General features: G+C 48.3%; 55 protein-coding genes and 1 tRNA gene (1 of these 56 running past the window's edge). 22 read left to right on the forward strand and 34 right to left on the reverse strand.

Features of this window, described 5'->3' with window-relative positions:
• Nucleotides 1-56: 56 nt before the first annotated feature.
• Nucleotides 57-132, reverse strand: a tRNA-Val gene (locus K5677_RS00175).
• Nucleotides 133-582: 450 nt separating this feature from the next.
• Between K5677_RS00175 and K5677_RS00180 the strand changes: the two genes are divergently transcribed.
• The 5 genes from K5677_RS00180 (at nt 583) to K5677_RS00200 (ending at nt 4,201) form a co-directional block, all read left to right on the forward strand.
• Nucleotides 583-801, forward strand: a complete 219-nt coding sequence (locus K5677_RS00180; RefSeq protein WP_296723321.1) for a DUF4236 domain-containing protein — start codon at nt 583-585, stop codon at nt 799-801.
• A gap of 9 nt (nt 802-810) precedes the next feature.
• Nucleotides 811-1,581 (forward strand): TIGR00282 family metallophosphoesterase, encoded by a 771-nt coding sequence (locus K5677_RS00185; protein ID WP_296723324.1) that lies wholly within the window; start codon nt 811-813, stop codon nt 1,579-1,581.
• 122 nt (nt 1,582-1,703) lie between these two features.
• On the forward strand, nt 1,704-1,964 hold the full coding sequence (locus K5677_RS00190) for a stage V sporulation protein S (RefSeq protein WP_296723327.1): 261 nt from the start codon (nt 1,704-1,706) through the stop codon (nt 1,962-1,964).
• Nucleotides 1,965-2,139: 175 nt separating this feature from the next.
• The gene (locus tag K5677_RS00195) at nt 2,140-2,700 is read left to right on the forward strand and encodes an RNA polymerase sigma factor (protein ID WP_296723329.1); all 561 of its coding nucleotides are present in this window, start codon (nt 2,140-2,142) and stop codon (nt 2,698-2,700) included.
• Nucleotides 2,687-4,201 carry a hypothetical protein gene (locus tag K5677_RS00200; RefSeq protein WP_296723332.1) on the forward strand — a complete coding sequence of 505 codons (1,515 nt, stop codon included), beginning with the start codon at nt 2,687-2,689 and terminating at the stop codon, nt 4,199-4,201. Before K5677_RS00195 ends, K5677_RS00200 begins: the two co-directional genes overlap by 14 nt.
• Before the next feature lie 1,084 nt (nt 4,202-5,285).
• Here the strand turns inward: K5677_RS00200 and K5677_RS00205 are convergent.
• Nucleotides 5,286-5,501: a hypothetical protein gene (locus K5677_RS00205; RefSeq protein ID WP_296723334.1), complete on the reverse strand. Its 216-nt coding sequence runs from the start codon at nt 5,499-5,501 to the stop codon at nt 5,286-5,288.
• A gap of 152 nt (nt 5,502-5,653) precedes the next feature.
• Nucleotides 5,654-7,156: a DNA methylase gene (locus K5677_RS00210; protein ID WP_296723335.1), complete on the reverse strand. Its 1,503-nt coding sequence runs from the start codon at nt 7,154-7,156 to the stop codon at nt 5,654-5,656.
• 421 nt (nt 7,157-7,577) lie between these two features.
• Between K5677_RS00210 and K5677_RS00215 the strand changes: the two genes are divergently transcribed.
• Nucleotides 7,578-9,191 (forward strand): hypothetical protein, encoded by a 1,614-nt coding sequence (locus tag K5677_RS00215; protein WP_296723338.1) that lies wholly within the window; start codon nt 7,578-7,580, stop codon nt 9,189-9,191.
• A gap of 129 nt (nt 9,192-9,320) precedes the next feature.
• Here the strand turns inward: K5677_RS00215 and K5677_RS00220 are convergent, their stop codons facing one another.
• Genes K5677_RS00220 through rsmD form a run of 3 tightly spaced genes read right to left on the reverse strand, consistent with a single transcriptional unit; the run spans nt 9,321 to nt 10,869 of the window.
• Entirely contained in the window at nt 9,321-9,818 is a 498-nt protein-coding gene (locus K5677_RS00220; protein ID WP_296723340.1) for a vacuolar-type H+-ATPase subunit H, read from the reverse strand.
• A 5-nt stretch (nt 9,819-9,823) separates the two neighbouring features.
• The gene (gene coaD, locus K5677_RS00225; RefSeq protein ID WP_024861501.1) at nt 9,824-10,315 is read right to left on the reverse strand and encodes a pantetheine-phosphate adenylyltransferase; all 492 of its coding nucleotides are present in this window, start codon (nt 10,313-10,315) and stop codon (nt 9,824-9,826) included.
• On the reverse strand, nt 10,312-10,869 hold the full coding sequence (rsmD, locus tag K5677_RS00230) for a 16S rRNA (guanine(966)-N(2))-methyltransferase RsmD (protein WP_296723343.1): 558 nt from the start codon (nt 10,867-10,869) through the stop codon (nt 10,312-10,314). Before rsmD ends, coaD begins: the two co-directional genes overlap by 4 nt.
• A gap of 421 nt (nt 10,870-11,290) precedes the next feature.
• Between rsmD and K5677_RS00235 the strand changes: the two genes are divergently transcribed.
• From K5677_RS00235 to K5677_RS00265, 7 genes are all read left to right on the forward strand, one after another.
• A complete protein-coding gene (locus K5677_RS00235; protein WP_173459385.1) occupies nt 11,291-11,674 on the forward strand; it encodes a GntR family transcriptional regulator in 384 nt (127 codons plus the stop codon).
• Nucleotides 11,667-12,545 carry an ABC transporter ATP-binding protein gene (locus tag K5677_RS00240; RefSeq protein WP_296723348.1) on the forward strand — a complete coding sequence of 293 codons (879 nt, stop codon included), beginning with the start codon at nt 11,667-11,669 and terminating at the stop codon, nt 12,543-12,545. Before K5677_RS00235 ends, K5677_RS00240 begins: the two co-directional genes overlap by 8 nt.
• Complete coding sequence (locus tag K5677_RS00245; RefSeq protein ID WP_296723349.1) at nt 12,546-13,316, forward strand: ABC-2 transporter permease; 771 nt, start codon at nt 12,546-12,548, stop codon at nt 13,314-13,316. It begins immediately after the preceding gene.
• The gene (locus K5677_RS00250) at nt 13,316-14,050 is read left to right on the forward strand and encodes an ABC-2 transporter permease (RefSeq protein WP_296723351.1); all 735 of its coding nucleotides are present in this window, start codon (nt 13,316-13,318) and stop codon (nt 14,048-14,050) included. Before K5677_RS00245 ends, K5677_RS00250 begins: the two co-directional genes overlap by 1 nt.
• The gene (locus K5677_RS00255) at nt 14,040-14,921 is read left to right on the forward strand and encodes a type II CAAX endopeptidase family protein (RefSeq protein WP_296723352.1); all 882 of its coding nucleotides are present in this window, start codon (nt 14,040-14,042) and stop codon (nt 14,919-14,921) included. The genes K5677_RS00250 and K5677_RS00255 overlap by 11 nt, the downstream gene beginning before the upstream one ends.
• A gap of 268 nt (nt 14,922-15,189) precedes the next feature.
• A complete protein-coding gene (locus K5677_RS00260; protein WP_296723354.1) occupies nt 15,190-15,549 on the forward strand; it encodes an Asp23/Gls24 family envelope stress response protein in 360 nt (119 codons plus the stop codon).
• A 31-nt stretch (nt 15,550-15,580) separates the two neighbouring features.
• Nucleotides 15,581-17,236 (forward strand): DAK2 domain-containing protein, encoded by a 1,656-nt coding sequence (locus K5677_RS00265; protein WP_296723357.1) that lies wholly within the window; start codon nt 15,581-15,583, stop codon nt 17,234-17,236.
• Nucleotides 17,237-17,626: 390 nt separating this feature from the next.
• On the opposite strand, the gene recG is transcribed toward K5677_RS00265, so the two are convergent.
• The 22 genes from recG to K5677_RS00375 form a co-directional block, all read right to left on the reverse strand.
• Nucleotides 17,627-19,663: an ATP-dependent DNA helicase RecG gene (gene recG, locus K5677_RS00270; RefSeq protein WP_296723359.1), complete on the reverse strand. Its 2,037-nt coding sequence runs from the start codon at nt 19,661-19,663 to the stop codon at nt 17,627-17,629.
• Nucleotides 19,664-19,675: 12 nt separating this feature from the next.
• Nucleotides 19,676-20,890 carry a HAMP domain-containing sensor histidine kinase gene (locus K5677_RS00275; RefSeq protein WP_296723360.1) on the reverse strand — a complete coding sequence of 405 codons (1,215 nt, stop codon included), beginning with the start codon at nt 20,888-20,890 and terminating at the stop codon, nt 19,676-19,678.
• A complete protein-coding gene (locus K5677_RS00280; protein WP_296723362.1) occupies nt 20,866-21,474 on the reverse strand; it encodes a response regulator transcription factor in 609 nt (202 codons plus the stop codon). The genes K5677_RS00275 and K5677_RS00280 overlap by 25 nt, the downstream gene beginning before the upstream one ends.
• 228 nt (nt 21,475-21,702) lie before the next feature.
• Nucleotides 21,703-21,987, reverse strand: a complete 285-nt coding sequence (locus K5677_RS00285) for a hypothetical protein (protein ID WP_296723364.1) — start codon at nt 21,985-21,987, stop codon at nt 21,703-21,705.
• 48 nt (nt 21,988-22,035) lie between these two features.
• Complete coding sequence (locus tag K5677_RS00290; protein WP_296723365.1) at nt 22,036-23,571, reverse strand: DUF4340 domain-containing protein; 1,536 nt, start codon at nt 23,569-23,571, stop codon at nt 22,036-22,038.
• A complete protein-coding gene (locus tag K5677_RS00295; RefSeq protein WP_296723368.1) occupies nt 23,568-25,199 on the reverse strand; it encodes a Gldg family protein in 1,632 nt (543 codons plus the stop codon). The genes K5677_RS00290 and K5677_RS00295 overlap by 4 nt, the downstream gene beginning before the upstream one ends.
• Nucleotides 25,200-25,226: 27 nt before the next feature.
• The gene (locus K5677_RS00300) at nt 25,227-25,946 is read right to left on the reverse strand and encodes an ABC transporter permease subunit (protein ID WP_296723370.1); all 720 of its coding nucleotides are present in this window, start codon (nt 25,944-25,946) and stop codon (nt 25,227-25,229) included.
• Complete coding sequence (locus tag K5677_RS00305) at nt 25,946-27,076, reverse strand: ATP-binding cassette domain-containing protein (protein WP_296723372.1); 1,131 nt, start codon at nt 27,074-27,076, stop codon at nt 25,946-25,948. Before K5677_RS00305 ends, K5677_RS00300 begins: the two co-directional genes overlap by 1 nt.
• Before the next feature lie 108 nt (nt 27,077-27,184).
• On the reverse strand, nt 27,185-28,063 hold the full coding sequence (gene ribF, locus K5677_RS00310) for a riboflavin biosynthesis protein RibF (RefSeq protein WP_296723375.1): 879 nt from the start codon (nt 28,061-28,063) through the stop codon (nt 27,185-27,187).
• 4 nt (nt 28,064-28,067) lie between these two features.
• Nucleotides 28,068-28,961 carry a tRNA pseudouridine(55) synthase TruB gene (gene truB / locus K5677_RS00315; protein ID WP_296723377.1) on the reverse strand — a complete coding sequence of 298 codons (894 nt, stop codon included), beginning with the start codon at nt 28,959-28,961 and terminating at the stop codon, nt 28,068-28,070.
• The gene (locus tag K5677_RS00320; RefSeq protein WP_296723379.1) at nt 28,961-29,911 is read right to left on the reverse strand and encodes a bifunctional oligoribonuclease/PAP phosphatase NrnA; all 951 of its coding nucleotides are present in this window, start codon (nt 29,909-29,911) and stop codon (nt 28,961-28,963) included. Before K5677_RS00320 ends, truB begins: the two co-directional genes overlap by 1 nt.
• A 12-nt stretch (nt 29,912-29,923) precedes the next feature.
• A complete protein-coding gene (rbfA, locus tag K5677_RS00325; RefSeq protein WP_296723381.1) occupies nt 29,924-30,262 on the reverse strand; it encodes a 30S ribosome-binding factor RbfA in 339 nt (112 codons plus the stop codon).
• 17 nt (nt 30,263-30,279) lie between these two features.
• The gene (locus K5677_RS00330; protein ID WP_296723382.1) at nt 30,280-30,843 is read right to left on the reverse strand and encodes a hypothetical protein; all 564 of its coding nucleotides are present in this window, start codon (nt 30,841-30,843) and stop codon (nt 30,280-30,282) included.
• Nucleotides 30,844-30,882: 39 nt separating this feature from the next.
• Nucleotides 30,883-33,585 (reverse strand): translation initiation factor IF-2, encoded by a 2,703-nt coding sequence (gene infB, locus K5677_RS00335; RefSeq protein WP_296723383.1) that lies wholly within the window; start codon nt 33,583-33,585, stop codon nt 30,883-30,885.
• Nucleotides 33,586-33,672: 87 nt separating this feature from the next.
• Nucleotides 33,673-33,981, reverse strand: a complete 309-nt coding sequence (locus tag K5677_RS00340; RefSeq protein ID WP_296723385.1) for a ribosomal L7Ae/L30e/S12e/Gadd45 family protein — start codon at nt 33,979-33,981, stop codon at nt 33,673-33,675.
• Nucleotides 33,950-34,228 carry a YlxR family protein gene (locus K5677_RS00345; RefSeq protein ID WP_296723387.1) on the reverse strand — a complete coding sequence of 93 codons (279 nt, stop codon included), beginning with the start codon at nt 34,226-34,228 and terminating at the stop codon, nt 33,950-33,952. The genes K5677_RS00340 and K5677_RS00345 overlap by 32 nt, the downstream gene beginning before the upstream one ends.
• A 2-nt stretch (nt 34,229-34,230) precedes the next feature.
• Entirely contained in the window at nt 34,231-35,442 is a 1,212-nt protein-coding gene (gene nusA, locus K5677_RS00350; protein WP_296723389.1) for a transcription termination factor NusA, read from the reverse strand.
• A 57-nt stretch (nt 35,443-35,499) separates the two neighbouring features.
• On the reverse strand, nt 35,500-36,081 hold the full coding sequence (rimP, locus tag K5677_RS00355; protein ID WP_296723392.1) for a ribosome maturation factor RimP: 582 nt from the start codon (nt 36,079-36,081) through the stop codon (nt 35,500-35,502).
• Nucleotides 36,082-36,154: 73 nt separating this feature from the next.
• Entirely contained in the window at nt 36,155-36,589 is a 435-nt protein-coding gene (locus K5677_RS00360; protein ID WP_028514114.1) for an SMI1/KNR4 family protein, read from the reverse strand.
• A 187-nt stretch (nt 36,590-36,776) separates the two neighbouring features.
• Nucleotides 36,777-37,265 carry a hypothetical protein gene (locus tag K5677_RS00365; protein ID WP_296723394.1) on the reverse strand — a complete coding sequence of 163 codons (489 nt, stop codon included), beginning with the start codon at nt 37,263-37,265 and terminating at the stop codon, nt 36,777-36,779.
• A 307-nt stretch (nt 37,266-37,572) separates the two neighbouring features.
• A complete protein-coding gene (locus tag K5677_RS00370; protein WP_296723396.1) occupies nt 37,573-38,316 on the reverse strand; it encodes a hypothetical protein in 744 nt (247 codons plus the stop codon).
• Nucleotides 38,317-38,328: 12 nt separating this feature from the next.
• Nucleotides 38,329-38,775 (reverse strand): LytTR family DNA-binding domain-containing protein, encoded by a 447-nt coding sequence (locus K5677_RS00375; protein WP_296723398.1) that lies wholly within the window; start codon nt 38,773-38,775, stop codon nt 38,329-38,331.
• 372 nt (nt 38,776-39,147) lie between these two features.
• Here K5677_RS00375 and K5677_RS00380 point away from each other — a divergent pair, with 372 nt between their 5' ends.
• From K5677_RS00380 to K5677_RS00395, 4 genes are all read left to right on the forward strand, one after another.
• A complete protein-coding gene (locus K5677_RS00380; RefSeq protein ID WP_296723400.1) occupies nt 39,148-41,565 on the forward strand; it encodes a glycosyl hydrolase family 65 protein in 2,418 nt (805 codons plus the stop codon).
• A gap of 261 nt (nt 41,566-41,826) precedes the next feature.
• On the forward strand, nt 41,827-42,159 hold the full coding sequence (locus K5677_RS00385) for a DUF6442 family protein (protein WP_296723402.1): 333 nt from the start codon (nt 41,827-41,829) through the stop codon (nt 42,157-42,159).
• 12 nt (nt 42,160-42,171) lie between these two features.
• Nucleotides 42,172-42,501, forward strand: coding sequence for a DUF6442 family protein (locus tag K5677_RS00390; RefSeq protein ID WP_296723403.1), 330 nt, complete (start codon nt 42,172-42,174; stop codon nt 42,499-42,501).
• A 15-nt stretch (nt 42,502-42,516) separates the two neighbouring features.
• Nucleotides 42,517-42,726 carry a helix-turn-helix transcriptional regulator gene (locus tag K5677_RS00395; protein ID WP_026053000.1) on the forward strand — a complete coding sequence of 70 codons (210 nt, stop codon included), beginning with the start codon at nt 42,517-42,519 and terminating at the stop codon, nt 42,724-42,726.
• A gap of 44 nt (nt 42,727-42,770) precedes the next feature.
• On the opposite strand, the gene K5677_RS00400 is transcribed toward K5677_RS00395, so the two are convergent.
• The 4 genes from K5677_RS00400 to K5677_RS00415 form a co-directional block, all read right to left on the reverse strand.
• A complete protein-coding gene (locus K5677_RS00400; protein WP_296723405.1) occupies nt 42,771-43,886 on the reverse strand; it encodes a hypothetical protein in 1,116 nt (371 codons plus the stop codon).
• Between the two features lie 185 nt (nt 43,887-44,071).
• The gene (gene mfd, locus K5677_RS00405; protein ID WP_296723407.1) at nt 44,072-47,539 is read right to left on the reverse strand and encodes a transcription-repair coupling factor; all 3,468 of its coding nucleotides are present in this window, start codon (nt 47,537-47,539) and stop codon (nt 44,072-44,074) included.
• An 11-nt stretch (nt 47,540-47,550) separates the two neighbouring features.
• On the reverse strand, nt 47,551-48,177 hold the full coding sequence (pth, locus tag K5677_RS00410; RefSeq protein ID WP_296723409.1) for an aminoacyl-tRNA hydrolase: 627 nt from the start codon (nt 48,175-48,177) through the stop codon (nt 47,551-47,553).
• Nucleotides 48,178-48,347: 170 nt separating this feature from the next.
• Nucleotides 48,348-49,112 carry a histidinol-phosphatase gene (locus tag K5677_RS00415; protein ID WP_296723412.1) on the reverse strand — a complete coding sequence of 255 codons (765 nt, stop codon included), beginning with the start codon at nt 49,110-49,112 and terminating at the stop codon, nt 48,348-48,350.
• 291 nt (nt 49,113-49,403) lie between these two features.
• On the opposite strand from K5677_RS00415, the gene K5677_RS00420 reads away from it, so the two are divergent.
• Complete coding sequence (locus K5677_RS00420) at nt 49,404-50,843, forward strand: hypothetical protein (protein ID WP_296723414.1); 1,440 nt, start codon at nt 49,404-49,406, stop codon at nt 50,841-50,843.
• 20 nt (nt 50,844-50,863) lie between these two features.
• Entirely contained in the window at nt 50,864-51,553 is a 690-nt protein-coding gene (ispD, locus tag K5677_RS00425) for a 2-C-methyl-D-erythritol 4-phosphate cytidylyltransferase (protein ID WP_296723416.1), read from the forward strand.
• A 105-nt stretch (nt 51,554-51,658) separates the two neighbouring features.
• On the opposite strand, the gene metG is transcribed toward ispD, so the two are convergent.
• Nucleotides 51,659-53,686 (reverse strand): methionine--tRNA ligase, encoded by a 2,028-nt coding sequence (gene metG / locus K5677_RS00430; RefSeq protein ID WP_296723472.1) that lies wholly within the window; start codon nt 53,684-53,686, stop codon nt 51,659-51,661.
• A 176-nt stretch (nt 53,687-53,862) separates the two neighbouring features.
• Here metG and K5677_RS00435 point away from each other — a divergent pair, with 176 nt between their 5' ends.
• The 3 genes from K5677_RS00435 (at nt 53,863) to K5677_RS00445 (ending at nt 57,439) form a co-directional block, all read left to right on the forward strand.
• Nucleotides 53,863-55,005: a leucine-rich repeat protein gene (locus K5677_RS00435; RefSeq protein ID WP_296723417.1), complete on the forward strand. Its 1,143-nt coding sequence runs from the start codon at nt 53,863-53,865 to the stop codon at nt 55,003-55,005.
• 153 nt (nt 55,006-55,158) lie between these two features.
• Nucleotides 55,159-55,851, forward strand: coding sequence for a dockerin type I domain-containing protein (locus K5677_RS00440; protein ID WP_296723419.1), 693 nt, complete (start codon nt 55,159-55,161; stop codon nt 55,849-55,851).
• A 154-nt stretch (nt 55,852-56,005) separates the two neighbouring features.
• Complete coding sequence (locus tag K5677_RS00445; protein ID WP_296723423.1) at nt 56,006-57,439, forward strand: zinc-ribbon domain-containing protein; 1,434 nt, start codon at nt 56,006-56,008, stop codon at nt 57,437-57,439.
• Between the two features lie 64 nt (nt 57,440-57,503).
• Here K5677_RS00445 and K5677_RS00450 read toward each other — a convergent pair whose 3' ends face one another.
• Nucleotides 57,504-57,671: the 3' end of a GTP-binding protein gene (locus tag K5677_RS00450; protein WP_296723424.1), read on the reverse strand. Its footprint extends 801 nt past the window's final position; only the last 168 of its 969 coding nucleotides appear in the window; its start codon lies off the right edge, out of view — the gene reads right to left on this strand; it ends in the stop codon at nt 57,504-57,506.

The raw sequence follows: 57,671 nt of genomic DNA on the forward strand, positions 1-57,671 counted from the left end.
TGTCGACCTCCTGCGTGACAGGCAGGCGTTCTAACCAACTGAACTACGAGGCCATGTGGTGGGGACTACAGGGCTCGAACCTGTGACCCTCTGCTTGTAAGGCAGATGCTCTCCCAGCTGAGCTAAACCCCCACATCGCATAAGCTTTATTTTGTTCTGTCAGGCGTCTTGTCCCTGACGACGAAAATAATTATACCACGGTATTTCAGATTTGTCAAGCGTTTTTTGAAAAAAATTTCAGATTTTTTTAAATTTGTCGATTCAGGGCTATATTTCGCGAAAAATTTTTTCAAAAAATTAATATTCCGATTTATATTGATTAAAATGATTTTTTATGATATATTATATGTATAGTTTTAATGATTGACTGTCAATAAAGCCAATTTATTAAGGGAACGCCTTCACTTGCAAGGCGTTCCCTCTCAAAAAACAGTCCACTGGACTGTTTTTTGATTCACCCTTTGCGAAGCGCCTTCGTTTCTTTGGGCTCTGCCCAAACCCGCCAGAGGAACACAGTCCCTTTGGAATCCCTTTCATGGGTGAAGCGGCTTTTTGATAATTACAAAGATTCGGAGGAAAGATATGGGATTTCATTTCAGAAAAAGCTTCAAAATAGGCAAACTGTTCCGCTTCAACAAGACCAAAAAGGGCGGCAGCATCTCCGTTGAGGGACCAAAGATAGCAGGCAAAAAGGTCAGACTCACGGTAAACAACAAGAAAAAGGCTACCGTAAGCCTACAGGGCACAGGCATCTCCTATGACACAAATCTCGGCGGCAGCAAAAAGCCTGCCAAGAAGTGAGAGCTGCCCATGAAAAGACTTCTTTTTATCGGTGACGTCGTAGGCAGAGCAGGCTGTGAATTTCTCGCAGACAAGCTCAGCGGCATAAAACGTGAAAACAACATAGATATAACCATAGTGAACGGCGAAAACTCCGCGCAGGGCAACGGCATCACCCGAGGCTCGGCAGAGGCTATTATACACGCAGGAGCCGACATCATAACCACGGGTAACCACGCTTTCCGCCGCAAGGAAGCCCTCGAGCTCTTTGATGAGGACTACATCGTCCGCCCTGCAAACTATCCCGAGGGCGGCTGCGTAGGCAGCGGCGTCCGTATCCTCGATATGGGAGCATATTCCATAGCCGTCATAAATCTTATGGGCACAGTCTATATGGACCCCCTCGACAACCCCTTCACTAAGATAGACGAGCTGCTGAAAAATATCGACACTCCCAATATCTTCCTCGACTTCCACGCAGAGGCGACCTCTGAGAAAAAAGCTATGGGGCACTACCTCACAGGAAGGATAAGCGGAATGTTCGGAACTCACACTCACGTACAGACCGCCGACGAATGTATCCTCGGCGAGCATACCGCTTATATAACCGATGTAGGCATGGTCGGTCCCGAGCTCTCATGCCTCGGAGTAGACACAGAATCCGCAGTAAATCGCCTTAGATTCAGGATGCCCGTGAAATTTCAGGAGGCAGAGGGCGCTTCCTTCCTTTGTGGAACAATAGTTGATTTTAATGAAAAGAATGGCAAATCGCACAAAATAAATAGAATAATTGTAAGATAATCCACAAAGTTTATAAAAACACTTGCTTTTTTGCTATTTATAAGTTATAATATATTTGTACAATAGCCTAAAGGCATTTGACATTAAACGTACAAATATTTATATCAGGAGGGTTATTTGTAATGGAAATTCTGAAAGTATCATCACATTCATCACCGAATTCTGTAGCCGGAGCTATTGCCGGTGTGATCAGAGAACAGAGGGCTGTTGAAGTTCAGGCAGTCGGCGCCGGTGCAGCAAATCAGGCAGTTAAAGCGATCGCTATCGCAAGAGGTTATCTTGCTCCTATCGGCATAGACCTTATCTGTATCCCTGCATTTGCAAATATCCAGATCGACGGTGAAGAAAGAACTGCAATCAAGCTCATCTGTGAACAGAGATAATCGGTAATGACACAAACCATCGGGCGGACAGTTTGTCCGCCTTTTTTTATTCCGTCTGTCAGCATATAAGCTAAATAAAAAAATTTTCTCACATTTTATAAATCAACTGAGAGTTTCCGCATTCTCAAACGTCTAATAAATGAGAGCGGAAAAATCCTTCAGAAAGGAGGCGCTCATGGACAAAGACAAGGGTGAATTATATTATCGCCGCTATCTCGAGGGCGACGATACAGCCTTAGTCGATATGATCTGCGATTACAAGGACGGTCTTATCCTTTTCCTCTGCGGCATTACAGGCAGCTACAGTCTTGCCGAGGAGTATATGGAGGACACGTTTTTCAAGATCGCAGCTAAAAAGCCGAGATTCTCCGGAAAAAGCTCCTTCAAGACATGGCTTTTCACTATTGCGCGCAATGTCACTGTGGACGGTATGCGCAAGCTGTCCCGTTTCTCCGACAAGCCCGTCGAGGAATACGACAATATGACCGATGAGCGCAGCATTGAAAAGGAATATCTCAGAGAGGAACAGAAGATCTCCCTTCACAGGGCTATGGAAGCCCTTAATCCCGACTACAGGCAGGTGCTCTACCTTACCTATTTTGAGGAGCTAAGCAATACTGAGGCAGCAAGGGTAATGAAAAAAAGCTGCCGTCAGATAGAAAATCTCCTGTACAGAGCCAAACAGGCGCTGAGATCAAAGCTTGAAAAGGAGGGCTTTGAGTATGAAAGACTATAAAGACGTTGCTCGTAGTGTTTTTCGGCGCAGGGACGAATACTTAAAAGAAAAGAAGCGCAAAAGAGAAGTATTTATGAAGCGCTCAGCTGTAGCCCTCAGCTGCTGCCTTATGATGCTTGTCGGCTTCAATATCTGGCGCACAGACTCGCTCAAAACCATTGCTCCTTCTCCTGACAAATCTCAGTTCAACGTTACCGAAGCAAACACCACTTCTCCGCCGACCACGGACAAAAACGGAAACACAGGCATTCCTGTGACCACAACGGTCACAGCCACCGCTCCTGACGGCAATAACGCCGTACAACACAACACCATAACTACAGCAGTATCGGACGATACCGCTCCTGCTGTCACAACTACACGTACAAAGAGCGGCAGCAGCGCTGTTGACGTTCCGCTCCCAACGACATACTCGTTTATGGAGGTAACAGCCGTCCGCCGTACAACTGCGGTAACTACCGCTGCAGGCAGAACGACCACCACCACACAGCACAAAGGCGCGGAAAGCAGCAAAACTACCGCAAGAACTACGTCTACCGCTCCCCGTACCGCCAGAACGACCACATTGACCACAGTTCAGCCGGACATTCGGACATCACGTACTACCACCGCTGCATATACCACCACAGGCTATAACACCAGCACAACGGTGTATTATACGACCGGTGCCGTTTATTCCACTACCATTACCTATGCCACAAGCGCTGTCTATTCTACCTCCCATATCTACACTACCTCAGCAGTCTTTTCCACAACTAAAATCGCTGCCAACACTACCTCAAAAATTACCGACTATCCTTCCCCTGTTGCCACCGAAACACTCACAACAACTACCACAGCAGCAACGACCATAACCACAACGGGGCTCACAGGCTTCCACTATAGCGGCAAGTACTACAAAACCACAGGCATAAGAGTGAACAAAGACCAGCTTGGCGAATATATCGGCAGTGAATTTGACGAAAACACAGGGGACATATTCTACATCTACAAATACGGCAGTCTTGCTCCCGATTTCATGTGCGCCGCTGTCATATACGGACAGAATACAGGCTATATCGGCGTAAACGAAACATGGCAGCCCGAAACTCTCGGTGACCTGCTCGATGGCACAAATGCACATGGTACTATGCGCCCTGCTTCGTTGTATGACAGCAGCGAAAAGAGGTCCTACATTTTCTCAGACTCAAAAGCCGCTCTTGACCTTATGGAAGACTACCGTGACAAGAAATTGCAGATAGAAGGCTTGTCCACCGGAGCTCAGAATCATATAGCGGCAAAAGAAGGCACCGAACCGCCCGAGCTCGACCTCAGCAGCAAGCGCGGCACTATACAGGTGCTGACATCAGGTCTCGCCGACGACGGTCATTATCTGCATTATGGCTTTATCCACATAACACGCGACGGAAAGCTGGAATTCGACCTGTTATATCTGAAATACACCGCAGATATAGGTGCAGAAAACGCAGCCGAGCTCATGAAAAGACTCAAAACAATATAAAACCGCCCGTACTGTCATATATTTTTGGCAGTACGGGCTAATTTTATGGTAAAAAGCCTACCTCTATTGTGCAGAGTAACATTATTTCCCTCATTTTGTCCACCAAATATTTATTTTATAGGTTGTTATCAATTCACATTTTATTTATAATAAAAATATAGCAATAAGAGATTGCTATTCGGGATATTTGAATTTGGAGTGATAAAATTGAATAATGCTTATCGGGATAGACTCCGAAGCAGTTGTACGGGAATTATTGCTCCTAAGCCTGCCAAGAGAATATCCTTATCTTACCCTCTAAGCAGAAAGTGTGGGAAAGAACAGCACCTGAAGTCTGTTGCCCCTCCCAAAATAACAGCTTTCGATACACGGCGCTGTTTTTTCCGCATCTTCTCTGACGGTACGGGATATATAGCTTTAAGCGGCAGGCCACCTGCAAACGGACCGCTCAGAGGTCCGTCATGATACGCTTACCCTGATCGAAGCTTCACGCCCGCTTCTCTGCACCGAGAGCGGAAAGGCTTCACTTAAAAAACGACGAGGCACAGGTCTATGGCACAAAGGAAGAGCGGTCCCTCTCCCGCTCTCCTTTGTCCTCGCCGGATAATGAGCGGAAAAAGTTACAGACATTATAAACAGAAGCTGCTCTCACAGCTTCACATATAAAGCGGCAGAAGCTCTCTCAGGCTCTCCGCATAAATACTTCCTCTCAAGCCAACAAGCCCGCAGGCGGGGAGACTCTGCACTATACTCCCCTGTCCTGCATTCGGGTTTGCTGTTTCCGCCGATTCTGATCGGATAGCTCAGAACAGGCGGCCTTTACAGTATCACGCAGAGATCGTTAAACAAAAAGAACCTTTACAAAGACTATAGGCGGTCTTTGTGATATATTGTTGTTAATTCCTTTTTTGCTATCCTTCCATTTGTAAGAGGGCAAATCAGAACAGTCTTATCTCCATAGGCGGAGGTAGGGCTGTTGCTCTTTTTATAGGGATTTTTGCAAAACAGCGCGAACTGTGCGCCCCCAAACACACACAGCCTCCAACACGGGCGAACAATGTTCGTCCCTACAATTGCCTAACGGCTAACGGCTAATAACTGTACGCGCCCTCTGTTCCGAACTGCCGTCCCGCCCGTCCTTTTTGCCGTAACGCCATGACGCCTCGTCCAGAGCTTCCTCCAGTCCCGTAAGAGCCGCAAAGGACGCGAACTGGGCCGCACGGCTGTGTCTTGACATCTTTCCCCTTCTCTGCGAGACATGATGAGGCATATTGATAATATCGCTGTATTTATCAGACACGCTCAAGCCCTCCTCCTTTTGAACGGGATATCATTCAGCCAGTAACGGGCTGTCGAGGACGCCAGCCCCTACAAAACGTATATCACGTGAACTTCGGGCGGATAATATACGCCCCTACTTAGCTCTTAGTTCTTAGCTCTTAGTTCTGAAACCTACGCCCTGTGGCCGCCTATCTGCTGATTTCTCAGCACAGCCGTAGCTCCGTCGCAGAGATTAGCGCCGCGGAGGACTGCGTTCTTGCCGTAGCGCTCCTTCATTCTAAGCATAGCTGTCTGCAAGGCATTTTCACGCCGCAGGGCAGTTTCCTCCGCAATGCGTCTGCGTTCCGCCTCCTCAGGATCCGTAAAGAAGTCCAGCTGCCGCTGTTCATCGCAGAGCTGATCCGCAGGCACCACTCTGTTTGCGCAGATATTCAGCCTGCGAACCGTAAGCCTGCTGTCGGTGATACGGTCAAAGATCTCCACAGCCGCCTCAGTGATAAGCTTCGACGACGACACAGGCAAGTCAAGGTTTGCGGTACCGTGAGCATGAGCAGGCACAGCCCTGCCGTAGTGGTCAAGAACCACCTTTCCCTCATAGCTCCGCATAATATCGTCCCTGCGGAGATTCTCCGCATCATATCCGACCGTGATGGTTATCTGATCGGTGACGAGCCCTTTTCTCAGCAGGTCCATAGCCAGCATATCTGCCATTTCCCACGTAATCAGCCGCGCTGTTTCTGCGCTTGTAGGCTCTGTCAGCACCTGTCCCGAGCTCAGACTGCTGCTCTCGGGGCGATAAGCCTTTATATCCGCAATGGTACAGGGCTCCCAGCCCCAAGCATGGTCTATGAGAAGCTCCGCGTTGACGCCAAAAAGCTTATACAGCGCCCTTTCTCCGAACTCCGATACAGACATTCTTGCCACATCGCCCATTGTGAACATACCGTGGTGTTCGAGCCTGCTTGCATAGCCCCGTCCTATGCGCCAGAAATCCGTCAGCGGACGGTGATCCCACATAAGTCTGCGGTAGGACATTTCGTCAAGCTCAGCGATACGAACTCCGTCCTTATCGGGCGGCATACGCTTTGCCACAATATCCATAGCGATCTTGCACAGATAGAGATTCGTGCCTATCCCTGCGGTAGCGGTGATGCCCGTAGTTTTCAGCACATCCCGTATCATAGTCACAGCAAGCTCATGAGCCGTCATGCGGTAGGTACGCAGATATGGCGTAGCATCAATAAACACCTCATCGACAGAATATACGTGAATATCCTCCTGAGCCACATATTTCAGATATATCTGATATATCCTCGCGCTGTATTTTATATAGAGAGCCATTCTCGGCTCAGCCACGATATAGTCCAGCTCCAGCGCCCTGTCCGCCTCCAGCTCCTTAGAACTGCACGACTTTCCGCGGAACTGCCTGCGCGGAGCTTTGAACCGCCGTGCGGCATTAACGTCAGCCACCTGTGATACCACCTCAAAAAGCCTCGGACGTCCGCCCACTCCGCAGGCCTTCAGTGACGGAGTCACCGCAAGGCAAATAGTCTTTTCCGTGCGGCTGATGTCAGCCACCACAAGATTTGTATCAAGGGGATCAAGCCCCCGTTCAACACATTCCACGGAAGCATAGAATGATTTCAGGTCTATAGCGATATATGTCCTTTCCATTGTCTCACCTCTTATCAGAACGTCTGTTCTATAGATATTATATCACGTACATTTGTTCTTGTCAAGAGCCGAGAGAAAATATGTTCCTTTGTCCGCTGAGTAATACCCTTGTCTTCTGCCGCATAAAATTAAAACAACGGCGCTGTATCGCATAAAACACTGCTTTTCATTGTCAATAATTGACAAAAAGCCATATTTTTCCCCAAGCAATCACTTGCAGATAATTCATTGACAGTTTTGTGAATAAATGATATAATTTTAATATGGGACTATATGCGGACAAATTCGTAAAAACCCGCAAAATGACGCACGCAAGTTACATAAAAAGACATAAATAAGCGCTGTTCTCGGCGTATATCACCAAATAGATATTACAAGGTGTATAAGTCCTGTATCAAATTTCTAAGGGAGATGTGAAAACATGAATCAGGATTCTATTTCATTTGATCTTGGCTGTAACTTTGACTACAAGCTCTTCGATTTCGTAGACCAGTATGATAAGAAACACGCCATCACGAGCTTTTTCGGAAAGCTCAAGCACGACGGGCTTCCGGGCGGCCGTACTGCTTCAATTATTCCGGACTTCACTCTCGATGAGCTTGCTAAATACGTAAAGGAGTGTCAGAAGCGTGACATTACCTTCAACTACCTCATCAACCCGCTTTCAATGGATCAGAACGAGCTCGATCCTGTAATGGGCAAGAAGATCCGTGATTTTCTCCACACAATGTACGATATGGGTATCAAGGCATTTACTCTTAATTCCCCTATCCTTATCAAGTACGTAAAGAGAGAGTTCAAGGACGCATTCGTAACACTCGGTCTCTATGCTTACCCTACAACTATCCAGCACATTGAGTACTGGCGCAACTGGGGCGTTGACGAGATCACACTGGATCACGGCTTCAACAGAAGATTCGATCTTCTCAGACAGCTCCTCACACAGTACAAGGATACAGACCTTCACCTCCGTGTCATCGCTAACAATCTCTGCCTCAGAGAATGTCCTTTCCGTCTTGCACACGGCTGCTTCGTAGGTCACTCAGATCCTGAGAAGTTCTCTATGGACTACTCACTGGTAAACTGCGCATACAAGAAGGTAACACACCCTGCTGCTATCCTTACAGCTGAATTTATCCGTCCTGAGGACGTTCACTACTACAGAGAGCTTGCAGAGGAGACAGGCAACAAGCACTTCTCTATCAAGCTTATCGACAGAACAAGAACAACAGACTTCCTCCACAAGGTAGTAAAGGGCTACATGGAAGAGTCTTATGACGGAAACCTCCTCGACATCGTAAACTGGCCGCAGGCTAAGACAATCGCTACACGTCCTGATCAGGCTGGTCTCAAGGACGGCGCTCCTGCCGCTCCTGCTGCTGCACCTGCCGGTGCTCCTACAGGCGCTCCTATGGGCAGACCTGCCGGCGGTCCTCCTCCGTGGGTAATGGAAGGCAGACCTCCAAGACCGGGCGAAGCAGAGGAATGGGCAAAGGCAAACGGTATGTCCGCACCTCCTGCCGGTATGCCAATGGGCGCAGGTGCTCCTCCAATGGGTGCAGGTGCTCCTCCTATGGGTATGCCTGCCGGCGGTCCTCCTCCGTGGATAATGGAAGGCAGAGCTCCGAGACCCGGCGAGGCAGAAGAATGGGCAAAGGCAAACGGTATCACAGCACCTCCTGCCGGTATGCCTATGGGTGGTCCTCCGGTAGGCGCACCTAAGATGAGATGGATGGAATACCTCAAGCCTGAGGCTATGATGAATTACGGAAGAACAATGCACCTTCCTAAGCTATTTGTAGACAACAAGAAGCTTGACGGCTTCCTTGAGCACTTCATCAATAACAACAACTGCAGCAAATCACTCTGTGTAAACGACATTCTCGAAGAAGGTCAGACCGCTCCCAATGCTTGTGCACACTGCTCAACATGGGCTAAGAAGGTCATCTCCTACGACGAGGCTGAGGTCGCACAGTGGAAGCAGCTTTGTTCAGGTGTTCTCCAGAGCATCGAGGACGGCTCTATCTACAGATAAATTCTTTATTGTTCATACTAAAAAGCAGCACCGCATTTTGCGGTGCTGCTTTTATTTTTCGCTATTCATTCATGCGTTCAGAAATTCATCAAACTAAAAAAACGGTACTCACCGAGTACCGTTTTACTGTTACTGTATGCCGTTTTTCTTATCCGTTGGATTCATGCTGAGCCCTGCCGAAACAGTGCTGCTGAGCTTGCCCTTTACCACCTTAATGCTCTGGAGATTTCTTGAGTAATAATTCTCTGTATCGTTGAGCATTTTTGCAACAGAAGAAGCAGCGTTCTGCTGAAGGTTCTTAGCGGCTGTCTGAGCCTTTGTGAGCATATCGAGAGCCTTCTTCTTAGCCTCTGTAACGATAGCCTCTCTTGAAACTATCTGAGCTGCACGCTCCTCAGCCTTGCGGATAATGCTCTCAGCGTTGAGCTTAGCCTCGTTGAGGATACGCTGACAGTCAAATTCTATTTTCTTAGCCTCTTTAAGCTCGTGAGGCATATTCAGACGGACGTCATTTATGAGCTCTCTCATGCGCTCGCCGTCGATGACCTTTTTATGGGAAACAAAGGGAACTGAACCTGCCTTGTCAAGGAGCTCGTCCATTTCTTCTAAAATCTCATCAATGCTCATATCAATTACCTCTCCTTAATTAGTCTTTGTTTTATATCATCGAGTATTTCATTGGGGACGAAATGACTGATATCGCCTCCGAAATAAGCTATCTGCTTGACCAGACTTGAACTCAGATACATATTCTCGGTAGCAGTTGTAAGGAACACAGTCTCTGCCCCTGCATAAAGCTTTTTATTGGCAAGAGCCATCTGGAATTCGTATTCAAAGTCGCTGACAGCACGGAGTCCCTTTACTATAGCCACAGCCCCCACGTTTCTCACATAATCTGCAAGGAGCCCGTCGAGTATATCTATAACTACATTGTCAAGGTCTCTTGTGACCTGCTCTATCATCAGCATACGCTCCGTAGCCGTGAAGCTCGGCTGTGCCTTGCCTGCATTTCTGGATATAAGGACGATAACCTTATCAAAGAGCTTTGAGGCTCTTGTGATAATGTCCAGATGTCCCAAAGTAACAGGATCGAAGCTTCCTGGGCAAACGGCAACTCTTCTCATTCCTCAGCCACCTCCTCGGACGGTTTGCAGAATATCGTAACATTGATCTTGCCGTAGCGATAGGTCTTTCTCAGCACCATACCCTCGGGAGCAGACGGCTCCTCTGCCTCACACTCATACTCACAGATTATCATGCCTCCGTCGCGGAGCTTTTTAGCCGCAAATGGGAGTATATTTGCGATATGGCTGTATCTGTAGGGCGGATCGAGGATAATGATGTCAAAGGTCTGAGCGGTGAGCTTGATATAATCATAGCTGTCGCGGTTAATTACCTCTGACTGACGTTCAAAGCCTGTATTGCGCAGGTTTTCATTTACACATCTTATAGAGCGCAGCGAGTTGTCGATAAAAACAGCATGGTCTGCGCCTCTGCTGAGGGCTTCGATGCCCATCTGACCGCTTCCTGCGAAAAGGTCGAGGACTCTTGCTCCCTCAAGCTCAAACTGAACGGCTGAAAAGATGCCTTCCTTAACCTTGTCGGCGGTAGGTCTTACGTCCATACCCTCGGGTGCGACAAGCTTGCGGCCTCTTGCAATGCCTGTGATAACTCTCATGTTTTAGTGCTCCGAAGCCGCAGTGATACTGCGGTTTCCGCATTTACGGTATACGGATACCGAGATACTTACATTATATTATATAATATTTTCGTGTACTTGTCTATATCATTTTTCAAAAATAGGCGATTTTGACTAAAAAAGCCTGTTTTCATTTGTGTATCATAGACACATATTCAAAATTAACGGCTTTGCCGTTGATTTTGAATAGTTGAGAATTGAGAGTTGAAAATTATAAGAGGGGCGTCTGCGGCGATATTATTTAAATAGTGTGAGCGCAGCGAACACATAAACTCTCAACTCTTAACTCTAAACTCTAAACTTTTGAAAAAATGCTCTGCATTTTTTCAAAAACCCCTTGACAAGTGTATATACAAATGCTATAATGTGTATAACGTATATATACATTATGAGGTGGACTATGGATATTATTATCAGCAACTCATCAGGTGAGCCCATTTATTCTCAGATATCCTCTCAGATAAAGGGACTTATCCTCAATGGTACGCTGAAAGCAGGGGACGCTCTGCCTTCTATGCGTACTCTCGCACAGCAGCTCCGCATAAGCGTTATCACTACAAAACGCGCCTATGAGGACTTAGAGCGTGACGGTTTCATCGAGTCATACACAGGAAAGGGCAGCTTTGTCAAAGGGCAGAATACCGAGCTTCTCCGCGAGGAGTATCTCCGCCAGACAGAAGCCCTTCTCACACAGGTCTGCGATAAGGCAAGACAGTGCGAGCTGAGCCTAGATGAGCTGAAGGAAATGCTCGAACTTATTTACGGAGGGGCAGAAAATGAATGATTATGAAAACGCTATAGAAATAAAAGACCTTACCAAGAGATACGACGGATTTACTCTCGACAAGGTCAGCTTCAACGTGCCAAAGGGCAGTATCATGGGATTTATCGGTCAGAACGGCGCAGGCAAGACTACTACTATAAACGCCATTCTCAACATCGTCAAAAAGGACGAGGGCGAGATCAAGCTTCTCGGACTTGACCACGAAAAGGACGAATACGACGCTAAAAAGCAGATAGCCGCTGTATTCGACGAGCTCCCCTTTGACGACAGACTCAACGCTATATCTATCGACAAGGTACTCCGCGAGATATTCGAGGAGTGGAACAGCGAGACCTTCTTCAATTATCTTGACAGATTCTCACTGCCGAGAAAGAAGAAGTTCGGCAAGTTCTCAAAGGGAATGAAAATGAAGCTCCAGATAGCTTCCGCACTTTCCCACAATGCAAAGCTTCTCATCATGGACGAGGCTACAACAGGTCTTGATCCTGTCGTAAGAAACGAAATACTCGACATTTTCCTCGAATATTTGCAGAATGAGGACCACTCTATCCTTATGTCCTCACATATAACCTCTGACCTCGACAAGGTCGCAGACAGCGTTACCTTTATCGACAAGGGAAAGGTGCTCATAAGCGGCTACAAGGACGATATACTCTACAGTCACGGCATACTCAAATGCACTAAGGATGACTACAAGGACATTGCTCCCGAGGATATTGTCAGCGCCCGTCTCAATGACTTCGGCGCTGAGGTAATGGTAACTGACAAGGCTGAATGCAGCCGCAAATACTCTGGTGCGGTCATAGATCCCGCAACTCTTGAGGATATAATGCTGTTCTATGTAAACCGCAGCAAAAAGGAGTGGAGATGAATGAAAGGTCTTATCTATCGTGAATTCTATCTCAGCCGCAAAACTGTGGTGTATATGCTTCTTGCCTATATTATCTTCGTGCTGATGATAACCATGATAATAATCAGCACCTATGCAGGAAATCTCGCTAAGAACAACGATAGCGCAGATACCCGCGATTATCTGTTATCGCAGATGTATCTCTATGCAGGTCTTATTGGCATGGCAGGCTGTACATACGGTCACAATGACCTCATCGAAAAGGACTATAAATCAAGGTGGCAGCTCTATTCCTATACTCTGCCTGTACCCGAAAAGAAGATAATGCAGTCAAAGCTGATACTCCGCGCAATACTTCTGGCTTTGGGATTTGTGCTGGCAGTTATTGCCGAGGTCATATTCTCGGCAACAGGAAAAGTACCTGTAAGCACTGAGCATATCAAGAATATACTGGTAATTCTGTTTGTTTACGGTTCTATGTGTATAATAGATATCCCCTATATGATAATAATGAAAACCCAGAACAGGGGCGTTGCTTTTGCGATGATACCTCTCGTAATTCTGACCGCAGCTGTCGGCTATGGTACATATAAATTCACAAAGTTCTGCTATGCAGAAGCAGCAAGGCTCTATCCCGATATGAAAGGCGATGCAGGCATGATGAAAGTGGCTATGCCCTATCTCACAAAATGGCGTGATAATTTCCTGTGGGCAGGTCCGTTCATTCTTATCGGAATTGTAATTATCACCTATTTCTGGGGAATCAAAGAGCTCAAAAGGAGGCGTTACTGATGACGGGACTTCTTTATAAGCTTATCAGAACTAACTGGGTGAAGATACTTCTCTTTTTCCTCGGTTCTATGCTTTATCCTTTCATGTTCGCCGTATTATTCCACGATCCCGAAATGAAAGATGACCTGACAAGCGGTATCAGCATAATGCTTTGGGCTTTTATGGCATTTATGGCTTTTCTTATCGGCGGAGTTTGTGAGGATTCCATATTCAACGACGACGAGCGCAAAAAATGGGCTTACTTTGTTGCTTCTACTCCCACAGGAATAAAGGGACAGATAGGCGCAAAATACCTGTTTACAATGTGCTATTCAATGCTGACGGTAACTGCGCTGATACTCTACTGCGGCTTTGCAAGAGACGGAAGCAGCGAGCTTGCTGACGGCTCTGTTATCTTCATCGGGTTATTCTATATACAGCTTACTATGCGTGCTATAGAGTTTCCCCTTATGGCGCGTTTCGGCAGCAAGATAGGCAAGTCCATGAAGATAATCATTGTCGGTATCGCTGCCTTTATCTTCTTCGCTTATATGCTTTTCGGCGATACATCAGCTTTTGCAGATATGGATACATTCTTTGACAGACTTCTTGCTGCACTGGCTGACGAGAACAAAGTAAAGCGCATGACTCTGTGGTTCAGCATTATAACTTTAGCGGTGATACCCATATATTATCTGTCCTACAGGCTTGCTGTAAAATGGTATCTGAAGGGAGTTGAGAGCTATGCCAAATAAGAAGAAAACTCTGCTCCGTATAGTTTTATATCTTGTGCTTACATACGTTCCCGTGTATATACTGGGCTTTGCTTTTTCCGACAAGGAAGGCAGTCTCACAAGCTTACTGGCAGCAAATACACTCATGCTATACCCTGCTATTGCTGTTATAATCACAAGGATAGTGACGAGAGAGGGCTTCCATAACTCTTTCCTCGGCTTCGGCAAAAGAAACAGCGGTAAATACTACGCGCTCGCTGTGCTATATCCTATAGCCCTGCCATATGTGAGTGCGCTGATACTTCATCTTTTCGTTGTGAAAAACGGCAGTATCACCGATAGTGCTGCCGCAAGTGACGGCACTATGGCTGTTGCTATGCTGCTTTTATCGATAGTATCAGGCTTCGCAACGGCGGTCCACGGCTTCGGCGAGGAATTGGGCTGGCGCGGCTATCTTACTCCCAAGCTTGAGGAGCTCATGCCTGCGCCTGCGGCTGTTATCGTTACGGGTATAATATGGGCTCTCTGGCACGGTCCTCTCCTTGCATACGGCTACAACTTCGGCAGGGATTACGACTTTTTCCCATACGGCGGCTTTATCGCCATGATAGTTATGTGCATTTTCTGGTCGGCTTTTCTCACCTTGCTCACAAAGCGGACAGGCTCCGTCTATCCTGCGGCTCTGTGCCATATGCTCATAGATACCGTTCTGACGACAAATCTCATGCCCTTTGCTGTAAAAGCAAGCGGCGAAGAATTTGAGCTCAGAACAAATGAGTTCTGGATGCTGATAATCTCGGTATTCCCCATGATAATCGCTGTGGGTACAGTCAGCATGGTGCTTATGTGGGGAAAGAAGTCATCGGGCGAGAATAAAAAAGTCCTTTCATAAATACGCCCAAAAGCTTGTTTTTTAAATGCAAACAGGTTGAATTTCAGAAAAATAATTTTTGATTTCGTATATCTGCACAAATCGGATACTCTGTATTTGTAGAATATCCACAGTGAAGCTCCTCTATGAGGGGCTTCATTTTTTTGCACTGATACCTTACAGCTGAAAATTCATATTTTGGGTATTGTAAATCAACGCAAACTGTGATATAATTATTTAGATAGCGGTCAATTACAGCACCGCATTTTTCAAAAAGGAGTGATGACTCATGGTAGGCTTTGAAAATCATATCGGACAGATCACTATTTCGGAAAATTATCTCACCGAACTCGTTAAACACGCTGTCTCTGACTGCGTCGGCATCGCAGATGTCAGCAATGTAAGCACATTCCGTTCTGCTGTTTCTGCTCTTACCGCAGGCAGGGCTTTCAGAAAGAACAAGGGCGTTCGTATCCGTGCTGACAAGGACGGCGGCCTTATCATTGACCTGCATATCAAAGTGACCTACGGTACTAACATCACTGCTGCCGTAAACAGCATTACCCATAAGGTCAGCTTCACTGTTGAGGAAGCTGCTGGTATAAACGTACATAAGGTCAACGTTTTCGTTGATGACCTGAACGCATAATGCGTTCCATACAGAATTGGAGGACTTTACTGTGATACACGGTTCTTTACTCAGAGATGCCATTATCTCAGCTGCTGTTACTATCGCAAACCGCAAGCGTGAGGTCGATGAGCTGAACGTATACCCCGTTCCCGACGGAGATACAGGTACTAATATGTCAATGACCATAGGCAATTCCGTTGCCGAGCTCAAGCGTCTTGACAATAAGGCTCCCGTATCTGAGGTGGCTTCAACGGCAGCTTCTGCATTTCTGAGAGGCGCAAGAGGCAACTCGGGCGTAATACTTTCACTTATATTCAGAGGCTTTTCAAAGGGGCTTGCAGGCTGCACAGAGGCAAGCTGCGAGAACTTCGCCGACGCTTTGCAGTTCGGTGTAGAGGCTGCTTACAAGGCTGTTATGAAGCCTGTTGAGGGTACTATCCTCACAGTCGTAAAGGCTGCTGCTGCAAAAGCTAAGGAGATCGCTATAGAAACAAACGACGAGGTCACCTTCTGGAAGGAGGTCTGCGCAGAGTCTGAGGCTACTCTTGAAAAGACCACGGAAATGCTGCCGCAGCTCAAAAAGGCAGGCGTCGTTGATGCAGGCGGAAAAGGTCTGTGTATCATTTTCAGAGCTATGACCGAGGTTTTCGACGGCGGCAAGATCGCAGTGCCTACAGATTCTCCTGCTGTACAGGAGAGTGCATCGGATTCATTCAGAACCGCTGTCAGCGAGTATGACGACGATATAAGATTTACATACTGCACTGAGTTCATGCTGGAAAAGGAAGAAAACTGCCCCGATGTGTTCAAGCTCCGCGCTTATCTGGAAACTATCGGCGACTGCGTTGTTGTAGTTGACGACGAGAAGATAATCAAGGTACACGTTCATACTGATAACCCGGGTAAGGCTATTACAAAGGGACTGGAATTCGGCCATTTCATCAATGATCCCCGTCCGAAAATAGAGAATATGCGTATTCAGCACGAAAATAAGGTCAAGGACGCTAAGGCTGCTCAGGAGGGACTTACTCCCGCAGAGCCTGAAAAGGAATTCGGCTTTGTTGCTGTTGCAGCAGGTCACGGTCTTGAGGCTATGTTCACAGACCTCGGCGCTGACGTTGTTGTTAAGGGCGGTCAGACCATGAACCCCTCTACCGACGATATTCTCCGCGCTATTATGAAAACTCCTGCAAATACAGTTTTTGTGCTTCCCAATAATAAGAACATCATCATGGCGGCTGAACAGGCTGTGAAGCTCACCGACCGAAAGGTATGCGTACTCCAGACAAGGACTATACCTCAGGGTATTGCGGCTATGCTGGCTTTTGACGAAAGCAGCAGCCTCTCTGAGAACCGTATCGCTATGACTAAGGCTTTCGAGAAGGTTTCGACAGGTCTTGTTACCTTTGCCGCAAGGAACTCGGAATTTGAAGGACATCAGATAAAGGAGGGCGAGATACTTGCTCTCGACAACGGCAAGCTCTCTTTCACCGAGCGCGATATAAACAAGGCTACATATAAGCTTGTAAAGAAGCTGGCAAAGGGCGATGTAAGCTATGTTACCCTTATCCACGGCACAGATGTGCCCGAGGAGGACGCTGAGGAGCTCCAGAAGTTCATTCAGTCAAAGCTCAGCGACAAGATAGAGGTCATGCTTGTAAACGGCGGTCAGCCTGTGTACTACTATATCATTTCTGTTGAGTAAGTCTTGACAAGACGGATATAACGTGGTATAATGTATATAACCACAAAGGATATTGTGTGCATTGTTACACAAAAGCGAATCCCCGAGAGCTGCAACTCTCGGGGATTCTTTTTGGGCTATTTGTCGGCTTTCTTGCTGCCTAACCACTTGCTCACATAGTCACCAGCTATGCGAGCCGCAACAGCTATTACAAAGGATATTATGTATTGCATTGTATACACCTCCTTCCTGACGGAAGAAGCCGACACCTTATTATAACCATATTTTCTCAAAAGCGACAAGACGTGCTGCAAGAATAAGCTAAATGCAAAACCTGCGGACTGCCGAAGGCAGCCCATAAAAAACGGATATTTCAAAAAATTCGGGCGCACACTGTGCGCCCCTACAAATCTATCCGATTATATCCTTGCTGAACAGACGCATTACGTCCATTTTCAGCGCTTTATTCTGCGGCTTTTCAAGGAGCGGATCGTCGGCGAGGAGCTCCCTTGCACAGTTCTGGGCGCGGTTCATAAGCTCCATGTTGCAGGCGATGTCAGCTATTTTCAGCGGTGGAAGTCCGTGCTGGGCGCTACCGAAGAAATCTCCCGGACCGCGCATTTTCAGGTCCTCCTCGGATATTCTGAAGCCGTCTGTGGTGGAGGACATTATCTTCATTCGCTTTACGCAGTCCTCGGTTGTGTTGTCTGTTATGAGTATACAGCTGCTCTCAAAGCTGCCTCTGCCTACTCGTCCGCGGAGCTGATGAAGCTGGGAAAGTCCGAAGCGCTCGGCGTTCTCGATTACCATTACTGCGGCGTTGGGGACATCAACTCCTACCTCGACAACGGTGGTGCAGATAAGCACCTGTATCTCGCCGTCGCGGAATTTCTCCATGACCTTATCCTTTTCGGCGGCTCTCATCTTTCCGTGGAGCAGAGCTGTAGTATAGCCCTTCAAATCGCCCTTTGCGGCATTCTCTGCGTAGGTCTTGACCGCAAAGAGCTCACTTTCGCTCTCCTCTATCATGGGGCAGACCACATATGCCTGTCGTCCCTCGTCAAGGCGCTCCCTTACAAAGCCGAATGCACGGCTGCGGAGCTTGCCTGTTACGGCATAGGTCTTTACGGGCTTTCTGCCCTTCGGAAGCTGAGTTATCGCCGATATATCAAGGTCTCCGTAGATGATAAGGGCAAGGGTGCGCGGTATGGGAGTTGCGGACATGACAAGCTTGTGGGGAGCGTCGCCCTTTTCTGCAAGGGCTGCTCGCTGTGCTACGCCGAAGCGGTGCTGCTCGTCGGTGATTACAAGTCCGAGAGCCTTATACTCCACGTCCTTCTGGATAATGGCGTGTGTTCCCACGATGACGTCTATATTTCCTGCGGCTATGTCCTCGCGGACAGCCGCTTTTTTCTTTGCGGTCATTGAGCCTGTCAGCAGGCAGACCTTGACGCCGAAGGGCTCAAGGAAGTCGCTGAGGGTTCGGTAATGCTGTGCCGCAAGTATCTCCGTGGGAGCCATAAGTGCGGACTGTATGCCGTTCTTTGCCGTAAAATAGCAGGCTGCCGCAGCAACGGCGGTCTTGCCGCTTCCCACGTCGCCCTGCAAAAGACGGTTCATGGGGACGTCACGGCAGAGGTCGGAAACTATCTCGTCCACTGCTTTTTTCTGGTCGTCGGTAAGCTCAAAGGGCAGCCCCTCTGTGAAATCCTTAACGCTGACGGCTGAGTCCATTCTGTAGGCAGTATTATTCCGGCTTCGGGACTTCATCACTGACATACCGAGCTGGAGCTTTAACAGCTCGTCAAAGGCAAGTCTGCACCTTGCAGTCTCGGCGGCAAGCTCGCTCTCGGGGAAGTGGATATTCTCCAGCGACCACATAAGAGGAGCAAGGTCGTATTTCCGCAGTATCTCATGGGATAAGGTCTCGAAGGGCTCACTGCGCATTATTTCCAGTGCCTGCCGCATATTGGTACGCACCATTGTCACGGAAAGCCCCTGTGTAAGGTGGTATATGGGCTGTATCAGCACCTGCTCGGACGCCTTGATGTATATGGGTGAGCTTATTTCCTTGCGGAGGAAATTGCCCGACACCTTGCCGTACATATAGTAGGTCTCGCCCTCTTTCAGCGCCTGAAAATAGTAGACGTTATTGTAGACCACTATGAGTATATCATCAATGCCGTCTGAGGCGGCGGCTTTGCAGATGACAAGTCCGCCCTTTATGCGCTGGGGAGCCATTTTTCTGAATATGGTAAGCTTCAGTACATTATAGTCTCCGAGGACAGCCTGTGATACGGGGACATGGGTGCGGAAATCAAGGTAGTCCCTGGGAATATGATATATGAGCTCATAGGGCGTAGTTACGCCAAGCTTGCGGTACTTTTCGCCGCGCGCCTTTCCTACGCCCTTCAGATATTCTATTTCGCTGAAAAGTGTTGTCGGCATATTGTTCCCTCGTTACTTTATGAATACAAATTCAAATCTTGAGCCCCTGTCAGGCTCGGAATACACCAGTATATCGCCGCCGTGTGCGCGGACTATCCTCTGGGATATGGACATACCAAGTCCTGAGCTGTACATGGACGTGTCACAGGACCTTGACGAAAAACGCTCGAAAAGCCTCGGTATCTCCTCCTGCGGTATGCCTTTGCCGTTATCCGTGAGAACTATCTTTTTCATTACGGGATCGGCAATGACCTCAGCGGATATTTCAGTACAGCCTGAGTGGTCGGCTGAGTTTTTCAGTATGTTCTCAACAGCCTCGCACAGCCAGCTCTTGTCGCACTGCATGATGATATTCTCGGGAAGCGCCGTTTTTACGGTGATATTTTTCTTGCGGAGAAGGGGCGATATACGCTTTACGGCAAGCTGACATACTGCGGAGAGGTCGGTTTCCTGCATATCGTACTCGACAGCGTCGGCTTCAAGCTTTGCATACTTTATAGCCTCTATTACAAGGCGCTCCATGCCGTCAAGATTGAGCTGTATCTCGTCAGAGAGCTTTTCGCGGCGCTCCTCTGACAGGTCGCCAAGCTCCGTCAGCATATCGGTGTTAAGACGGACTACCGCAAGGGAGGTCTTTATCTGGTGAGAAAGGTCGGTGAGAAAAACGCGGAGATAGCGCTGCTCGCTGCTGAGGCTGAATTTTATGTTGTTGAGACTGTTGACCAGCGTTTCTACGGCGTCGGATATTCTGTGAACTGAGCCTAAGTCCTCACCGTAAAGATTTATGACCGCATTCTCGGAGCTGTCTGCGGCTTTTATACACTCAAGGCGTAGCGCCTCCAAATCACGGTATATAGCCATAAGCTCGTGGAGAGAAATAAAGTACCATATGGCAGATATAAGGTTGAGAAGTCCGGATATCGTGTAGAATATCAGCCTGCGGACGCGGCTGTAGCTTTTCATCATACGGGGAGTGATATTCCTGTCGATACTGTATTTTTTCAGCCGCTGCTCTCCTGCGGCTATGTGCTCGTCATCGGGAAAGTCGGTTATCTTTCCGCCGCCTGCAACCGAAAGCTCAGAGCGTATCTGCTCATTTACTATGGCGTCGGCGCACCTGCCCGATACAAAAAAGGCAATGCAGGCTGAGAGCATTATCAGAAAAAGAAATATAAGCAGCAGCTTTTTGGGAGCGCAGTTATTTATGAATCGGTCTGTTCTGTCCATTTATAGCCCATTCCTCTCTTGGTGACTATGCTGCCGCAGTTGTTCGCTTTGCTTAGCTTTTCGCGGAGTCGACTGATATTCACCGAAAGGGTATTGTCGTTTACAAATTCGCCCTTTGAGTCCCACAGATAGGCAAGTATCTGCTCACGGGTGAGGTAGCGTCCGCGATTGAGCATAAGGTAGCTCAGCAGCTTCTGCTCTAAGGCGGTGAGTTCTATTTCGGGGACCTCGGGTATGCGGCGGAGGTTTGCGCGGATACGTGAAAAGAGCTCGCGCAGGCGGAATGGCTTGGTGATGTAGTCGTCGCCGCCGCTGTCAAGTCCGCGGACGATGTCGGCTTCATCATCGCAGGAGGTCAGGAATATGACAGGAGTCTCCATAGTCCTGCGGAGCCGCCTGCAAAGGTCTACGCCGCTGCCGTCGGGCAGCATTACATCAAGTATCATCAGGTCAGCCTCGGGAGCTGCGGCTTCTGCCGCGGCGGCAGTACGTACAGCTGTGACGCTGTAGCCCTCGCTTTCAAGGGACAGCTTTATATTGGCGTTTAGTGTTTCGTCGTCCTCTACAAGAAGTATCTTATTCATAGTTTCACCCCATTGGCTGTTTATTAGTGTTGTTATAATTCTATCATATATTTTGCGAAAAATCAAGGCGGCGGAGTTATCAGTGATTAGTGCATAGTGTAGGGGCGAACAGTGTTCGCCCGAAAATAGCCGTTTATACCAACGGGCGCACAATGTGCGCCCCTACATATATATCGTTCATGGATCAATTCCAAATTAAAACAGCCGCCCGTGCGGGCGGCTGCTCTCTTAGCTTTTCAGTGCCTTTTCAAGCCATACATTTGCGAAATCAAGTGCTTCGTAAAGTCCGCACTCGCGCTCTGCATTCTTGACAAATGCCTTCAGGGGGTTGGGCTCGTTTGTGTCCATCTGAACTATCCTTACCTTTGAGGTGACCTGCTCGCCGTTTTCCTCCTTAGTTTCAAGGATCGTAATATATATAACATACGGATCCTGCATATATCCATAGTATATATCCTTGCCGTTCTTTACCAGCGGATAGCCCTTATAAGTGTTGAATCTCTCGCTCATCATAATACCTCCTTATATTCCTGTCATGCTTATGGCAAAAGCCTGAGGCTCTTACCATGTTGTGATGTAATCCTCTCCTGTGCTTATGCGCCTGATGTTCTCCTTGAGGGTGTCCACATAAGACTTTGTGCAGTAATACTTGCTCTTGCCGTCTATAACTATCAGTGAACGCATGAACGTATCCTCATAGAAGTCGTACTTCATAGTCTTGCCCAGCTGCTCGTCCTTGATAGTTATAGATACCTCCGGCTCGCCCTCGGGTACGGGAGCGTCAAGTGCAAATTCCTCGCCGTTTGCGCTTACAAGGAATGAATAGAACAGTCTGTAGCGCTCTGCGTCGAACTCCTTACCGTCCTTTGTGACCTTGAAGTCCTCAGACTTGGGGCTCTCGGGAGGATTATCCTTGTCCTTCGGCTCTATGCTGAATTCTGCACTCTCACCGCCGCCGCTTATGCTGAGGTCGGTAATGTTCCATACGTATGAAGCTATGATCATTCTTGAGCATATATCGTTGGGAGTAACTGTCAGCCACTTTGCGCTGCTCTCTTCGATGATGTATATCACCTTTCCGCCCTCAAGCATACAATATGCGCACTTTTTTGCATTCTCATCAGCGAATACCTTGCTGAGAAGAAGCACATGGCTGTTTCCGTCGTCGCAGTCCATAGTGACCTTGCAGAACGGCTTGTCAAGCCCTGCCTCGGCAATATCTGCCTCTGTACAGTGGAGAGCCTGAATATCCGAGGCGTAAAGTCCGAACATTCCCGATATGACATCGGTAGCCTTTTCCACTGTGAGATAGCTTTCTGTAGGCTCTATGAGCTTGTGGGGCGACGAAGTGCCGCCTGCGTGGGCGTCTGCCTTATCTTTGTCATACTTGATGAAAATATCATAGTCGATGTCCTCACGCTCTATCCTGAGGCTTTCTACGTTTGGCATTTCATCTTCTGAGGGCTTTGCAAGAATGGTCTTTTCTATAAAATCCTTGCTGCTGTTTTTGTAGTTTGCGACAGTTGAGGTGTTTACCGTGTAAACGTCATTGCGTCCGTCATCTACCATTAAGTAGGTGATGTCGCTTGACGGAGCTGCATCGCCTACGAGGAACTTTACCTTAGTTCCTGATTCATAGGTGAGCTCTACCTCAGCTGACGGAGAAGCAAGTCCGTACTTGGCAAGGTCTGTGCAGCCCTCAGCCACAAGTGACTGAGCCTGCATACCGTTTGCGTTGTTTGCAAGAGTACCTACCATTGCGGTATTGACATCAAGGTCTGTATAGCCGTCAAGAGTATAGGTCGCTCCTGTATTTTTTTCCTTGTCGGGACCGCTCTTCATTATCACATTGAGCTCGCCGCTGCTGTTCTTTACAGCAACGCTCTTTACTGTGGCAGACTCGTCACTATCGCTGACAAGGACCGTTCCCTGTCCCCTTGCCTCTGTGGCAAGAAGCGCAGGCGCAGATGAAGAGCTGTCGCCGCCTTTGTGACCTTCTGTTTCGCTTGGGGTAAGCTTCATATAGGCGAATCCGCCGCCCAGCATAGCTGCAAGCACAGCGCTGAGCGCGATAATGCCCTTAGCTTGTTTTTTCATTTATTTCTTCTCCTTAACAGTACCATTACACCTATTGCAGCGATAATGAAAGGTATTACCCATACTACTATTATCTGAATAACCTTTGCCTGCTTGGTGGAAGGTGATATAGCTGAATACTGAAGCGACTTTTCAAGGATAACTGCGCCGCTTTTCTTGCCTGTCAGCTGATTCAGAGCGCTGATGATAACATTTGCGTTGTTATAGGTCGTATTCTTCAGTATTACGCTGCTTTCCAGCATATATGGGCTTCCCAGAACAAGAACGCTGCTGGTGTATACATTGAAGTCCTCAGATGTCTGCTTCTGTGAGAGCATTGCTGCTGTTCTTGCGCCCTCTTCGCCGACCTCTGCATTCTTGTCTGTGATGCTTACGGTATATGCTTCGTCATAGGAGCTGATAATGCTCTTTACGATGTTTCCGTTGTTCTTGGATAACTCTGTGAGTGCTCTTGTATACGGAGATACGATAGGAAGCTTGTCATTGGGGAGCTTGCCTACTGCCTCGGTGTCGCTTACCTTGAGCAGGATATTGGATTCGATGCCAACATTGTTTTGGGCATCACCCATTATCTCATTCTCGACCTTGATGTTCCAGTCTGCGAGGAATGCCTCGATATTAGGAAGATTGGTCTTTGAAACATCGGGAACATAGATAACGTTTCTGTCGTACTTTCCGCCGTTATAGAGGAAGTCGCTGAGCTTCTTGATAACGTCCTCGGAGAAGTCTACTGACGGAGCGAAAATAACTGCCATGTCGTAGTCCTCGGGCTTCAGCTCGTCTGAGGCAATGTCGATATCTGTGCAGTCATAGCCGTTCTTTGCAAGGAGCTCGTTTTCAAAGGTCTGTGCAGCAGAACCATAGGACTGTGCGTCAAACATCGAAGCACCGTTCATTGTTGCTGCAAAGGCTGTTCTTACGGGGTGAGCATCACATACATTGTTGATAGCTGATGTGATAGTGCTCTCGCCTGAGAACTTGAACTTGTACTCGCCTGTGGTCTGAGCTAAATACTGGTCGGGAGCTATCATATTCATAACATCTGTGCTGCTGATAACTCTTACTCTTTCGCCTGTGGCAACGATAATGCTGCCGCGCTCAATATCGCCGTTGTAGTACTTCTTGTACTTATTGATGATGTCGGGATCAACGTCCATATCAACGTATTTTACGTTAATGCTGCCCTTGCCCTGCTTTGCGTATACGGAATACTTGTCAAGGAGCTCCGGAATAAGCTCAAATGGCACCTCATAGCCTGTCTGACCGCGCCAGTAGCTCGAAAGTGCATCGAAATAATCTCTCTTTGCAGTAACTGTTATATCAACGTCCTTTTCGATATTCTTAACTGCATCGACAGACTCTGCGCTGAGCTCGTATCTGTCATCGGGAGTAAGGTCTATCTTGATAGGTGAACGCTTTCCGATAACAGTCACCATGATATTCATAACTACCACGATAGCTACGACGAGGGCTATGGCAATGTAGAACATAGAGCCGTACTTCAGCTTCTTTCTGAAGCCTGAGGCAGGTTTTTCCTCCTTCTCAGTCTTCTCCTCTATGGTCACAAGCTCATCGGGAGCCTTGCTGTTTGTCAGGTCTTTATTCTTGTCTAATTCTTTTTTACTCATCTGTATCAAAACCTTCCTTTCTGATGATCAGCTCCAACGTCTCTTCTCAAGCACCTTAACGGTGAAGAAGTTGAAGAGGAAGGCTGCGCTGATGAAGAATACCACGCTGGGGAGACTGAATACTCCTCTTGTGAATTCAATATATCTCGAATAGAAGGCTATTGATGAAACTGCCTTGAATATCACTCTCTTTACGATGTTGCCGTTTTCAAAATCGGATACGAGCATCTCTGAGAGATATATCACGAATATAGCGACAAGGCTGACAACTGCCGAAGCCATCTGGTTCTCGGTAAGTGATGAGATGAAAAGTCCTACTGCGATAAAGGCTGCGCCCAGGAAGAGCATTGCAAAGTAATTTCCGAGGAGCGTCTGCCATACGATATCGCCGAGATAGTTGATGACGAATGCATAGATAAATATGATAGACTCAGCAATAACAAACAGTGTAAGTGCTGCAAAATACTTGCCGAGAACTATCTCCCACAAGCCTATAGGTGCTGTGAGAAGTCCCTGATCGGTCTTGTTCTTCTTTTCCTCGCTGAGAAGCTTCATGGTCAGCACAGGAATAAGAAACATTACGATATAAAACATTGAACTGAACATATTTGATGTATCGGCAAATCCGCTGGTGATAACTCCATTATAGAAGAATATGCCCGATACGAGCCAGAACACAGCAAGAAATACATATGCTACGCCCGACGTAAAGAATGCGCCCATTTCGCGCCTGTAGATAGCCAGCATTATTCCTCACCTCCGTTATTTTCTGTGCTGTCTGCGGCTGTATCTTCATCGCCGCTGTCAACGATAGACGATTCTTCTTCCTCATCGTCCTCCTGAACGGCTCTGAGCTTACCGCTTGAAGTAGTCTTTATCTCGATCTTTGGCTTGGACTTTGACTTGCCGCTGTCGGACTTGCCGAGCCCCTCGTCCATAGTGATCTTGAGGAAGATGTCCTCGAGTGTGAGGTCTGAGAGCTGGAGCATGAGTATATTCCAGCCGTTATCGGCACAGAGCTTGTTGATGGCACGGCGGACATCAGTCTTGCCGTCGGTCTCGATATCATAATCGTAAATGCCCTTTTCGCGCTCCATGTCTGCGCGGACGTACTTTACGCCGTCCATACTCCTTATCTTTTCTATGATAAGGCGCTTGTCATCTGCGGTATGTGTAGGACCTTCGATACGCATCACCATCTTGTGCTCATTGGTGATATTTTTTGCTATCTCGTCGGCAGTTCCGTCAGCAGCAACTGTACCCTTGTTGATGATGATTATCCTGTCGCAGACAGCCTGTATCTCGGGAAGTATATGTGATGAAAGTATGACCGTGTGCTTCTTGCCCAGCTTCTTGATAAGAGTTCTTATCTCGATTATCTGGTTCGGATCGAGACCTACGGTAGGCTCGTCGAGAATGAGCACGGGCGGATTGTTGATAAGAGCCTGTGCAAGGCCTACTCTCTGACGATAGCCCTTTGAAAGGTTCTTGATTATCCTTCCTCTTACGTCCTCTATCTTGCAGAGGCTGCAAACGTCCTTGAGGTGTGCCTTTCTCGGCAGCTTGCACTTCTTCATGTCGTATACGAAGCCGAGGTAAGCCTCGACTGTCATATCTACATAAATTGGCGGTATCTCGGGAAGATAGCCGATGTTTGCCTTTGCCTTCTTTGGATCGTCAAGGATATTGATCCCGTCGATAAGCACATCGCCCGAGGTTGACGAGATGTATCCCGTCAGCATATTCATGGTCGTTGACTTTCCTGCACCGTTTGGTCCGAGGAAGCCGAGTATCTCACCCTTTTCGACCTTGAAGCTAATATTGTTTACGGCAACCTTGTCGCCGTACATCTTGGTAAGGTTCCTGACCTCTATCATTGGGTTTTACCCTCCTTATTACATATGCAGCAATACCCTGCTGCTTATTCGCACCCTTACTATGTTAATACTTCTATGTGATAGCACAGTGAAAGCAGAGCGAATTTTTTAAAATATATTCATAGCAGAGGCTATATCAGCTTTGATCTGTGCCCGAAGCTCGTCCAGTGAGGCGAATCTCATCTCGGGACGGATAAAGCTGCAAAGCTCCACCGTAAGCGGATCTTCGTAAAGGTCTCCCGAAAATCCGTGTATATATGTCTCGGCAAGAGGTGCGCCGCCGTATTTCACGGTGGGCTTCATGCCTATATCCGTTATGGACGGATAGGTCTTTCCCTTTACATGGGCTTTTGAGGCGTACACGCCGTATCTCGGCACAAGCTGTCCCTCGCCGAAGAGCTGATTTGCTGTGGGAAATCCGATAGTGCGCCCCAGCTGAGCGCCGCGGCTGACTTCCCTGACTATGATATAGTTCCTGCCAAGCATAGCGTTGGCGCGGTCAAGTGCTCCTTCTGTGAGAAGCTGTCTCACGGCTGTGGAGGAAACTCTCTCGCCGCCGCAGAACACGTCGTCAACAGTCTGCACCGTGAAGCCGTACTTATCACCGAATATGCGCAGCTCGTCAGTACCGCAGGCAGCTCCTCTGCCGAAGCGGAAATCCCTGCCGCAGCATACAAAGTCTGCGTTCATGCTGCCAAGAAGTATCTCTCTTGCGAAGGTATCGCCGTCCATGCCGCATATATCCTCAAAGTGCGGTGAAAAAATACGCTCTGTGCCGCATTCGCTGCTCAGCAGATAATGCTTCTCGCTCTCGCTGTAGATGTAGCCTGCTGCTCCCTTATTCGCCGTACTTTCGGGCGGAAAGGTAAATGCGCAGGGTATGAGCCCCTGCTTTTTCTGCTCAGCAGCAGCTTTAAGCACAGCACGGTGACCGAGGTGTACTCCGTCAAACATTCCAAGAGCGACGGCTGTTCTTTTATTGTCCATGCCGTCACCCTAAATTCTTTCCAACGCGGAGCTCTCCGCTTTCAAAATCCGCAAAGGCAGTACCGATAAAGCCGCCGTCAAAGCCGTAGACTCCGTACTCCCTAACGCCGGTGCGTATGCCGCGAAGCCTTGATATATCGAGCTTTACGCCGTTTCTGTACATTCTTGTCTGAGCCTCGCCCAGTCTAAGCTTAGGCAGCTTTGCAAACACACGCTCTATGGGGAGTATCAGCTCTTCCAGCCTGTCATCGTCCCTTGCGCGCTGTATCTCGTCAAAGCTGTGGCAGTCATCAAGAGTAAAGCCTCCCGACGACGTTCTGACCAGTGAGGTCATTATGCCGCCGCAGCCCAGCTTTTCGCCAATATCGCTGATTATAGTTCTTATATAAGTGCCCTTTCCGCAGGCTATGGACAGTACTCCCTCACGGGATACGCTGTCGTAGCTCTCCAGCACAAGGCTGTCCACCTCTACCTCACGCGCCTGACGCTCCACCTCTATGCCCTGTCTTGCAAGGTCATAAAGGCGCTGTCCGTTTACCTGAACAGCCGAATACATAGGCGGAAGCTGCATTATCTTTCCCGTAAAATCGGGTATCACAGCTTCTATAGCCTCGCGGCTGACAGCCATATCCGAGCACTCCCGCACCTCTCCCCACACGTCCTGCGTGTCAGAGACAGCTCCCAGCCGGAATGCTGCACGGTAGCTCTTTGTATTATCGGGCATGATGTCACAGGCTTTGGTGGCATTTCCAACGAATACGGGAAGAACTCCCGTAGCCATAGGATCAAGTGTCCCGCCGTGACCGAGGCGTTTCATTTGCAGTATGCCGCGGAGCTTCGCCACCACATCGAATGATGTGAAGTCCTGCGGCTTGTTTACGCAGAGGATACCGTTCATCAGCCCAGCGCCCTTTCGACAGCCTCGATGAGCTGCTTCTTTGCCTCGTCAAGTGGTCCGTTTATGGTGCAGCCTGCTGCCTTTGCGTGACCGCCGCCGCCGATGGACTGGCATATAGTGGATACGTTGACATCGTTAGCCGAGCGGAATGAGCACTTGTATACTCCGTCCTCGCGCTCGCGCATGAGTATGCCGACCTCTGTTTCCTCCAGCTGGATAGTGAGAGGTGCAAAGCCCTCCAGCTCCTCCATAGAAACGTTCATTTCCCTCATCATATCCTGCGTTACCGCAGCGATAGCAAGCTTGCCGCCGAGACAGTACTCCATGAGCTCGTTGACCTTAGCCTCAAGCTTTAGTCTGCCCATAGACTTTACGTCGAACATATAGCGGTTTATCCTTGCGAAGTTTATATCATAGCTGCGCATCATCTCTGCGGCTATCTCATGAGCACGGGGAGTAGTGCAGCCGTACTTGAAGCAGCCCGAATCCGTGGCAATGCCAGTATAAAGGCACATTGCGCAGTGCTTTGTTATCTTGACACCCATGTACTGTGCAAGGTCATAGATTATCTCGCAGGCAGCCGTAGCATCGCCGCGGAGCAGTGTTCTCTCCGCGTAATTCTTGTTTGAGATGTGGTGGTCGATACATAGCTGTACCTTATCGCCGTATATGTCTTTATAATCGCCCATAAGGGTAGTATCGGCAATATCCACCGCTATGACGGTCTTTGGTTCAAAGTCCTCCCCTGCTCCCTCATCTGTGAGGAAACTGTAGCGTGACGGAAAAACGTCGTGGCACACGACTCTGCTGCGGATACCGAGCTGTGTCAGGATATCCTTCAAGCCGAAGCCTGCGCCTATGCAATCGCCGTCGGGATTGCGATGAGTCAATATAACTGCGTCCTCGCAGTTTCTGAGAAAGAGCTCAGCCTCACTGAAGCCTATATACATCTGATGCACTCCTTACAGTAGGTCATGGAGCTTTTTGCTTATCTCCGCACTTCTCTCTATTGAATTGTCGGCAATAAACGTAAGCTCAGGCGCTTTGCGCATTTTTAGTCTGTGAAAAAGCTCCCGCTTGATAAAGCCTGCGGCGCTTTTTAGTCCCTGAACGGACTCTTTTGCTCTTTCGATGCCCTCAAAGCTTGAAACATATATCTTACAGCTTGACATATCGCCCGAAAGGTCTGCACGGACGATAGTGAGCATCTTGTCTATTCTCGGATCCTTCAGCTCGCGGAGGATCGCCGTCATCTCACGCTTTATATCTTCAGCCATGCGGCTGTTCTTGAAATTAGGCATTTTGTTCCTTTCTATGGTCAGAGCTTGACTGTAAAGCCTTCCCCTGTTGTTTCCTCATGCTTGTCTGGATCGGCAGCCTTTGCGGTCTTTTTGGAAGCCTTTTTGGCAGGCTTCTTTGCCGCAGTTTTCTTCTCGGCTGTCTTTTTGGTGTTTGTCTTCTTTTCTGTCTTTTCCTCGGGCTTTTCGTCAGCTGTCTCAGTTTCCTGTGCAGCCTCCTCAGCCTTAGGCTCGTCTGCGCCTTCGTGCTCCGTAAAGAAGCCACCCCCGAAGATCTCCGCAGAAAAAGCCTCGTCCTCAGCTGTTAAGCTGTAATCGGGGATATCATCGTCCCCTTCCTCGCCGTAGTAGATGTCGGCATAGTTGCCGTACTCGGGTTCGAGCTCCACATCGCGGACGGGGCGCTCGATACCCATGAGATCATCTGTGACCGGCTCGGGTGCTTCGATAGCGCTGCACTGACCGAGAAGTATCTTCTTTACCGATTCAAAGAAGAATATATCGATAGGTCCGAAGTCGTCCCATGCCAGTGCTTCATTGCAGTACTGTAACATATCCGCAGTACTCATTCTGCTGTTATCCATAAGAAATTCCCCCTTATCATTATCGGAAATTTTCGTTTATCAGTCCTCGCGGTACTCCTCAACGATGTATGTCTCGAAGATATCGCCTTCCTTGACATCGCTGAACTTTTCAAGGCTGATACCGCACTCGTAGCCCTCGGCTACTTCCTTTACGTCGTCCTTGAAGCGCTTGAGTCCTGCGATCTCGTCGTCTGCGATGATGATACCGTCGCGGACAACTCTTACCTTGCTGCCTCTTGTTACCTTGCCGCTGAGTACGTAGCTTCCTGCTACCATACCGACATTGGATATCTTGTATACCTGTCTTACCTCGACGCGTCCCTGCTCAACATCGCGGAACTTAGGTGCGAGCATACCCTTCATAGCTGTGGATATTTCCTCGATAGCATCGTAGATGATACGGTAGAGTCTGATGTCAACGCCGTCACGGGCAGCATTCTCGGCTGCAACGGGATCAGGTCTTACGTTAAAGCCTACTATGATAGCGTTGGAAGCGCTTGCAAGCATAACGTCGCTCTCCTTAACGGCGCCGACTGCACCGTGGATAACTCTTACTCTTACCTCGTTGTTCGAGAGCTTTTCGAGAGACTGCTTTACAGCCTCGACAGAGCCCTGTACGTCAGCCTTAACTACGATAGGAAGCTCCTTGATCTCGCCCTCTGCGATCTGACTGAACAGGTTATCGAGAGTTACCTTGCGGTATGCGTTGAACTGTTCCTGCTTCTGCTCGTGCTTTCTCTGCTCAACAAGCTCACGGGCAAGTCTCTCGTCCTCAACTGCGTTGAATATATCACCTGCACTCGGCACTTCAGCGAGACCTGTTATCTCGACAGGTACGGAAGGACCTGCTGCCTTTACAGTTCTGCCCTTGTGGTTGGTCATTACACGTACACGTCCTACAGCGGTGCCTGCGATGATAACGTCGCCCTGTCTGAGTGTACCGTTCTGTACGAGAAGTGTTGCGATAGGTCCTCTGCCCTTGTCAAGACGTGCTTCGATAACTGTACCCTTTGCAAGTCTGTCGGGATTAGCCTTGAGCTCCTTGACCTCTGCAACGAGAAGTACATTTTCGAGAAGCTCGTCGATACCCTCGCCTGTCTTTGCTGATACGGGTACGCAGATAACGTCGCCGCCCCAGTCCTCGCATACGAGGTCGTACTTTGTCAGCTCTTCCTTTACACGGTCAGGGTTTGCGCCCTCCTTATCCATTTTGTTGATAGCAACGATAATGGATACGCCTGCTGCCTTAGCATGGTTGATAGACTCAACTGTCTGAGGCATGATACCGTCGTCTGCGGCAACAACAAGGATAGCGATATCGGTGATGTTGGCACCTCTTGCTCGCATTGATGTGAATGCCTCATGTCCCGGAGTATCAAGGAAGGTAATGTCCTGCCCGTTTACGTTTACCTGATAAGCACCGATGTGCTGTGTGATTCCGCCTGCTTCGCCTGCGGCAACGTGAGCGTTTCTGATACGGTCAAGGATAGATGTCTTACCGTGGTCAACGTGTCCCATTACTACTACAACAGGGCAGCGCGGCTGGAGGTTTGTATCGTCGTCATCTGTATCGTCGATAAGACGCTCCTCAATAGTAACGATGACCTCCTTCTCTACCTTTGCACCCATTTCGTCTGCAACGATGGCTGCGGTATCAAAGTCTATCTCCTGATTGATAGAAGCCATTACGCCCAGCTTCATGAGCTGCTTGATGACCTCTGTAGCTGTGGCTTTAAGACGTGTAGCAAGCTCGCCTACCGTGATAGAATCAGGGATAAGCACCTTGAGCTGCTGTTTTCTTGCTCTTTCAAGCTCAAGTCTCTTGAGCTTTTCAGCCTCAGACTCCTTTTTGGAGAACTGCTGACGTGTTCTCTGAGCTGACTTCTGGTTTATCTTCTGCTTCTTGGAGGAGTAATTGTCGTTCTTGTGCTTGTTGGAGGCTGCCATCTGGTCGTATCTCTCGTTGTACTTATCGAGGTCAACGTAGCTTCCTCTTGTATCGACAGTTCTTCTCTGAGTAGAGGTCTGTGCTGTCTCGGAGCTGAATGAGGCATTGAACTTTGTTCTCTCGCCTCTGTCCTGAGCCTTTGCAGGCTCGGTCTTTTTCTTGTCCTTTTTCTTGTCATTCTTCTTTTCGTGAGTCGGTGCAGGTGTCTTAGCCTCAGGCTTTACCTCGGGCTTTGGTGCTTCCTTGACGGGAGCTTCTTCCTGCTTCTTCTCGGGCACTTCTGCCTTTACGGGCTCTGTCTTTGGTGCAGGCTCAGTCTTTGGTGCAGGCTTTTCCTCAGCCTTAGGAGCCTCCTTAACCGGAGCTTCTTCCTGCTTCTTCTCGGGCACTTCTGCCTTTACAGGCTCAGCCTTCTTTGCAGGAGCCTCATGCTTTGGCTCCTCTTTTTTCTCGGGAGCTGCTGCCTTAGCAGGCTTTTCTTCCTTCTTCGGAGCAGGCTTCTCCTTTTTCTCGGCAGGAGCTGCCGGCTTCTTTGCGGCAGGCTTCTTCTCTGCCTTAGGAGCTTCTTCCTTTACAGGACGTGGATCGTTCTTTGAGTTGAAGTAATCATTCAGCGAATCCACTGAATAGCGGTTCTTCATGTAGTGCTCAAGAACAGCGTTCATCTCCTCCTCTGTGAGAGAAGAACCTGTTTTCTTTTTATTATCTCCCTTTTCAGTGAAAAAATCAATTAATTCCTGTGCAGGGACGTTGATATCCTTTGCTGCGTCGCTAAGCTTTATTTTTTTTGCCATAGGCTTTATTTACCTCCATTGTACTATGCCATGCATATCACGGCGAAATTATGATCCGTATCTATATAAACGCATTGCTGCGGTCAATCATATTATTTTTTCAAAGCCGTCTGCGAAGCCCTTGTCCGTCACGGCTATGACGGCAGTCTCTTTGCCGCAGAGCCTTCCGATATCGGACTTGCTCACATCTGCTTTAAGGTGCTTTACTGCATATTTCTCGCAGTAGAAGCTTACCTCCTTGACAGTCTTTGGAGATGCATCAGAGGCTGTGAGCAGACACTTGGCTGTGCCGTTCTTTGCAGCTTCCACCGCGCTGTCAAAGCCCTTCACGATCTTTCCTGCTCTTATACAGATACCAAGCAGATTAATTATCCTGCGGCTGCTCTCCGAGCTCATTCATCATCACCTCGTAAACGCTGTCCTCTATTTTACATGAGAAGGATTTCTCAAAGCGTCTTGCCTTTCTGGCTTTTTCGAGACACTCACGGCTGCGGCAGATATATGCTCCTCTGCCTGCTGCCTTGCCCTTGAAGTCAAGGCTTATATCGCCCTCGGGAGACTTTACCACGCGGATAAGCTCGATCTTTGGCTTCATCTCGTTACAGCCGAGACACATTCTCATGGGTATTTTCTTAGGCTTCATGATTATTCCTCGTTTGCAGGAGCTTCTTCCTCAGCAGGAGCCTCTGCTGCTGCCTCTGCGGTATCCTCTGCCTCTGCGGTCTCAGCCTCTTCCTCGGCAGGGGGAGCTGCCTCAAATACGGGAGCTACGAAGTCCGGGCTCATCTCGGGAGCTTCCTCACCTGTCAAATTGTCAAACTGCGGCTTGATGTCTATCTTGAAGCCTGTCAGCTTTGCTGCAAGCTTTGCGTTCTGTCCCTTGTTGCCGATAGCAAGTGAGAGCTGATTGTTTGGAACGATAACTGTGCAGGCCTTTTCCTCCATAGAGGTGATGACTGTCTTTAATACCTCAGCAGGAGCAAGAGCTCTTGCGATGAATTCCTCGGGAACTTCGCTCCATGGGATAATGTCTATCTTCTCGCCGCTGAGCTCGTTCACTACTGCGGTGATTCTTGAACGCTTAGGTCCGATGCAGGCGCCTACTGCGTCTACGTTCTCGTCCTTTGACCATACGGCTATCTTGGTTCTTGAGCCTGCTTCACGGGATATGGACTTTACTTCAACTGTGCCGTCGTATATCTCGGGAACTTCCTGCTCGAAGAGTCTCTTTACCAGGTCCTTGTGTGTACGTGATATCTTTACTACAGGCTTCTTGTTCTTGCCGATGATTCCTGTGATGTATACCTTTACAGACTTGCCCTCTTCAAGGTTCTCGCCCGGTATCTGCTCGTTGCGGAAGAGATAGAGCTCTGTTCCGTCATATACAACGGTAACTGTACCTCTGCCCGGCTCTACCTGTGATACTCTGGCAGTTATGCACTCATGCTCCTTCTGCTCGAACTTGCTGAGCATCTGCTCGCGGTTTATCTCTCTCAGGTCGCCCTTGATGGACTGCTTTGCGGAGAGGGCTGCCATTCTGCCCAGCTTGGAGATATCCAGCTCCTTCATGATAGTGCCGCCTACCATAGCGTTGGGATCCATAGTTCTTGCAACGTCGATGTTTACCTCGTTCTCGTCGATAGGCTCATCGTCGATGATGTCCTGTCTGATATACATCTCGAACTTCTTTGTCTTGGGATCGATCTCAACGGAAATTCTCTCCTCGCTGTGGGGGTAAGCTCTTCTTGCTGCCTTGAGCATTGCCGATTTAACCTTTTCGATGAGAAGCTCGGTCTCTACGCTGTTTTCTTCACCGAGAGCTTCAAGCGCTCTGAAAAAGTCCTTATTCATGTTCATGTCTGTTGATTCCTCCAATATATTTTATTTTGGTTTTAAGCAAATATTGTTATTTTTTCAAAAATCCAGATAAAGCTTTACAAAAGCTATATCCGCCAACGGGAATTTCTTTTCCTCTCCGTTTTCGAGTATGACGGTCACACCGTCCTTGTCTGCGCCTGCAAGCTGTGCGACTATTTCCTTTTCGCCGTCAAAGGCTCTGATAAACCGGACTCTTACGGTGTCGCCCTGACAGACCTCAAAGTGCTCCTCCTTGACAAGCTCGCGTTCCAGACCTGCTGAGCCGACTTCAAGCATATAGCTCTGAGCGATAAGATCCTTTTCGTCGAGGATATCGCTGATAGGAGCGTTGGCGCGTTCACAGTCCGCAATGGTTATGCCCTCGTCCTGATCGATGAACACGCGGAGATACCACATTGCGCCCTCCTTTTCGTAGCAGACGTCCCAGAGGTAGTAGCCCAGCTCGTCGGTAATGGGCTTGATAAGGTCGTATACCTTTTGCTCAGTACCGCCGAATTTCTTGAATTTCATAGGCATTTTTCCCGATATACCGGGATTCTCCTTTCTCTGTAATCTGAATGTGTCGATATAAATACTAAAGACCGGAAGGCTTCCGGTCTTTGGTTTTACTATCATCATCAAATATTATACCACGGTTTTTCGCAAAAATCAAGTGTTTTTCGGAATTTTTTTCAAAAAAATCCCAAGTTTTTCAGCTTTTTCTCAGCATACGTATCACAAAGCGGTCAAGAAACTCCGAAAATGAACCGTATTCGGTGATATCACCGTGATCCTCACGCAGTATCTTTCCTGTCACGGAAGAAAAGCCTATGAACTCTCCGTCGCCTATGACCTCGCCGATTATGACCATGTCCTCGGGAACTAATTCACAGCCGACCTCAAAGCCGCCCACTCCTCTTATGACAGCAAGCTCATTGCAGATATCCGAATATCCCGAAAATCTCAGCCAGTCCTTTAATGCTTCGGGTATCTTTATGTCGTTTTCGGTCTCCCACGCCAATATCTCCTCCTCGGTATTCGGAGCAGAATACTCAAAATCGCAGGAATCTTCAAGCTCGCGGCTCAGTTCGGCTATTGCGGTTATTTTCTCGGTAAGGCTGTTATTCGGTATTTCGGGTATGAACATCGTGATTCTCCTTTCACTGAATTTATATTGATTATAGCAGTAAATATTCTTTGTGTCAAATCTCAGTTCCCGAAAAAACTGCCCCCGAAGCCTGTGTACCAGACCTCAGGGGAGCGAGTTTTTATATAAATTATTAAATCCCTTGTTCTATACCTGTACATAAAATTATTCTTTGGCTTTATCAATATCAGCGGATTATGATAGGACCGCCGTGACCGCCGCCGCGTGGGAAATATGGATCGTTGCCGCACGGATAAGGATCATCTATATCCCACATTGCAGTACCTGCTAATGAAATATCTACGGAATTCGCAAGTGAATTTCCTCTGTGTTCAGCAACAACAGCAACGTATTCAGCATTACGATTGCCGCCGACTCTGACGCCTGTCACTACACGACTATAATCAGGCTTAGGACCTGGTTCGCGCTCTGGCAAACTTATCTCGTATACTCTGTACTCTTCAATATTTGCCTTAAACGCTTCAATTCTAACTTTCTTTAATTCATTTTCCAGCTTGCTCTGCTTGCTTTTTGACACCATCTCGTATTCAGTTGAAAAATCAAATTCATCGGAATCATCCGGAGCCGCACTTGCGGACATTGCACTTGTCATTGGAACTGCACACATTGCTGTTGCTGCTAAAACTGTGATCATTCTTTTAAAATTAACCTTCATAATCATTTCTCCTTAAATAAAAATTAAAAAATACTTTTTCGTAAAATAAAATTCTGCCGCTATATTTTTTGTCTGCTTTTGTTTGGATTCAGATTCGTTTCAGGTGTTGCGCAACCCTATGCTTTTATTATACTCATTTTTTTGCGTTTGTATAGATGACATTTGTCACTTTCGCAGTGACATTTGTCACTAAAAAAATGACATTTGTCACTCTGAACGCCTTAATTGGTCGGACAACCTTGTAAAAAGGTCGGGTATAAGAACAGGCGGCAAATGCCGCCTGCTGTATGTTTATTTCCTTTGTTCCTCAGTCCCAGCTGTCTACCGTAAGTCCCAGCTGCGGACAAGATATGGAGCCAGACTCATGTATCTTGAAATCAAGCCTGTAACTCTCATCGGGAGGTTCATTTATCAATTTCTCAGCATCGTCCGTGTAATACACATTATGCTCCAATGTAAATTCGCCCTTATAGCCGCCTACATCTATCGCGGTCAGAGAATCGGGGCATACATCGTTTCCCCATTTCTCACTGTAAAAGCTGTATTTAACCCCTTCACAGAATGTAACAGTTTCTTTATCGCCGACATAGTCAGAAGCGACAAGGACAGTCGGGAACATATCATAGCTGTTTTTTATGATGTATACTTCGAGCTTTACATCGCCGAACTGCTTTGATACCCTGTTATAGCCCTTTATCTCATCGCCGAATTTATACCCTGCAAACAGCGAATCTTCAAGCATCTCATCTCTGTAAAAACTCAAACTCGGATATACTGCCATGTCTTTCTTCTGACTGTTCATTCTCGCGCTGAAAACTATTATTATTATTAGCCATATCAATATCATTCCGCCCACAGCGCCCAGCAAAGTGACGATAACGAACTTAAACGGCGACATCATGGGTTTTATATCTGCTTCCCTGCCCTCTGCAAGGCGCTTGTTTATCCTGCGCTTATATATCGCTTTATAAACCACAAATGCAGCGGCTACTATAATCACAACAGCAGCTATCGGCAGAAAGAGACTTGCAATACTTATTCCTGCTGCCATATCTATCCCTCCTTAAATCCCTAAAAATTCCTTGAATATGTAGTAATACGTCCGCGTAACGTCAACTTTAGCGCCGTTTTTCATGGTCAGCAGGAACTTCTGCGACAGCGCAGGGCGTATGCTCTTTATGTGCGATACGGACACTATGACCGAATTGCTGACGCGGATAAACTCCTTTGCGTCAAGTATCTCCTCAAGACGTTTCAGCGGCTCGGACAGCTTGTACTCATCCCCTCCGCAGTAGGCAACTATATCATGGGCGAAGCTCTCTATGTGGGATATTTCCTTTGTTTCGAGCCTGTATATCTCCTCGCTGCGCCGCGCTATAAGGTGTGATACCGTGACGTTGCTCTCGGAGAGTATCAGCTCTGCGCTGTCGTCTATGTCTATGCCCTTTTTTATGAGCTCTGACGCTATTGAGTCATAGTGTTCGTCGCTTACAAGTAGTCTTATTTTCATTGTCGGCTGTTCGCCTCACTTTCCCTGTATCATTGATAAGCTTATCTGACTATATTATAAATTGAGAAGCAGAAAAAATCAATACTCTCCGCACACCTTGCACTCACGGCTTCACAGTTTGCATATGCTGTATCATAGCCGTGAACACAAAAGGAGCTTTTACAAACACATCTCCAGAATCAATAACAATAAGCAAATCTATAACAATATAATACGATTAGTAGTAAAAAGCTGATATTTTCTTGCTTTTGTTCATAATTTGTTCATCAGCACCCCCTTGTCAAAATCTGTATTACATGGTATACTTAGAATGATATTTTATTGCCTGAGGTAAGCACTGTCCGAGGGCAGAATGAGAAGGAGAAATGTTTTATGCAGTTTGGACACTTTGATCTTGAAAATAAGGAATATGTCATCACTAACCCTGCTACCCCTGCCCCCTGGGCTAATTATCTCGGCGATCCCGAATACGGCGCTATGATCTCAAATAACGCCGCAGGCTACAGCTTTGTTAAATCAGGCGCTAACGGACGTCTTTCGCGCTTCCGCTTCAACTCCGATATGGCTCTCCCGGGACGCTATATCTACATCAGAGACAATGATACAGCTGATTACTGGTCAGCTTCATGGCAGCCTGTGGGCAAGCCCCTTGACAAGTACAAGAGCGAATGCCGCCACGGTACTGCCTATACAGTTATTTCAGCAGAGTACGCTGATATAAAGTCAGAAACTACATACTACGTTCCCTACGGCAAGACCTATGAGGTCTGGAGAGCTAAGATCACAAACAATTCCTCAAAGGAGAGAAAGCTCTCTGTTTTCGGCTTCATCGAGTTCACCAACGAGCCTAACTACGAGCAGGATCAGGTAAACCTCCAGTATACACTGTTCATCACACGTACAAGCTTTGAGGGCGGCAACCGCATTATCCAGCACATGAACGAGAATACAGGCTTCGACGAGAACGGCTACAACGGTCAGGAGCGCTTCTTCGGAATGGTAGGTCAGCCCGTTACAGGCTGCTGCGGTAATTTCAGCGACTTCATCGGTCCCTACAGGACTTTCTCAAATCCTATCGCTGTTGAGAACGGCAAGTGCAGCGGCGTTATGAACTATAACTCAAACTCCTGCGGCGCTCTCCAGAGCGATATAACTCTTGCTCCCGGCGAGACTAAGGAATTCATCTTCGTACTCGGCGAGCGCAAGGACCCCGAGGCTGCTGCTATACTCGAAGAATACAAGGCAGCAGGCAAGGTCGATGCAGAAGTAAAGCAGCTCAAGGACTACTGGCACGGTCAGCTCTCTAACTTCAAGGTAGAGACACCTTCCGACGAGTTCAACAACATGATAAACGTATGGAACGCTTATCAGTGCTTCATCACATTCATCTGGTCAAGAGCGGCTTCCTTTATTTACTGCGGTCTGAGAAACGGCTACGGCTACCGCGATACAGTTCAGGATATACAGGGTATCATACATCTTGATCCCGAAATGGCAGCTGAAAAGATACGCTTCATGCTCTCCGCTCAGGTCAGCAACGGCGGCGGTCTGCCACTTGTCAAGTTCGACCACAACGCAGGTCACGAGACCTGCCCTGACGAGAACGATGAGCACAGCGTTTACGCTAAGGAAACAGGTCACCCCTCTTACCGCGCTGACGACGCACTCTGGCTTTTCCCGACTATCGTGAAGTACCTCGGCGAGAGCGGAAACAAGGGCTTCCTCGATGAGGTCATCACCTACGCAGAGGAAGGCGGCGGAAAAGCTACCGTTTACGAGCACCTCAAGAATGCTATCCGCTTCTCTATGGAGCGTCTCGGCAGCCACGATATGCCCGCAGGTCTCCACGCTGACTGGAACGACTGTCTCCGCCTCGGCGCACAGGGCGAGTCTACATTCGTTGCATTCCAGCTTTACTATGCTATGAATGCTATGCGCGACATGGCTAAGGACAAGAACGACACAGATTACATCGCATACCTCGACAGCGCTCAGAAGAAGCTGGGCAGCGCTCTTGAAAAGTGCTGGGACGAGGACAGATTTATCCGCGGTATCCGCGACAACGGCGTTATCGTTGGTGCAAAGAAGGATCCCGAGGCTAATATGTGGCTCAATCCTCAGAGCTGGAGCGTTATCTCACACTTTGCTTCCGAGGAACAGGCTGAAAAGGCTATGAACAGCGTTCACGATATACTCAATACACCTTACGGAGCTAAGCTCCTTGAGCCCCCTTACAAGTACCACCACTTCGAGGGCGCTCTCATGCAGGTGTTCAACCTTGATACAAAGGAAAACGGCGGTATCTTCTCACAGTCACAGGGCTGGCTCATACTCGCCGAGGCTCTCCTCGGTCACGGTGACCGCGCATTCGAGTACTTCCTCGAAAGCTCACCTGCCGCTATGAACGACAAGGCTGAAATTCGTGTTATGGAGCCATATGTTCACGGTCAGTTTACCGAGTCAAAGGCTTCACCTTATGAGGGACGTTCACACGTTCACTGGCTCACAGGTACAGCTTCTACAGTAATGGTAGGCTGCGTTGAGGGTATCTGCGGTATGCGTCCTGACCTTAATGGTCTTGCTATCGCTCCGTCTATCCCTGCTAATTGGGACGGCTTCAAGATAGAGAAGAACTTCCGCGGCAAGAAGCTAAATATCTCTATCGACAACTCCGCACACGTTCAGAGCGGTGTCAAGGAGCTTTACCTCAACGGCGAAAAGCTTGCAAGCAATTATGTTCCCGCGGACAAACTCAAGGACGTTAACGAGATAAAGGTAATCATGGGTTGATTAAGAACTAAGAGCTAAGAGCTTAGAACTAAGAAAGGGCGGAATTATCCGCCCTTTTTCTATGTGTAGGGGACGGCGCCCTCTACGTTATTGTGCAAGCCGTCATATTTTTTTGTCTTCAATTGTGCATTCCTACAAATCTGACAAGTTTCCTTTGCAAAATCTTGACAAGTACACTTGGCAGTGCTATAATGCAATCATACCAAGTATACTTGTCAAAAACTGCCAACAAAACTTTGCATGATATGGGAGGTAACATTTATGAATAAAGAAGAGATTCTCGCTAAAAGCAGACAGGAAAACAAAAACCGCGATATTGCCGAACTGGAAAACGGGAAAAGCGCCGCCAAATTTGCAATTATAACTTCTGCGATCTTTTCGGGAGTGCTTTTCATTCTTGAAGCGGTAATAACAGGTCATAACAATAACAGCTTATGGGCAATGCTCGCATTTATGAACTGCATGATGTGCGGTTACAAAGCATTCAGGCTGGGCAATAAAAAAATGCGTCCTGCCGCTATATTATGGGGATTTTGCACGATAATAGTTCTGATACTTGCCATTATTGACTTTACTGAAAAATCTGTTCTATAATGAGGTGATTTCATGAATAAAGAAGAAATACTCGCTAAAAGCCGTCAGGAAAACAAAAACCGCGATTACGTCGAGATAGACCGCATGAAAAAAAGCACCTTTTTCGCTCTGATGTGCAGTATAGGCTTTACCTGCCTGTGGACTCTGCTTTCGATAATCGCTACGTGGCGTGTGAATTTCGCTGTTATCGCAACGGAGTTCTTTATGATATTCTCAATGCACCTGTATAAAGCAGTTAAAGGCAAAAAAGCAGTTGACATCTTCTGCGCGGCAAGCTCGGCTTTCACATTTCTCATATTCTTTGCTATAGCCATATGTGAGCTTTTCGGCTTTAAGCCATAAGGCGGTGCATCTATGATAGACGATTCACTTGTACTCCGAAACCGCCTCAAAGAGATACGCAAGGAGCAAAGGCTCTCGCAGGACGAGCTCGCAAAAATGGTGGGTGTATCCCGTAATACTATCAGCTCCATAGAAACGGGACAGTTCAGTCCTACGGCTAAGCTGGCACTGATACTCTGCATTGCTCTTGATAAGAAGTTTGAGGATATTTTTTATTTCGACTGATATGAAAAAAAGCGCTTCCGAAATGCCCGGAAGCGCTTTGCTTTTTACTTTTTCTTTGCTTCTTCGATAGCCCTTGAAGCCTCCTCGATAGCCTCCTTTGCCTTAGCGGTGTCTTGCTTCAGCTTTTCCTCAGCCTCTTTGATCTTCGCGTCTATCTCCTTGTACTTATCGGAATTCTCAATATCGTCCTTAGCCTTTTCAAATTCAGACTTCATGTCAGAGACAGCCTTTTCATACTCGGCTTTCATCTCTTCCTTAGTCTTTTCAGCTTCGGCTTTCATTCCTTCCTTTGTCTTTTCAGCATCAGCCTTTGCTTTTTCTACTGCCTCGTCAAACTGAGCCTTTGCCTCGGAAGCCTTTTCCTTTGCCGCGTCCTCAAACTGCTCCTTTTTGGACTTCTGATCAAGAAGCGGTATTGAATTGCCGTCCTCATCATAGAACACGATATTGTCTATGTACAGGTCGGACTCGTTTGCTACGCCCCAGCGCATGATAAGGAAGTTTGCATCCTCCATATCCTCGCTCCAGCACTGTCCGCTGTCGGCAAGAAGGAACTTGAATACCGCATGGACGTTGCCCGAGGTCTCGAAATTATACTCGCCGCCGCTGAACTCCTTGAAGTCGTACCACTTATCCTGAGCAGTTACAGTTCCGCCGCCTCCGCCTATCCAGCCGGGAGCTCTTACGCCGTCAGCCTCCTCGGTCTTCAAGTGATCTGCTGTAGCCTGTGCATATACATCAAACTCAATGCTGCGAACCTTTGCAGCGCCTTCATTTCCCAGAAGCTTTGTAACACTGATACCTATTTTCTGCACCTTGCCGTCAAGCTTTACTGTGTTGTCGTCGGCAAATTTCAGCATCTTGTTGCCCATGAGCTCTACAACGGAAAGCTCACCCTTTGCGCAGTCATCGTCGTCGCTCTTTGCAAAGGCAAAGTCGAAAATACCGTCATCAAATGTAACTGCGTTGGGGTCTGATGCGTCTACAGGCTTAGGCGGCTCTGCTTCTGTAGTATCCTCCACTGTAGTCGTCTCTGTGGGAGCTGTAGTCTCTTTATTTTTGTCAGGCTTGCTGTCGGACTCCTTTTTGTCACCGCAGCCTGCTGCGCAAGCCGCCAGAGCAAAAGCCATAGCGCCTGCGATAAAGCCTTTATAGTTCATAATGTCACTCCTTTATGTATCTCACGGAGCTTGCGCTCCTTCTTTGTTTACACCAACATTGTAGCACAAATGGTCATGCAAGTAAAGTCTTTTCTGTTAATTTTTATGATTTTCACATGGTTTTCATATTAAGCAGTCATCGCAAAAGGCGAACCCAAATAAACGGATTCGCCTTTAATTACGCATTATGCATTGACTTCTCGGTTCTGATAGATTATCTCAACGGTATCGCGCATCATGTCGAAGGGTCGCACCTTTGGTGATATTTTCACCGAAACATAGGACTTCCCAGCGCCGTTGAAGGCTATCCTGCCCTTGTATGCCTGCTGGAGCCCCACTATCTGGTCGGGCACAAGATACTCGGTATAGAAGTACATAGCGCCGTTTTTCTGAGATATTTCCGTGATGCCGAGATGCGCCGCCTTGTTTCTCAGCAGCGACACGTCGATGAGTCCCACAACTGACTTAGGCGGATCGCCGTAGCGGTCTATGAGCTCGTCTATGAGATCGGACTTGTCGCTGTCCTCGTTGACAAGCATTATCTTGCGGTACATATCTATACGCTGATTAAGGCTGGGGATATACTTCTCGGGGATATGAGCGTCTATCTGTATATCCACAAGGCACTCAGGCACCTTTTCGGGCTGTATGCCCTTTTCCTCGGCGATAGCCTCCGAAAGGAGCTGTAAATACATATCGTAGCCTACAGCCTCCATGTGGCCGTGCTGTCTGCCGCCGAGTATACTTCCTGCTCCTCTTATCTCAAGGTCGCGGAGAGCTATTCGGAAGCCGCTTCCGAACTGGGTGAACTCGCGCATTGCATTGAGGCGCTTGGTAGCTATCTCCGTCAGCACCTTGTCGCGCTGATAGGTGAAATAGGCATAGCCTCTGCGGTTGGAACGTCCCACACGTCCGCGGAGCTGATAGAGCTGTGAAAGTCCGAAGCGGTCAGAGTCCTCTATAATAAGGGTATTGACGTTAGGAACGTCGACGCCCGTTTCTATGATAGTGGTGCAGACAAGGATATCTATCTCATGCTCCACAAGCTGCTCCCATATATCGGACATCTCGTCCTCGCTCATCTGTCCGTGAGCCACAGCGATACGGGCTTCGGGCAGCATTTCCTGCAAACGTGAAGCACAGCCGCGTATAGTCTCAACGCGGTTGTGGATATAGTAGACCTGTCCGCCGCGGCGAAGCTCCCTGACTATAGCCTGAGCTATGGTACCCATGTTGTACTCTATGACGTAGGTCTGGACAGGGTATCTGTCCTGAGGGGGCTCCTCTATTACGGACATATCGCGTATGCCGCTCATTGCCATATTAAGTGTACGCGGGATAGGCGTTGCGGAGAGCATGAGCACATCAACTCCCGTAAAGCTCTCCTTGAACTTTTCCTTGTGGGCAACGCCGAAGCGCTGCTCCTCGTCGATTATGGCAAGTCCCAGATCCTTAAAAACTACGGATTTCTGGATTATCTTGTGAGTGCCGATTATAAGGTCGATACGCCCCTGCTTCAGCTTTTTGATTATCTCCTCCTGCTGCTTTGGCGAGCGATAACGGCTCAGCAGCTCGATATTCACGGGGAAGTGCTCAAAACGGCGGAGCGCAGTCTGGTAATGCTGATATGCAAGTACCGTTGTAGGCGCAAGGATAGCACACTGCTTGCCGGAGAGTACGCACTTCATGGCAGCTCTCAGTGCGACTTCGGTCTTTCCGAAGCCAACATCGCCGCAGAGAAGCCGCTCCATAGGTCTTGGGCGCTCCATATCCGCCTTTATTTCGGCTATTGACTGGAGCTGGTCGTCAGTCTCCACATAGGGAAAGCGCTCCTCAAAATCGCGCTGTATCTCGTCATCGGGATAAAAGGCGAAGCCCACGCTCTTTTCACGCTTTGCATAGAGGGCTATGAGCTCGTGTGCCATGTCCTTGACAGCGCGTTTTACGTTGCTTCTGGTCTTCTGCCATTCGCCTGAGCTGAGCTTGCTGAGCTTAACTCCGCTGTCATCTCTCGGACCGATGTATTTTGACACCATATCAAGCTGAGTTACGGGGATATAGAGCTTATCCGTACCTGCATACTGTATGGTGATGTAGTCCTTGGTGACGCCGTCCATTTCAAGCTTGCGGATACCGATGAATCGTCCGATACCGTGTCCAGAATGTACTATGAGGTCGCCCTCGGAGATGTCCGCAAGTGAACGTATCTCCTCGGCTTTGTTTTTCTTTTTGCGGCGCTTTTTACGGACTGAATCCATAGAGCGCCCCTGTGTAATGAGAACGGTCTTGTTCTCGGGGTACTCAAAGCCGCCGCCGAAGCTGCCCGACATGAGGACAACTCTGCCCTCGGAAGGCTCGATGTTATGGTCGGCAAGGTCGCAGGGTATGCCCTTGTCGATGATGTCCTGCTGTATGATAGGGAGCGTCTTGTCGCTTCCTGCCGCAAGTATCATACGGTAGCCGCGGCGCTTGTACTCCTCTAAATCTTCTATGAGCTGCTTCATCTCGCCGCTCCACGGGGCTGTCTGCATTGCCTCGAAGCTGACAAGTCTGCGGAAGTCGATACGCTCGCCGCCCTGCATGAAGCTGCTCATGTAGAGGCAGACACGCTTTTCGGCGCGGTGCTGTACCTCGGGGAGCTCCAGCACATAGCCGTCCAGTCCCTTGCAGAGCTGACCGTCCTCCATGAGTATCTTTATATCCTCGTTATGGCGGGCAAGTATGCCTGAGGCGTTGTCCATAATATCGGAATAATCGCTGAAAAGCACTGCGCCGTCGATGTAATCGAATACTGTTGAGGGCTCGCCGTAGACAAGAGGGTAATACTTGACGCTGTGGGCAAGTATCTCACCTGCTCTCAGCCTGTGAACATCTGCCCCCAGATGCTCGCGGACTGCGTCCATGCGCTTGCCGCGTACCTTTTTGCAGAGCTCCTCTATCTTGTCCGCAAGCTCCTCGTTGTCGTAGAGCACCTCTCCCGATGGGTATATCTCCACATTTTCAAGGGAGTCCGTACGGCGCTGAGTGTCGGTCTCAAATTCGGATATGCTGTCTATCTCGTCGCCCCACAGCTCGATACGGACAGGCTTATCCGCCTGCACAGGGAAGATGTCAAGGATAGAGCCGCGTATTGAGAACTGTGAAGCACCCTCTACCTTTTCGCAGCGCTGATAGCCGCACTTTGCAAGAGTTACCGCAAGCTCGGTGAGGTTCACCTCCTGTCCCTGTGTAAGCTCGATACCTGCGGCAATGAGTACTCCCACAGGTATAACGGGCTGCATGACAGCCTCAATGCTTGCGCAGATAACGCTGCAACGGCTTTTAGCCGCCTTTATGAGGGCGGCTATACGCATATGCTCGTATTCGTGATTGGTACTGTCAACGGGAGTGAATACCAGCTCCTTTGACGGAAACAAAACAGCCGCCTCACAGCCTGCCATCATGTTTATGTCGTCGCTGAGCTTTTTCGCCTCTGCTTCTGTACCCGTGACCACAATATCTATCTTTCCCCTGCCGCTGAGAGCGTATATCAGCTGCGCCCTGTGTATATGGGAAAGACCTGTCACGGAGACAGGTGAGATGTTTTTGTCAACAGCCTCCCGCAGGCTCTTGAAGCCTGCAAGCTCGCTGAATATTTGTCTGAAAAGTTCCATTTGATTCTCCGTTAGGAATTGTACTTGTTCATGGCTTCGTCGGTCTTCTCCTGAACCATGAGCTTTATGCACTCGCAGGCGTTTTTCGCGGACTCAGTCATTTTCTCAGAGTCTTCCCTGCCGAACTTGCCCAGAACCCACTTTGCAAGGTCATAGTCGGGGTGGGGCTTCTTGCCGACGCCCATTTTTATGCGCGGAAAGTCGTCCCTGCCTGTGAGGTCACAGATACTGCGGAGTCCGTTGTGTCCGCCGTGACTGCCCTTGCGGCGTATGCGGAGCTTTCCGCAGTCCAGTGATATATCGTCGCATACCACGATAAGGTGGTCAGCGTCTATCTTGTAGAACTCCAGCGCCTGTACAATAGCTTCGCCGCTGTTGTTCATGTAGGTTGTGGGCTTCAGCAGCAGGCAACGCTTACCCTCGATAGTCACCTCGGCGGTCTTGCCCTTGAATTTAAGGCGGTCTATCTTCTCGCCCAGCTGCTCCGCCAGCATATCCAGCACCATGAAGCCTGCGTTGTGACGGGTGTTCTCATATTCAAGCCCCGGATTGCCAAGACCTGCTATTACATATTCTATTTTACCTCTTGCCGCATTAGAATTTGTGGAAATCCTGTCGAACACATCAAAAATACTCATTTATGTTATCTCCTGATTTATATAAATTCATTCAAAGTTGAGAATTGAGAGTTGAAAGTTATGGAGTCGCCGTTGGCGACAATATTTAAATAACGTGAGCGAAGCGAACACATTAACTCTCAACTCTCCACTCTAAACTCTTAACTGCTTAAAAATTATAACTCTAAACATTAATCCAGACCGCTCAGTGACTCCACCAGGTCAAGCCCCATAACATCTGCAAAAGCCCTGCCTAATTTCATTACAGACGAGTCCTTCAGAAACTCGGGGACGTGGGCATCACAGCCGATTATCGCCTTGTTGCCAACTTTCTGCGCAATGCGGAAAAAGCGCTCTGAGGGATAGTGCTTGTTGTTCATCATGCCAAGCATATTTATCTCAACGGGGATATCCTTATCTTTAAGGAACTGGCAAAGCCGCGTATAATGCTCCTCGTAAGCCTCGGCGCTGCCTGTGAAGTCCAGCAGGTCGGGGTGTGCAAGATAACGGTATCTTCCCGAATCCATGCCCTCTATTATACGGTCAACATACTGCTTGAGAAGTCTCTCGTCGCCTGTAGGTACGCCCATGTACTCACTGTGGTGCTCAGGGTTGTTGAAGTGCTGTCCCATTATCATATAGTCCAGCGGATAGTCCGCAAGAAGCTTATCCTGCGCCTCTATGAGCTGAGGGATAAACTCCGCCTCAAAGCCGATATATATGCGTATATCGTTGGCGTACTCCTTTTTCAGTGCGGTCAGCGAGGCAAAATAGCCGTCGACCTCCGCAGGAGTCATTCTTATATGTGAAACATATCCGTCCCCAAACACCCACGGACAGTGGTCGGCAAAGCCAAGCACCTGAAAGCCGCCCTCAATAGCGCTTTCAACAAATTCTCTGTCTGCGCCCCTTGCGTGTCCGCAGCGCTCGGTATGGGTATGATAATTAGCAAGCATAAACAGCTCTCCTTTCAAACTATGATTATACCACTTTCCGTGAAAAAATTCAAGTGTAATGCAGGACGGTTTATGTTGACATCTTTTCAGCGGTATATTATAATTGTTTTAGTTGAGAGTTTAGAGTTTAGAGTTGACAGTTGTGGTATCGCCTGCGGCGATATAATTTCAATAATGTGAGCGAAGCGAACTCATTAACTTTTAACTCTCAACTCTCAACTCTCAACTTTACAAAGCATTATGCGGACTGCCAAAGGCAGTCCCTGCAAATAAATACTCGGGAGGGATACAATGGACAAGATATTCTCCGTAAAACTGAATAAGGCTCGGTGCGCCGCAGACCTCGGCGACGGCAGTGAACGCGGCGAATACGTCCCTCAGGACTACATTCTCCGCAGACTGGGCAGACCCCACCGCGCCGTCAGCCTCATGTACTGCTATTATCCGCTGGACAAGGAGTTCCCTGCACGTATCTCGGAGGTCCCCTCCATGCGCAAGGCACGTTTCCAGTGGGATTACCCATACGACGACTATTTCCCGTACCTCGGCGGTATAGGCGGAAGCACAGACAGCGAGCCCTTTACCTCAATGCGGGATATACGCCGCCACGGTCAGGACGTTATCCTGACTCTGACCATAGACCCCTTTGTCTCTGACGAGCACCTCGCCGCTATAGGCGATGACCTGCGCCCCTTTGGCAGGCTTTTTCTGCGTATCAATCACGAGGCAACGGGGCACTGGTTCGAGTTCAACAAACGCGCCTCATATCAGCAGGTGGCGGACTTTTACTGCCGTGCTGTACACATTATAAAGGAACACGCTCCCAATGTGCTGACTATCCTGTGTATCGGCGGCATCGAGGACCTGAACGACGCGGAAATGGTCAGGGAAAAGGAATTCGCACAGGCGGTGCGTGAGACCGATATATGGTCGGTGGACAAGTATATATCCCTGCACTGGGGCTTCCCCTTTGATATTGCGGAAAGAGGCGGCAGCTCTCACAGACGTACCTCCGTAAAGGAGATATTTCAGCTTATAAAACGGAGCTATGAGCGCTTTTTGTATCTGAACGGCGGTGTTCCTAAGCCTATGCTGGTGTCGGAGATAAACTCCGACGGCGATGTGTCGGGAGCCTATGGACAGGCTGAGGACATTCGCAGATTCTACGATATGATTGAAAGTGAAAATGCGGACTGGCTCTCGGGAGTCACCTTTTATCAGTTCCGTGACCGCGGCAGGCTCGGTCTGGAAATACAGGACGTGAACCACCGCGATACAGGCGTTGAGCAGCCTGTTATGGAGATCTACAGGGAGATAATACACCGTCCCCGTTTCTCGCCTTCCATAACTAAGGGCGAGGAAATATCCCTGCCTGTGACACTGCGCTGGGGAAGCTCAGAGGACGCAGAGGGCATTGCCATACCTCTGCATTTCGACGCACAGCCGCATTTCTGCGAGCTTATCTTCGAGGACGACTCAAACCTGATGATAGAGCTCTGCGGACAGTGGTTCTACAAGTCACCGGAGGCTAAGATAATTGACCTTATGCCTGCATTTTTCGGCAAAGCCACAGGCGCTCCCACGGATACGGAGCTGAGGATATTTGCTCCCCCTGCCGGCGGTGAAAATGACCTGTCAATACCCGACGGGCTGTATAATTATTACTATACGCTGGAAAAGCTGCCGACAATACGCATAAGAACAGCTCCCACAGAACCATGTTTGGACTAATGTTAAAAGGAGATAATCACATGAATACATCAGTTGTAATAGTTTGCGCAGGAAATTCCACCAGAATGGGCGGAGTAAACAAGATACTGCTCCCTCTCGGCGACAGAAAGGTCATCGGCGTTACTATGCAGGCTTTTCAGGCTTGCGAGAGCATCAGTGAGATAATAATAGTTGCCCGTGAGGACGATATTCCTGCCATAAAGGCTGAGGCAGAAGCCGCAGGCATAACAAAGCTCAAGGAGTGTACCACAGGAGGCTCTACCCGTCAGGAGAGCGTTATCAGCGGAGTACGGAAAATCTCAAAGGATTCCGAGCTCATAGCCGTTCACGACGGAGCACGTCCCCTTGTAAAGCCCGAGCACATCGAAAAGGTCATCAGGGACGCTTCTGTTTTCGGCGGCGCTACCCTCGGTGTTCCCGTAAAGGACACTATCAAGACCGTTGAGGGCGGACTTATCACTGATACTCCGCCGAGAAAATATCTCTATATCACCCAGACGCCGCAGATATTCAAGCGAAGCCTTTATTTCGAGGGCATTGATTTCGCCTTAGAGCATGGTCTGGACTTCACCGATGACTGTCAGCTTGTAGAAGCTATCGGCGGCAAGGTAGCAATGACCGTGGGAGATTATACCAATATAAAGATAACGACTCCCGAGGATATAGCTATTGCAGAGGTACTGCTGTCTCAGTCAGGCAGAAAGCAGTAGGCTGCTGCCCATATCGGGAAACAGCTCCTGCGATATTCTTGTCACAGAATATAGTGAAATAGAAAAACTCCGCATTAACTGCGGAGTTTTTTATCATCAAAGTATTTATCTTATCTTTGAGCCGACAGGGATACTGTCATCAACAAAAATCACCTTTACGCCGTCGGGAGTATCTGCGGCACATATCATACCGTTGCTGTCTACTCCTCTCAGCTTTACGGGCTTGAGATTTGCTATGAGCTGGAGCTTTTTGCCGATGAGGTCCTCGGGAGCGTAATACTGAGCGATACCAGATACTACCTGACGTCCGCCCATGCCGTCGTCAAGCTGTAAGCACAGGAGCTTGTCGGACTTCTTTACCTTTTCACAGGCTGTTACCTTAGCAACTCTTATCTCTACCTTAGCGAAGTCATCAATAGTTATCTCAGGCTTCAGCTCGATAGGCTCAGCAGGAGCTTCGCCCTTTTCCTCAGAGGAGAGCTTTGACTGCGCCTCAGCCATATTCTTTGCAAGGATAGCATTGAGCTCCTCTATCTCCTTGTCAACGTCTATTCTCGGGAAGAGTATATCGCCCTTGTGAACTGTTACATTCTCGGGAAGTACGCCGAACTTGTCAAGCTTTTCATACTCAACATCAGCCTCGGAAGCGCCTATCTGCTCCCATACCTTTGGCATTGTGGAAGGCATGAATGGCGCAAGAAGTGCAGATGTGACACGGATAGCTTCAAGGAGATTATAGAGTACAGAAGCAAGACGTGCCTTCTTAGTATCGTCCTTGCCAAGCTTCCACGGCTCGGTCTCGTCGATGTACTTGTTAGCGCGGTCAACGACCTTGAATATCTCTTCAAGAGCCTGCTTGAGCTTTGTCTCGTCGATGTACTTGTCGACCTCTGCAAGAAGTCCTGTGACAACAGCTCTGAACTCGTCATCAAGAGAATCGCCTTCACGCTCTGATGGGATAGTGCCGCCGAAGTACTTGTCCACCATTGCAACGGTACGTGAAACAAGGTTTCCGAAGCCGTTTGCAAGGTCGGAGTTTATACGGTTTATCATTATTTCGTTGGAGAATAAGCTGTCTGCTCCCAGAGCCATCTCACGGAGGATATGATATCTTATGGAGTCCTGACCATATCTCTCACCAAGTACGAACGGGTCAACAACATTGCCCAGAGACTTGGACATTTTTTCACTCTCACCGTTTTTGCCTGCCATAGTTATCCAGCCGTGAACAGCAAGGTGCTTAGGAAGGGGCAGGTCAAGCGCCATGAGCATTGCAGGCCAGATTATAGCGTGGAAACGCATGATGTCCTTTGCTACCATGTGAACATCGGCAGGCCAGTACTTCTCATAGTCATTGTGTGCGGAGTTCTCATAGCCGAGAGCTGTGATATAGTTTGAAAGTGCGTCTATCCATACGTATACAACGTGCTTGTCATCAAATGAAACAGGTACGCCCCACTTGAAGGTAGTTCTCGATACGCAGAGGTCCTCAAGACCGGGCTTGATGAAGTTGTTTACCAGCTCAACTGCTCTTGTCTTAGGACGGAGATAATCTGTTTCGAGAAGAAGCTTCTCGATGCGCTCTGCAAAGGGAGACATCTTGAAGAAGTAAGCCTCCTCCTTAGCGTATTTGACAGGTCTGTGACATTCGGGACAGCAGCCGTTTTCGTCAAGCTGAGAATCGGTCCAGAAGCTCTCACATGGAGTACAGTACTTGCCCGAGTATTCGCCCTTGTAGATATATCCCTTGTCGTAGAGCGCCTTGAATATCTTCTGAACGGCTTCTACGTGATAATCGTCGGTGGTACGGATATATCTGTCGTATGAGATGTTCATATATTTCCACAGGTTCTTGAACCTGTCAACGATGACGTCAACGTACTCCTTTGGAGTTACGCCCTGCTCGGCAGCCTTCTGCTCTATTTTGAGGCCGTGCTCGTCAGTGCCTGTGAGGAACATTACGTCATAGCCCTGCATTCGCTTATAACGGGCAATAGAATCGCAGGCAACTGTTGTATAGCAGTGACCTATGTGGGGATTGCCCGAAGGGTAATAAATCGGCGTTGTGATGTAAAAGGGTTTCTTTGACATAAAAATCGCTCCAATCTGAGTGTAAAGATTCCGTTTCCGAATGAAAGAAATGGTCAATCTTTATTATATCACATAAGTAATAAAAATGCAAGTTCGCAAAAAACAGAGAGGCATCGTTTTTTCTTAGTGTAAACCAGACAAAAAATCGTGCGTATCGTTTGACAAATATGTTTGCAAGTGATATAATTTATAATCATACAGCAAAGGAGTTGCTTTTTATGAAGTATTCAAAAATATCTGCATTCATTACCGCAGCCTGTCTTACAATCAGCCTTGCTCCGGCAAAGCCGCTGACAACAGCAAACGCAATTAATTACGCTTGGACGGAAGCAGAGGATTCCGTGGATTACGACGATGTAAGATATGACATCTTTTCGGATCACGTTGTTGTAAATTACTGCGGCGATAAGAAGGGCAACGTGGTGATACCGTCAGAGATCAACGGTCTTCCCGTTACCAAAATATTCGACGGTGCCTTTTACTCTGATGATATAACCTCCATTACTCTCCCCGACACTATCGACGAGCTTAGTGAAAATATGTGCGACGGCTGTATCAATCTTACAAGCATAAAACTCCCTGCAAATATCAAGGCTATACCCGAATTTGCATTTCACGGCTGCAAGTCTCTGAAAAAAGTGGATCTCCCATCAGGCGTAACCAGTATTGGCAGAGCCGCATTCAGCGGCTGTACCTCTCTGAAGGAGATAAATCTCCCCGAGAGCCTTGAGGAGCTTTCCGACAGCTGCTTCAGCGACTGCGCTCTCGAATCCATTGTTTTTCCAAAGGGCGTTACAGAGATACCTCTCCGCAGCTTTACAAACAATAAATTCAAGGAGCTGACTATCCCCGAAAATATCACAAAGATAGACGGCTGGGCATTCTATGAGTGCTATGATATAGAGAAGCTTACTATACTCAACCCTGACTGCGAAATATCCTCCCGTCTTGATTTTGTATTCGGCGGAGAAAGAAGAGACGAAAACGGCTATCCTTTAAGCGATGACAGCTTCTCATGCACCTGCTATGGCTATAAAGGCTCTACTCTTGAAAAAATGGCAAATGAAAGCACATCAAAAAGAGCAGGCTTTACCTTCACGGCTCTTGACGAAGAAAAAACCGCAGCTCTCGGCGATCCTAACGGTGACGGAGCTATAAATGCAGTGGACGCCTCTATAATACTCTCTGATTACGCAAGATACTCGACCTCAGACGATAAGCCCACCGCTGAGGAGCTTGCCTCGGGAGATGTAAACAAGGACGGCAGCATCAACGCTGTTGACGCTTCCACAGTTCTTTCCTACTATGCTTACTGCTCTACACACGAGCCCACAACCTTTGAGGAATACCTCAAAGCATAAATAATGTATCCGCAATAAGCCGGCACATATATCAGCAAAAATGCTCATAACGCAGCAGTTTTCTGAAAACCGCAATATATTTGTTGACACAGCCGCTTTTGTGCGATATAATGTATGTATACACAACATTTATGACATAAAAGGAGGGCTATCATGAAAATCTCAAAGCTTTTTGCAGGCACTATGGCAGGTATACTTGCGTCAATTTCACTGGGCACAGCTGTGAACGCCAATGCTGCCGATCTCAGTCTGGGCGATCCGTCAGGGGACGGCATCATCAATGCAGTGGACGCTTCATATATACTGACGCTTTATGCCAATTCAGCTGTAAGCAGCTCAGATATAACAAATGAGCTCATCTCACTCTGTGACGTCAACAAGGACGGCAGCGTCAACGCTATGGACGCTTCTTATGTTCTCTCATACTACGTTGACCAGTCTCTGAACAGCACGGATATTTCCATCGAGGAGTTCATTGATGAATTTATCAGCGAGCTGACTGCATGGGAATGGCCGGATACCAGTTCGTTGGATCCGCAGGATCCGTGGGACCCGTGGAACCCGTGGAATCCGTGGAATCCGTGGAACCCGTGGAACCCGTGGAATCCGCAGAATCCACTTGATCCGAATAGCGATCAGTCGTCATGGCTTCCCGAAAACTTTCCGGGAGCAGACAGCCCGTGGATATGGGAAAATAACCCGGCAAATCCGTGGGGATTCATGAACGCCCCCGAGCAGTGGGCAGAATGGATCAACGCTGTTCCCCAGACCGAAATCGAAAAATGGGCGGCAGATACTTTCGATATGCTCAAAGAAATTGATGATACCACAAACGAAAACGAATAATTAAAGCCCGCTTCGGCGGGCTTTTTGTCATTGTATCCGCTTTTTTGCCGAAAATACCCTTATGTAATACAATGTAACAGTTTTTTTACTTGACATATTTTACCGTATGACTTATAATTGTAATAGCATTTACGAAAAATACAGGAGGGATATTATGATATGCAAAAAATGCGGCAGTAATCTGCCCGATGACGCAATCTTCTGCACAGAATGCGGAGCTCGTCTCGATGCCGAGACCGCTCCCGATGTACATACCGATGACGAGCCCACATCTATACTTCCCCACCTTGAGGAGGTAATAGCCGCAAACGAGGAAACTCTCAGCCTCACCAGCGGCGAAGCGGAGCTCCTTAACGATGAGCCCACAGAGATACTCAGCACCTCAGAGACTATCGAGCTCCCGGAGCCTGAGCCTGTTACCGAGGTATTCAGCGCTCAAAAGCCGACTGAGGAAAAAAAGCCCGATAAGCCTGCGGATTTCCCAAAGCAGGAGGCTCCTGCCGCTCCCGTAAGCAATAACGGCTTTAACGACAACAGCAATACTATGAAGATACCCGTTCAGCCAGTACAGAGCAGTATCGCTCCGCCGCCTGCAAAGCCGCCGATACAGCCTGCTCAGCCTGAGCCTTCACCTGCTCCTATGCCTCAGCAGGAGGACAAGCCAAAGGCTCGCAAAAAGGTCGGCGGAGGACGTATCTTCGGAGCTTCACTCGTCACCATATTCACCGTAATTTTCCTGCTGGCGTTCAGCCTTACACTTGCGGTAAAAATAGGCGCTAACGGCAGCATTATCCGCAAGAGAGCCGAAAAGCTCAATGCAAGCACTACTCTCTCTGCTCAGTTTGACGGAAAGGAGCTTGCAAAGACGCTCTATGATTCTATGGGCTTCCGCACAGCTACAAGAGGCGCAGCCGACGAGGCAGGCTTCAAGAATTATATGATGAATACCGATTTCCGAGAGTATGCAGGCAGAGTCGCTAAGGACTACCTTGACTACATCATCGGCGGCAAGGGAAGTGATCCGTCAATTACTGCCGAGGACTTCGTAAATGACTTCATCAAGACCAACAATAATGCGGCTGTCAGGGAGTTTGACTACGAGCTCACCGACGACGGATACGAGCTTATCGAAAAGAACCTTGAAAAGGATAATTTCAGCGACACCATGAGCGTCAGGGAGTGGAGCAGAAATCTCGGCTTTGACGTTGATAAATGCAGCTATGCATTCTCATTCATCACTATCGGCATACTGGCAGCTCTTGTGATACTGCTGCTCATATGGACAGCTGTTATACTCAACAAGCGCGCAAGATTTGTTACAGGCTTCTTTGCAACTGTGTTCAATATCTCAGGTCTTCTGGTATTCATATCAGGTCTTGCTATACTCATAGGTTCGGCTGTAGCATTCACATTCACTCATAATGTCGGATTCTATCTGGCAGAGACACTGCTTCTGCCATTCACCTGTATGCTCCTGATAATCGGAGCAGCTGAGCTCTTCCTCGGCTTCATATTCAGAAAGTCAAACAGAGTCCTCAGGAAAAAGGCTAAAAAAGCTGCGGCTGCAGCTTCCGCAGAAAACAACTGAAAAGCATAATTAAAGGCGAACCGAATGGTCCGCCTTTTTTGTATATACTTCTTGGTTCTAAGCTCTAAATCGAAACATACTCGCTGTCTGTATTAAGCGGCTTGATATAGCCGTCGATACGCTCACGGGAGACATTGTCTCCGATAACTATGAGCACGGGCTGTCCCTCTGACACCTCGGCTATTTCCGTCTTTTCACGGGTGGCATTTATCTTCAGCCAGCCATTCTCCGC

Source organism: Ruminococcus sp., from assembly GCF_024684275.1.

Coding starts and splice junctions, on each gene's coding strand:
- nusA (WP_296723389.1), bottom strand. CDS start 35,442: ATGAACATGAATAAGGACTTTTTCAGAGCGCTTGAAGCTCTCGGTGAA.
- K5677_RS00235 (WP_173459385.1), top strand. CDS start 11,291: ATGGATATTATTATCAGCAACTCATCAGGTGAGCCCATTTATTCTCAG.
- K5677_RS00445 (WP_296723423.1), top strand. CDS start 56,006: ATGATATGCAAAAAATGCGGCAGTAATCTGCCCGATGACGCAATCTTC.
- K5677_RS00340 (WP_296723385.1), bottom strand. CDS start 33,981: ATGAGCTCGGAGAGCAGCCGCAGGATAATTAATCTGCTTGGTATCTGT.
- K5677_RS00375 (WP_296723398.1), bottom strand. CDS start 38,775: ATGAAAATAAGACTACTTGTAAGCGACGAACACTATGACTCAATAGCG.
- K5677_RS00345 (WP_296723387.1), bottom strand. CDS start 34,228: ATGAAGCCTAAGAAAATACCCATGAGAATGTGTCTCGGCTGTAACGAG.
- rimP (WP_296723392.1), bottom strand. CDS start 36,081: ATGATGATAGTAAAACCAAAGACCGGAAGCCTTCCGGTCTTTAGTATT.
- recG (WP_296723359.1), bottom strand. CDS start 19,663: ATGCCGACAACACTTTTCAGCGAAATAGAATATCTGAAGGGCGTAGGA.
- K5677_RS00290 (WP_296723365.1), bottom strand. CDS start 23,571: ATGAAAAAACAAGCTAAGGGCATTATCGCGCTCAGCGCTGTGCTTGCA.
- infB (WP_296723383.1), bottom strand. CDS start 33,585: ATGGCAAAAAAAATAAAGCTTAGCGACGCAGCAAAGGATATCAACGTC.
- rbfA (WP_296723381.1), bottom strand. CDS start 30,262: ATGCCTAATTTCAAGAACAGCCGCATGGCTGAAGATATAAAGCGTGAG.
- K5677_RS00365 (WP_296723394.1), bottom strand. CDS start 37,265: ATGAAGGTTAATTTTAAAAGAATGATCACAGTTTTAGCAGCAACAGCA.
- K5677_RS00300 (WP_296723370.1), bottom strand. CDS start 25,946: ATGCTGGCTATCTACAGGCGCGAAATGGGCGCATTCTTTACGTCGGGC.
- K5677_RS00360 (WP_028514114.1), bottom strand. CDS start 36,589: ATGTTCATACCCGAAATACCGAATAACAGCCTTACCGAGAAAATAACC.
- K5677_RS00330 (WP_296723382.1), bottom strand. CDS start 30,843: ATGGATAACAGCAGAATGAGTACTGCGGATATGTTACAGTACTGCAAT.
- K5677_RS00440 (WP_296723419.1), top strand. CDS start 55,159: ATGAAAATCTCAAAGCTTTTTGCAGGCACTATGGCAGGTATACTTGCG.
- K5677_RS00215 (WP_296723338.1), top strand. CDS start 7,578: ATGAATCAGGATTCTATTTCATTTGATCTTGGCTGTAACTTTGACTAC.
- K5677_RS00250 (WP_296723351.1), top strand. CDS start 13,316: ATGACGGGACTTCTTTATAAGCTTATCAGAACTAACTGGGTGAAGATA.
- K5677_RS00180 (WP_296723321.1), top strand. CDS start 583: ATGGGATTTCATTTCAGAAAAAGCTTCAAAATAGGCAAACTGTTCCGC.
- K5677_RS00200 (WP_296723332.1), top strand. CDS start 2,687: ATGAAAGACTATAAAGACGTTGCTCGTAGTGTTTTTCGGCGCAGGGAC.
- K5677_RS00255 (WP_296723352.1), top strand. CDS start 14,040: ATGCCAAATAAGAAGAAAACTCTGCTCCGTATAGTTTTATATCTTGTG.
- K5677_RS00190 (WP_296723327.1), top strand. CDS start 1,704: ATGGAAATTCTGAAAGTATCATCACATTCATCACCGAATTCTGTAGCC.
- K5677_RS00185 (WP_296723324.1), top strand. CDS start 811: ATGAAAAGACTTCTTTTTATCGGTGACGTCGTAGGCAGAGCAGGCTGT.
- ribF (WP_296723375.1), bottom strand. CDS start 28,063: ATGGACAATAAAAGAACAGCCGTCGCTCTTGGAATGTTTGACGGAGTA.
- K5677_RS00220 (WP_296723340.1), bottom strand. CDS start 9,818: ATGAGCATTGATGAGATTTTAGAAGAAATGGACGAGCTCCTTGACAAG.
- pth (WP_296723409.1), bottom strand. CDS start 48,177: ATGAGTATTTTTGATGTGTTCGACAGGATTTCCACAAATTCTAATGCG.
- K5677_RS00415 (WP_296723412.1), bottom strand. CDS start 49,112: ATGCTTGCTAATTATCATACCCATACCGAGCGCTGCGGACACGCAAGG.
- K5677_RS00380 (WP_296723400.1), top strand. CDS start 39,148: ATGCAGTTTGGACACTTTGATCTTGAAAATAAGGAATATGTCATCACT.
- ispD (WP_296723416.1), top strand. CDS start 50,864: ATGAATACATCAGTTGTAATAGTTTGCGCAGGAAATTCCACCAGAATG.
- rsmD (WP_296723343.1), bottom strand. CDS start 10,869: ATGAGAGTTATCACAGGCATTGCAAGAGGCCGCAAGCTTGTCGCACCC.
- K5677_RS00295 (WP_296723368.1), bottom strand. CDS start 25,199: ATGAGTAAAAAAGAATTAGACAAGAATAAAGACCTGACAAACAGCAAG.
- K5677_RS00370 (WP_296723396.1), bottom strand. CDS start 38,316: ATGGCAGCAGGAATAAGTATTGCAAGTCTCTTTCTGCCGATAGCTGCT.
- K5677_RS00245 (WP_296723349.1), top strand. CDS start 12,546: ATGAAAGGTCTTATCTATCGTGAATTCTATCTCAGCCGCAAAACTGTG.
- truB (WP_296723377.1), bottom strand. CDS start 28,961: ATGAACGGTATCCTCTGCGTAAACAAGCCGCAGGACTTCACATCATTC.
- coaD (WP_024861501.1), bottom strand. CDS start 10,315: ATGAGAAGAGTTGCCGTTTGCCCAGGAAGCTTCGATCCTGTTACTTTG.
- K5677_RS00280 (WP_296723362.1), bottom strand. CDS start 21,474: ATGAATAAGATACTTCTTGTAGAGGACGACGAAACACTAAACGCCAAT.
- K5677_RS00420 (WP_296723414.1), top strand. CDS start 49,404: ATGGACAAGATATTCTCCGTAAAACTGAATAAGGCTCGGTGCGCCGCA.
- K5677_RS00320 (WP_296723379.1), bottom strand. CDS start 29,911: ATGTATATAGGCTTCAGTGAGGCTGAGCTCTTTCTCAGAAACTGCGAG.
- K5677_RS00400 (WP_296723405.1), bottom strand. CDS start 43,886: ATGAACTATAAAGGCTTTATCGCAGGCGCTATGGCTTTTGCTCTGGCG.
- K5677_RS00435 (WP_296723417.1), top strand. CDS start 53,863: ATGAAGTATTCAAAAATATCTGCATTCATTACCGCAGCCTGTCTTACA.
- K5677_RS00195 (WP_296723329.1), top strand. CDS start 2,140: ATGGACAAAGACAAGGGTGAATTATATTATCGCCGCTATCTCGAGGGC.
- K5677_RS00285 (WP_296723364.1), bottom strand. CDS start 21,987: ATGATGAGCGAGAGATTCAACACTTATAAGGGCTATCCGCTGGTAAAG.
- K5677_RS00390 (WP_296723403.1), top strand. CDS start 42,172: ATGAATAAAGAAGAAATACTCGCTAAAAGCCGTCAGGAAAACAAAAAC.
- K5677_RS00385 (WP_296723402.1), top strand. CDS start 41,827: ATGAATAAAGAAGAGATTCTCGCTAAAAGCAGACAGGAAAACAAAAAC.
- K5677_RS00305 (WP_296723372.1), bottom strand. CDS start 27,076: ATGATAGAGGTCAGGAACCTTACCAAGATGTACGGCGACAAGGTTGCC.
- K5677_RS00240 (WP_296723348.1), top strand. CDS start 11,667: ATGAATGATTATGAAAACGCTATAGAAATAAAAGACCTTACCAAGAGA.
- mfd (WP_296723407.1), bottom strand. CDS start 47,539: ATGGAACTTTTCAGACAAATATTCAGCGAGCTTGCAGGCTTCAAGAGC.
- K5677_RS00260 (WP_296723354.1), top strand. CDS start 15,190: ATGGTAGGCTTTGAAAATCATATCGGACAGATCACTATTTCGGAAAAT.
- K5677_RS00210 (WP_296723335.1), bottom strand. CDS start 7,156: ATGGAAAGGACATATATCGCTATAGACCTGAAATCATTCTATGCTTCC.
- K5677_RS00275 (WP_296723360.1), bottom strand. CDS start 20,890: ATGGACAGAACAGACCGATTCATAAATAACTGCGCTCCCAAAAAGCTG.